Raw genomic sequence first — 57,671 nt, 5'->3', positions numbered from 1 at the left:
AAACGACGTTTGAAGTGCACCTCCAAGTGTTAGACAATAATTCTAGCATTTGGAGGTGCACTTTTTCTTTATTTCCTTATTATTTAATTTTTCATTAAATTCTTGACAATATGGAATAAATTTGCTACACTTCAGGTGTAGTAAGTATATACAAACAGTGATAGTATATACGAACAAAAATTTAAAAGAAGGAGGACTTGATCAAATGAATGCCATTCACGTAAGCGAACTTGATAATGTTGCAACCGCTTTAGAACTTCTTAAAAAAGGCGATATTGCGCTTGGCGTAGCCGTTCTTCAGGACATACGCCAAGGCCATAAATTTGCAACTGCGGACATTAAAAAAGGCGAGCCTGTTATTAAATATGCTTCGCACATCGGTCTTGCAAGCTGTGATATAAAAGCCGGGGAATGGGTGCATGTACATAATATGGAAGGCGAACGCGGCAGAGGTGATACGGACAGTGGTGTAAGAGACATTAGACAGGATGTTTATTGTAAAACCACTGTTGCTCAAAGTGACAAAACATACAAGCTTATGGGGTACAGACGAAGTGACGGCGGCTTTGGCTTTAGAAATCACATTCTGGTGATTCCTAGCGTGCATTGTGCCAATAAAGTAGCGGAAAGTATTGCCAATGCCGTAACGTACAGTGACGAAGCAAAAAATGATGAAACGAATGTCGTTTACGTTATCCATCAGCACGGCTGCAGCGAGCTAAGCTACGATGTAAGACAAACGCAGGATGTCATCGTTGGAACCGGCGCCAACCCGAATGTATACGGTGTTTTGGTGGTAGGTCTTGGCTGTGAAGGTGTACAGGCAAGGGCTGTTGCGGAAGAAATCAGGGAAAGAGCGCCGTATAAGGCTGTGGAGTACTTTACTATTCAGGAAGCCGGCGGAACCGTGCGGAGTATTGAAAAAGGAGTACAAATAGTTAAAAAAATGCTCGCGGCGGCGCTGAAAGTGCAGAAAAGCGAAGGATCCTTGGCCGATATAGTGCTTGGCACCGAGTGCGGCGGGAGCGATAGTTTTTCAGGCCTTAGCGCAAACCCAAGCCTTGGCGCAGCTGCCGATATGATTATCCAGCATGGTGGCAGCGTAATACTGGCTGAAACAACAGAACTTATCGGTGCTGAACATATTCTGGCCAGCAGAGCGATAAATGCCAGCGTGAAAGATGCAATTCTCAGCACGATTAAGGGCTATGAAGATACCGTAATAAAATCGCATGCCGATATACGCGGTGCCAATCCCAGCCCGGGAAATATTGAAGGTGGCTTGAGTAGTATTGAGGAAAAATCGTTGGGTTGTATTTACAAAGCAGGCAACCAGCCTGTTGTGGCAGTGAAAGAGTACGCTAAAAGGATAACCGGTAAGGGGCTGACTTTTATGAACACACCGGGCAATGACATCGAACAGCTAAGCGGCATGGTTGCCGGCGGATGTAATATTTGCGTGTTTACCACCGGTCGTGGAACCCCGACCGGAAGCGCTGTTACGCCGACGATAAAGCTGGCGTCAAACTCGGCGGTATTTCAGAGTATGAATGATTCCATAGATTTAAATGCTGGCACCGTGATAGAAGGTACCAAGCACATTCAAGAAGTGGGAGAGGAGATCTTGGACTTTATTGTGGCGGTAAGCAATGGGAAACTTACTAAGGCTGAGATGAACAGACAAAATGATTTTTCCATTTGGCGGCTGGCAACAACTGTTTAAGATTTTAGAAGGAGGTCGAACGACATGGATTTGCAATTAAAAGAAAAGGTTGTTTTTGTAACAGGTGGCGGAAAAGGTATAGGAAGCGGTATTACACTTGCTCTGGCCAGAGAAGGGGCGATTCCGATTGTGCTTTCCCGTTCGGCAATTTTGCCTGAGTTCAAAGAAAAGCTGGAAGCGCTCACTAAGGATTATGAATTTATTCAGATTGATCTTAACGAAACGGATAAAATTCAACCAATTGTTGACGACATGGCAAAACGGAGGGGATCTATTTACGGTATCGTAAATAACGCTGGTGCCAATGACAATAAGGATCTAGAAACAACTTCCTGGCGGGATTTTGAGAAGAGCCTTCATGAAAATCTGACACATTACTATGCACTTGTTCATGCTGCCGTTCCGTATCTTAAAGACAGCAGAGGGTCCATTTTAAATATTTCTTCCAAAACAGCTCTTACCGGACAGGGCAAGACCAGCGCCTATGCGGCTGCCAAGGGGGCAATTTTGGCTCTGACCCGCGAGTGGGCAGCTGCTTTAGCCAAGGATCATGTAAGAAGCAATGCGATTGTCGTCAGCGAATGCTGGACGCCGCTATACGCAAACTGGATTAAAACCTTTGACGATCCGGAAGCAAGAAAAAAAGTTATTGCAGATAAAATTCCGTTTGAACATCGTTTTACATCGATTGAAGAGATTGCAGATATGGCAGTCTTCCTGCTTTCCCCGCTTTCATCGCATACCACGGCTCAGTGGGTATTTGTGGATGGCGGTTATGTTCATCTTGATAGAGCGTTAAGCTAAGTAAGGGAGGGAAAAAAATGGGTGACAATGTTAGTAGTAAAAATGTTAAGATAGCTGCTTGTTTGGTTACAGTACTGTTCTTTCTTTGGGGCTTAAGCTATGGTTTGATTGACGTTATGAACAAAAACTTTCAAAACCAGTTAGGCATTACCAAAGCGACATCCGGTCTGTTGCAGGCAGCTTATTTTGGTGGATATTTTGTCATTGCTACGCCCGCTGCACTGGTAGCGAAACGGTTTGGTTTTAAAGGCGGAATTATCATGGGACTTTTCCTGTATGCCGTGGGGGCCCTGCTTATCGTTCCGGCAAGCAATGCTCACAGTTTTACTATGTTTTTAGGGGCATTTTTTGTGATTGCCTGCGGCCTTGGCAGTTTGGAAACAAATGCCAATCCGTACATTACAAAGCTTGGTCATGATGAAGACGCAGCATTTCGCATCAATGTGGCCCAAAGTTTTAACGGTGTTGGCCAGTTTTTGGGGCCAATCATCGGCGGCAGCTTGTTTCTTTCTATCGCCAAGAGTGATGATATCGCCCGGAACATGCATAATGTTCAACTGGTTTATGTTGGCATTGCGGCCATTGTTGTATGTATGCTCTTTTTATTCCTTATTACTAAAATGCCGGAGGGAGCGGAAGTTTCAGACGGCGAAAATTCGGCGGAAGGCAATGGGTCATATAGTCAGCTTTTTAGCTATAAGCATTTTAAACTTGGCGCATTGGCACAGTTTTTATATATCGCTGCCCAGGTTGGTGCCGGCGCATTTTTCATTAATTACAGTGTTGAGCACTGGCAGGGACTTGCCGATAGCAAAGCTGCTTATTTCTTCGGTATTGCATTAATCGCATTCATGGTTGGTAGAATTGTAACGACTCCTTTAATGAAGAAATTCAGTGCCGGTAAAATTCTCGGCGTATATTCCGCAATCAATGTGATACTCATGCTTTGCTTGAACGTTGCAACCGGCAGCCTAAGTATATTCTTGCTGATCGCCTCCTTCTTCTTTATGTCGATTAGCTTCCCGACAATCTTTGCTTTAAGTGTTGTAAAAATTCCTGAGAATCTTGTAAAAACAGCTTCCAGTATCATTATTATGAGCATCGTTGGCGGGGCGATCATGCCCTTTTTCATGGGCCATGTTGCCGACAACTTTGGTACAGCGGCTGGTTATCTGCTGCTTTTACCTTGCTTTTTATATGTTGCGTGGTATGGATTTAAAGGCTGTAATGCGGAATGTGGTATGGATGTAAAGACCGAAAAGCCGAATGAGGAGATAATAAATGCTTGAAGTAGTTGATAGTCACTTTCACATTTGGGATTTGGACATATTGCATCTTCCCTGGCTGGATTCATGCGCCGGCATTAAAAAAAGCTTTAGCATGGATGATTTATGCAAAGCTTACGGTAAGCATGATCTCGATTTTAAGGGTGGCGTTTACGTAGAAGTTGACTGTGATAACGCTAGTAAAGAGGACGAGTATATTTATAATCTGCCTAGTTCTAAGATTTTGGCCAGAATTATGCGCGCGCCGCATTTATGCGCTCACATGCGGCTTCCCCTGGGAATTACCGGTGTGAGAGAGCCGCTTCATATTGACTCGTCGCCGCGCGGTAGATGCTTAGAACGAAGCTTTATAGAAGGGCTTGAAGTTTTGGCGGATCAGGATATGATTTTTGAGAGCTGCAATCGGGTAGCAGAACTGGAAGATATGTATCATGCAGTTTCCCAGGTGCCGCAGGCCAAGGTGATCATCAATCACTGCGGCAATGTGACAGAACTGACTGCAGCTTACAAACAGGCGATGAGAAAACTGGCAAAGTTACCTAATGTGTACTGCAAGGTTTCCGGGTTTGCTACCAAAGACAAGCTTTTTGTAAAAAATCTGCTTGACTTTTTGACTGGCGAATTTGATCATTCCAAACTTATTTATGCTTCAAACTTCCCGGTTGTGGAGTTGTACGCGTCATTTGATGAACATTTGCAGGCAGTAAGGGAATACTTTGGTGATGATGCAGACTTTTTCAGTAAAAATGCCAAGAAGCTTTATAAAATCAATAAGCCTCAGGTTTTTGCCAGTGTGATCCGACTTCGCCCGGAAAAGGCAGAGTACTATAAAAAACTGCATGCTAATCCGTTCGCCGGCGTAAATAAGATGATCAGAGAATGCGGGATCACCAAATATCAGATTTTTAACCGTGATGATTTGCTCTTTTCGATTATGGAGTACGGTGGCGACGATTTCGCATACGATATGGCCAAGATGGCACAGGACCCTGAAACGCAGAGATGGTGGCAGGAAACCGATCCCTGCCAGACGCGCATAGAAGGCGCTTTTAAGTCTGAGTGGTGGGCTGATATGAAACTCGTATATGATCTAGATTAAGAAGGTTGGATTTATGTCATTATATGTGGGAAAAGGAGAAGCACAATGGATTGTAAATATATTTGTCCAATTTTAACATCGGTAAAGGAAGACGGAACGGTAAATTATGAAGAAATGCACGCGTTATACGATCAGATTCTCGGTGCTGGTATCGATGGGGTGTTGGTCGGCGGTAGCGCCGGTGAATTTTATGCTTTTACCTATCAGGAAATGCAGGCTATGATTATCGATGCGGTGAAGCATATCAATCATAAAGGCTTCGTGTTAGCCGGTACGGGGCGGATGGCTAAAGCCGAAACCATTAGCCTTTCTAATGCGGCTATTGATGCCGGGGCAGATGCGGTTATTATTGTCGGTCCTTATTACAGTGCCTGTAATCAGGGAGACGTATTTACTTATTATGATGATGTTATGAGTCAGATTCACGGTAATATTTTCATATACAATTACGCGGATCGTACCGGCTATGATATATCGTCCGATACCATTTTGCGGCTGCTGGCTAAACATAAAAATTTGGTCGGTGTGAAAGATACCCACCCCGTACTAAGGCATACGCAGAAATACATTCAGGAAATTAAGAGTAAATACCCTGACTTCCAGGTGTTTACCGGCTATGACAACAATTGCATCCCAGCGGTTATTTCCGGCGGCGACGGTTGCATCGGCGCGCTATCGAACGTATATCCGGAACTTTGCCATAATGTCGCCGCAGCATTGCGGCAGGAAGATTTGCAGCAGATTAAAGCCGTGCAGCGGGAAATTGACAAGCGCATGCAGTTTTATGAAGTCTACACGCCCTTCAATCCGGTTATGAAATGGGCGATGAAGGAATTACATAAACCTATGCAGGAAAACTGCAAAGAACCGTTAACACCGCTAACTAATGAAGTAAAACAGTCATTACATGAATTTGCCGATGATTTATGGCGTAAAGATGAAAAATAAAAAGTAAGTGAAAAGTATCTTAGTTATGGGGGGAGTAAAGTGGCGAATCGTATTATCTTAAATGAAACATCTTATTTCGGTAAAGGCGCTATTCGTGAAATTGTCAATGAAGTTAAGAAGCGGGGCTTGAAAAAGGTCATGGTCGCTACCGACCCGGATTTAATCAAATTCAAGGTAGCCGCTAAGGTGACGGAGCTGTTCGATGCTGCCGGTATCGAGTATGCCGTTTACGATCACATCAAAGCCAACCCGACGATTGAAAATGTCCAGGAAGGCGTGGCCTTCTGTAAGGGACAGGGCGCCGACGTCATCGTCGCCATCGGCGGCGGTTCGGCTATCGACACAGCCAAGGCTATTGCCATCATTATGACGAATCCGGAATTCGCCGATGTTCGCAGCTTGGAAGGCGCTTCGCCGACGACGCACAAAGCCATGCCGGTTATCGCTGTATCCACGACGAGCGGCACGGCGGCGGAAGTCACCATCAATTATGTCATTACCGATCGAGAAAAGAACCGCAAATTCGTTTGTGCCGATCCTCACGATATCCCTGTCGTCGCCATTGTCGATCCGGATATGTGCGCCTCCATGCCGAAAGGCCTGTGCGCTGCCACCGGTATGGATGCTTTGGTACATGCCATTGAAGGCTATATCACCAAGGGCGCTTGGGAATTGACCGATATGATGCATTTGAAAGCCATTGAAATCATCAGCAAATGGCTGCGCAAATCCGTGGAAGGCGAATTGAAGGCTCGCGAAGAGATGGCTATCGGCCAGTACATCGCCGGTATGGGCTTCTCCAACGTCGGTCTTGGCATCGACCATTCCATGGCTCATCCTCTAAGCGCGCTTTATGACATCCCCCACGGCGTGGCCTGCGCAATCCTCCTGGCCCCGGTATTAAAATTCAATGCACCGGCAACGGACGAACGGTATCGCGAGGTAGCACGTGCTATGGGCGTAGCAGGCGTAGACGGTATGAGTCAAGACGAATACCGTCAGGCCTCTATCGACGCCGTGCAGAAATTGGCCGACGACATCAAGATTCCACGCCGCCTAAGCGAATTAGGCGTGAAAGAAAAAGATTTAGAATTTTTGGCTAGGTCTGCTTTAGCTGATGCCTGCACTCCGGGTAATCCGCGTGACGTAACGGTAGATGATATATTGGCTATTTATAAGTCCATCTATTGAAATACTTAATAATATTGAACGTGAACATTTCTTTTACAAGAAGCAGTAGAAATTAAAAATAGGGTGATGAGCAGCCTTGACAATTTGTAATCATTGTCAAGGCTGCTTTTGTTGCACCAAAGTACAGAAGGCAAAGGGTATATGGCCATCTTACCTGCAATAAATTTAGAATTCATGGTCACAATGGAAAATATCTGGCTGAGAGCATTCCATACCCTCACTCTGGATTGAGTTCAGTATTTCAAGGAAATGCTCGGCTTCTCTTCGAACATGATCGGCGAGCAGCGGTGGTATTAGAGATAATGCCGCACATTCTTTAATTAATTCTTCAGCGGTTGCTTTAAAATCTCGAAGTTGCATAGTTGATGTAGTAACGTCTTTTTCAAAACGCCAAAAATCATTAGTAATTCTGAAATGCCAAAGCATGCTGTCAAAGTCCCTTGCGTGTAATTGGAGTTGGTCAAACTTGTCACTTAACGCATTTGAAGTATCCACTAAATCACGTTCTGACGGATCAAGCAAACCACGAATGAATTTTAGGTGATCTCCCATAATCCTCAACCAAAATACATTTTCACTTACGATGGAATCTACAGGATACTTCATTTCACCATCTTTAACTTTTTGTAAAATTTTATGAAAGTACATAGCTTCGCGTGATATGTGATCAATTAATAATGGATAGTTGGCACCACCACGAATTTTGCATTCAATTAGTAGATGTAATAGATGTCTTTTAAAACAGAATATATTTTTTACGGCTGTCATGACCCTATCTATAAAACATAGAAAATCGTTTTCACTTCCGATCTGGCAAGCTCTTTTTTCCAGATCGGCAAACACCGCATAGAATTGATCTGCCTCTTGAATTAATTCTGTTTGATCACAAGGTAATCCCAATTTTATGAACAGAGAGTGCTCCTTCATAATACGCAACCAGAAACGAACTTGGTGAATATTTAAGGGAACAAAAGGTTTTACTTCTCTACAAAAAATATCCAAGTCGTACCCCTCCAAAAATATTTATATTACATATTATGTAACTACACTCTGTCTAGTGCTTAGGACTTAAAATAAAAAGGGACGGTTCGTTCTGTTTCCTTCTATTGAGGGTGACCGTAGCAGTTTGCACTCACTAAAATATTTGCGTTTTTAATTTATACGTTGTAGTATGGAAAAGTGATTATTTTCTTAGGGGGCTAATATGGGATTTCTTCTAACCTTCTTAGTAGTCTACGGACTGGCAAACTTATATATTGGTAATCGTTTTTTTTATTGGTTAAGAACGTTAGTATCTGTTCCACCAATATTTTATTGGGTTATATTTATTTTGGTAGTCACCGCTCCCATCCTCTCACGTATCTTGGCAAGATCGGGTATAGCTAAGACAGAAAGCTTATTTATCATTGGTGATTGGTGGTTAGCTATAACCTACTGGTCAGTGCTGTTGTGGTTTATTGTAGATATTACAAAAGTCGCTGATAAACGATTAAATTTCTTACCGGCTATAGCTAAAGATATGACCAACCAGGGGTATATAGTTTTTTTTATCCTTCTGGGAATGCTAGCTTACGGTGCTTGGAATGCGCTAAACCCAGTTATAACCCGCTATGATCTATCGATCAATAAAAAGGCCGAAGGAATCGATCATTTAAAGATTGTTTTGGTGTCAGACATTCATATGGGGCGAGTCGTTGGAATTGATCGCGTGGAACGATTAGCAAAATCCCTACATGAACTGAATCCGGATATAATTTTATATGCCGGCGATCAAATTGATGATGACGCTACCTATGTAGCAAACAACAAGATCGCAGAACCACTTCGGAATGTAAAAACGCGGTTCGGGTCATATGCAGTTCTTGGCAATCACGAATATATTAGTGGACAACCAGCCTTAGCAGTTTCACTATTAAAAAATAACGGTATTACTGTCCTTCAAGATCAAAGGACCACGATCAGTGATGCAATTTATATTGTGGGTCGTGATGATCTTTCTGCTGTCCGATATGCTGACAGAGGAACAGGGACACTTGCAGACATAATGAAAGATATTGATAAAAAGAAACCAATTATTTTAATAGATCATCAACCGTCACGCATTAATGAAGCCGCTCAACAAGGTGTGGATCTTCAAGTATCCGGCCATACACACAAGGGGCAGTTCTTCCCCAATAATCTGATCACGCAAGCAATATATGAACAAGACTGGGGCTATCTGAAAAAAGCTGGGTATCAACTTATTGTATCGTGCGGCTATGGTACGTGGGGCCCACCAATAAGACTTGGTAATCAACCGGAGATTGTCGAAATTAATATCAAATTTGAATAACACTTTTCAATTTAAAGTGGCCGCGGTAAAGATTCAAGTGACTCACAGGGATGGTTATTTTGATTCATTGGTTATCGCATCGCTGGAACCGTCCCCGCGAGTCTACAAAAATAGGACCCAGAGAACAGGCCAATGATAATGACAGAACAGGTTAATGCGTGAAAAATGAAAATTGGGTGGATTATCCTTATAAATGGACTCTCCACCATGAAAAACGCCTAAAGCAGCCGGAACTTTGTCGGTTAAGATGCTTTAGGCGTTTTTATTATCCATTGTCCCTGACAAAATATTGACGCCTTTGAAGACTTCCCAGACGGCATTCTGACAGGGTTTTGCTGTACAATAAGCGTGTTACCAGGTTAGACAATAACAAGGAGGCGCTAGCATGACCGACCTGTGGGTGGCAGGGGGAATAACCTCTCTATTGTTGATTTATCTTGTTTATGCTTTGATGAAACCGGAGGAATTTTAAAATGGCAAGCGATCTGACATTATTTGGCCTGTTTTTTGCAGTTCTTTTTGGCCTGGCTTGGCCACTCGGCCGGTATATGGCCAAAGTATTTAATCTTGAAAAAACTGTTTTTGATCCAGTTTTGCGACCAATAGAAAAAATACTGTATCGGATAACGGGGGTTGACGATTCGACAGAAATGAACTGGCAGCGCTATGCGGGCGCGGTTATCTGGTTCAATCTTCTGGGGATGGCACTGGTATTTATCATTCAGATGCTGCAAGATAAACTACCGTTGAATCCTGAAAATTTGGCGGCGGTGGCGCCGTGGCACGTCGCTTTCAATACAGCGGTCAGTTTTATGACCAATACCAACTGGCAGGCTTACGGCGGCGAGACGACGATGAGCTATTTTACGCAGATGGCCGCGCTGACTGTGCAGAATTTCCTGTCGGCAGCTACAGGCCTTGCGGTGGCAATAGCCTTTATCAGAGGTCTTACCCGCAAAACAACCCAGCTTATCGGTAACTTCTGGGTCGACCTTACCCGCAGTGTTATCTATATCCTGCTTCCCATATCGATTCTGTTTTCCGTGGTGCTTGTCCAGCAAGGTGTGCCGCAGACGTTGTCGCCCTATGTAAGTGCGCAGACCCTTGAAGGAGCGGAGCAAAAAATCGCGGTAGGGCCGGTTGCTTCCCAAGAGGCAATTAAATTGTTGGGAACGAATGGCGGCGGCTTTTTTAACGCCAACTCGGCCCATCCTTTCGAGAACCCTACCCCGTTTACGAACTTTCTTGAGACTCTTAGCATCTTTTTAATTCCTGCCGGTTTGGCATTTGCCTTCGGGTATATGGTAAGAGACCGGCGTCAAGGTTATGCGGTACTGGCGGCGATGACACTCTTGTTCCTTATGATGCTGACTCTTAACTATACCAGTGAGTTGGCCGGCAATCCTTTGGTAGCGGTGAGCGACGTCAGCGGATCTTCGGCAATGGAGGGTAAGGAAGTCCGCTTTGGGATCGGCGGGACTTCGCTGTTTGCAACCGTAACCACGGCCGCGTCCTGCGGGGCGGTAAATGCGATGCACGACAGCTTTACGCCGCTGGGCGGCCTGGTGCCGCTGCTGCAAATGATGCTTGGTGAAGTTGTCTTCGGCGGGGTTGGCGCCGGTTTCTACGGCATACTTGTTTTTGTCGTGCTTACTGTGTTTATTGTTGGCTTAATGGTGGGACGGACACCCGAATATCTCGGGAAAAAGATCGATTCCTGGGAAATGAAAATGGCGACTGTCGCCATTCTGATTCCGGCTGTTACCATCCTTATCGGCAGTGCCGTCGCGTCCGTAACAGAAGACGGGTTGGCCGGCATCGCCAACCCGGGTCCTCATGGCCTGAGTGAAATGCTGTATGCCTTCGCTTCCGCCGCCGGCAATAACGGCAGTGCTTTTGCCGGACTTACGGTCAATACTTTGTTTTACGATCTTGCACTTGCCCTGGCGATGCTACTCGGCCGGTTTGGCGTTATCATCCCCGTGCTGGCGATTGCCGGCAGTATGGCGGAAAAAAAAATAACACCGCCTGGTCCCGGTACTTTCCCGACCACGGGCTGGCTGTTCGTCGTGCTGTTAGCGGCCGTAGTATTGGTGGTCAGCGCACTGACCTTTTTACCGGCGTTGGCACTGGGACCCATTGTCGAACACGTATTAATGCTACAAGGCACTACCTTTTAAGGAGTGAAGGAAATGAATGAACGCAGTAGTTTCAATAAAGATATGTTAGTACAGGCAATTCAGGACGCTTTTAATAAGCTCAATCCTAAGACGCAGCTTCGTAACCCGGTCATGTTCATTGTCTATATCGGCGCGCTGGTAACCACCTGGCTGACAGTTCGTGACTTTTTTACCGGAGAGCCAATCGCCTTTTCTTTGCAGATAACCCTTTGGTTATGGTTTACCGTATTATTCGCCAATTTTGCCGAGGCGGTGGCTGAAGGCCGGGGGAAAGCCCAGGCCCAATCGCTGAAGACGGCCCGTTCCCAGACGAAAGCGCACAAAGTGAACGGCAACAGTACGATCCAGGTTGATGCTGCCAAACTTCGTAAAGACGACGTGGTTTTAATCAACGCGGGCGAATTTATTCCCGGTGACGGCGAAGTCGTTGAGGGAATGGCATCGGTGGATGAGAGTGCCGTAACCGGTGAATCCGCGCCTGTTATCCGCGAATCCGGCGGCGACCGGTCAGCGGTAACCGGTGGCACCAGGGTGCTGTCTGACTGGATTAAGGTAAGGATTACCGCGAATCCCGGCGAAACGTTCCTTGACCGGATGATTTCGCTGGTGGAAGGTGCGAAACGGCAGAAGACGCCTAATGAAATTGCGCTAACCATATTGCTCGTTGGTTTGACTATTATTTTTCTAGTAGCCGTGGCAACCATTGAACCCTTTGCCGTTTACTCAGGGACCTTAATCTCCGTGATCACTTTGATCTCCTTGCTGGTTTGCCTTATCCCGACAACAATCGGCGGGTTATTGAGCTCTATCGGGATTGCGGGTATGGACCGCCTCCTGAAGCGTAACGTACTGGCAATGTCCGGCCGGGCGGTAGAGGCTGCCGGGGACGTAAATGCCCTGCTACTGGATAAGACCGGCACGATTACTCTCGGCAACAGAATGGCAACCGAGTTTATCCCGGCGCCCGGTGTAAGCGAAAGCGAGTTGGCGGATGCGGCGCAACTGTCATCCTTGGCGGATGAAACTCCCGAGGGACGCAGTGTGGTTGTGCTGGCCAAAGAAAAATACAACATCCGTGAGCGGGATCTTACCACACTGGAAGCCGAGTTTGTGCCGTTTACCGCCCAAACCAGGATGAGCGGCGTCAATAGTAAAGGAAATCCGATTCGTAAGGGTGCTATCGATGCGATCCAAAAATATATAGGTGAACAGGGCGGCCAGTTTCCTGAAGAAGTGAAAGCGGCTGCCGAGAATATTGCCAAAGCGGGCGGGACACCGCTGATAGTTGCGCAAGGGACCAAAGCGCTGGGCACTATCTATCTAAAGGATATCGTTAAAGGCGGTATTAAGGAACGGTTCCAGGCGCTTAGGCAGATGGGCATCAAGACCGTTATGATAACAGGCGATAATCCGCTGACTGCCGCCGCAATAGCCGCTGAGGCAGGGGTGGACGACTTTTTGGCAGAGGCGACTCCCGAGGCTAAACTGCGGTTAATCCGCGAATATCAGGAAAAAGGCATGCTGGTGGCTATGACCGGTGACGGCACCAACGATGCGCCTGCCCTTGCTCAAGCCGATGTAGGTGTAGCGATGAACAGCGGTACTCAGGCGGCGAAAGAAGCCGGCAATATGGTGGATCTTGACAGTAACCCGACGAAACTTATTGAAATTGTTGAGATCGGCAAGCAGTTACTCATGACGCGTGGCTCGCTGACAACTTTCAGCATCGCCAATGATGTCGCTAAATATTTCGCGATTATACCGGCCATGTTTGCAGGCACCTATCCGGAGATGAATGTTTTTAACATTATGCGTTTGGCGACTCCGGAAAGCGCGATACTCAGTGCGGTTATCTTTAATGCACTGATCATCGTTGCGCTTATTCCGCTGGCCCTGCGTGGGGTAACCTACCGGCCGCTGGGAGCGGAAGTCATTCTTCGTAGAAATATTCTAATCTACGGTGTAGGCGGATTACTCGTGCCATTCCTCGGCATTAAAATAATTGATGTCATAATCGTCGCCTTGGGACTTGTTTAAGATAAAGAAGGGAGCTGGACGTCAATGTGGCGCCAAATAGTAAATTCTTTCAGAATGCTGCTTGTTTTAACCGTTATTACCGGTTTTGTGTATCCGCTAACGATGGTTGGGGTAGCTAACACGATTTTTCCGTCTCAAGCAAAAGGCTCGTTGGTTGAGCGTCAAGGGCAGGTTGTTGGCTCGAAACTGATTGGACAGAATTTTACGCAACCGGGTTATTTTCATGGAAGACCGTCGGCGGCCGGCAAAGATAGTTATGACGCCGCCGGCTCGGCTGGCTCCAATCTTGGTCCTACCAATAAGAAACTAATTGATACGGTTGCTGACAATGTGAACAAAGCACGTCAGGAAAATGGTCTTAGTGAGAGTGCCGCTATACCTGCCGATCTGGTAACTGCGTCGGCAAGCGGACTGGATCCCGATATTTCCCCGGAGGCGGCCTATCTCCAGGTTGAGCGCGTGGCTGAAGCGCGCGGGTTAGCGGCCAAGGAAGTAGCCAATTTAGTGGATAAACGTATTTTAAACCGGCAGCTAGCGCTGTTTGGCGAGCCAAGGGTTAATGTCCTGGAACTCAACATGGCGCTGGATAGATTAAAATAAGTATAAATAATTCCTAGTAATATGAAACTTAAAAACAAGGTTTATTTTTATGCTTTCTTTACGCCTTATCAAGATTAATTGACAGCATCTTAATGGTTATTATGGGTAAAATAAAGATGGGCCTAAGCAATTGCTTGCTAATTATAATTGGCACAAGGCAGGCTGCAGACTTAGTAAATACTGGCGGACAAAACGCAGAAGTGATAATTTGGGCGTTTTGTAGGTCAGTATGAAAAGACAGTGTATGGAGACGTCCAATGCACTGCCTTTTCGTTTTTTAACCCAATTCAAGCAAAATGATTTGTAACATAAACAAATTAGAGAAAATAAGATTCTTTGATCAGGCTAATCATTTTGACGGAATTCTGACACAATGCCTACGTAATTTGACCCATTTTTTACGGGATTATATGGTATTATTAACCTAAGTAAATACAATGATCTGGGGCTGTATGACAGTTTTTATAACAGGGATTTTATAAGTGCGGCCTTGCAATCGTGTCATTTATTACTGGCGAGATATTCGATAGTTAATATGCCTTATGAAAAATGTTCGACTCATTTTGGTAAAGGAAGGTAAATATATGGGCGCTTTTGAGTTGGCGGGTGTGATATTATTCGTTTTTGGTTTGGGTGTTTGTCTGGGATTACTGTTGTGGCCCAAATTAATAGGATTCAAATAACATCATGGGTTGATCTGTATAGTTGTTTATTACCAGATATATCATATTAATTCATGCAGGAAATAGGTTGTATGACAAAAAAGCGCGTTGATTTCATTTCAATGCGCTTTTTGTACAGGTTTTTTGCTCGTTTTGATAATATTTTTACAGGTAGTTTAGAATCTCAGACACGTTTCTGACGGGGTAAGAGCTATACTAACTGTAAGTTACAACTACTGGAGGAAAACTAGATGCCTATGAAGCAGGAGAATCGTACGGATCCTGATACGATTCTGCAAAAAATAGCAAGAAGTGAAATGGGAAAACTTACTGTTTTTTTAGGCGCTTCAGCCGGGGTGGGAAAAACCTACACCATGCTGGAGACTGCCCACGAACGTTTGCAGGCGGGGATCGATGTAGTCATCGGCTGGGTGGAGACCCATGGCAGGAAAGAGACGGAGGGCTTGGTTTCCGGGCTGCCTGTCATATTGCCTAAGTGTATTACCTATCGGGGCAAGGTAATACAGGAAATGGACATTGATGCGATTCTCGCCCGCAGGCCTGAACTTGTCCTGGTTGATGAACTGGCGCATACCAATATTCAGGGATCGCGCCATGTGCGCAGATTTCAGGATGTTGAGGAACTTTTGAAGGCCGGTATCAATGTATATACTACCCTTAACATTCAGCATATTGAGAGTCTGAACGATGTCGTTGCCCAGATTACCGGTGTTATCGTCAGGGAAACGGTTCCTGATTATGTGGTGGAACAGGCAGATAATGTTCAATTAATCGATATATCGCCGCAAGACCTGATTAAGCGTTTACAGGAAGGTAAGGTGTATGTTGCCGGCCAGGCAGAACAAGCGCTGCGGAATTTTTTCCGGCAAGGCAATATCAATGCATTGCGTGAAATGGCCTTGCGGTTTATGGCGAAGAGAGTAGACAGTGATTTGAGTGAATATATGCGCGAACACAAGATTGATGGTCCCTGGCCGGCTTCCGGCAAGGTCATGGTATGTGTCAGCGCCAGTCCTTTTTCCGCTCAGCTTATTCGTGCGGCTTGCAGGCTGGCCGCCGGTCTGCAGGCCGAATGGCTGGCAGTTCACATTGAAACCAATACTAAATTTTCGCTCAGGGAGAAAGAACGTCTGCGTGACCGTGTGGCGCGCAACATGCGCTTAGCGGAAGAACTTGGCGCTAAAACGATCAGCATAGCTGGCCGCGATTTACTGCATGAATTGCTGGCTGTTGCCCGCAACAATAATGTTACAGCCATTGTGGTCGGCAAACCGCAACAGAGCCGCTTAAGGGATATGGTACATGAATCGATTGTCAATAAGCTGATCCGGCATAGCGGCGGTATTAATGTTTATGTTATTCAGGCCCAAAAGGAGCAGCCAAGCCACAGTACATACATCAATACCGAAGCGGCACCTGTTCAGGGAAACTGGCAATATTATCTGCTGAGTTTTTGCATGATAATTGGTATTAGTGGCTTTGGCTGGTTTTTTAAGGATTTAATAGAAATTATCAATATTGCCTTACTTTATCAGTTGCCCGTAACCTTAAGCGCATTTTGGTGGGGGCGCTGGCCGTCTTATTTTACGGCGGTAAGCAGCATGGTTTTATTTGACTTTTTGTTTGTGCCGCCGGTTTTTGCCTTTACGGTCTATGATTTGCGTTATATTTGGAGTTTTATCACGTTTTTAATTGTTGCCTTTATTATTGGCGGACGTACTGAATTCTTAAGAGAAGAGGCTGATTTGGCACGTCAGCGGGAACGTAGTATTCGCTCGTTATATAGTTTCAGTAAAGAAATTGCTGCGGTGGTCGATTTGGCGACGATTACGCGCAGTCTGGCGATTCAGGCGGCAGACACCTTGGGACGTCGGGTCATGGTGTTATTGCCTGATGAGCATAATCAGCTTATGGTATGCGCGGAACACGAGCCAGGGGCGGCAATGAAACAATACACAATTCATCCGGTCGCTGATAGCACAGAAGCGGCTGTGGCAGCCTGGGTTTATGCGCACTGCGAAGCCGCCGGACGCTCGGCCGCAACCCTGCCGAGTGCCGACTATCTTTATTTACCGCTGGTTACACGGGAACACATTGTGGGTGTGTTAGGAATTAAAATCATCGAAAAACTTATTACTCCCGAACAACGCCGGCTCATGGAGGCTTGGGCCGGTCTGGCAGCGATTGCCATTGAAAGGGTACAATTGACGGAAAAGGCCCGCGAAGCGGAATTATTGCTTGAATCAGACAAACTGAAAAGTACTTTGTTTAATTCGGTTTCTCACGAATTGCGCACGCCGCTGGCATCAATTATTGGTTCGGCTTTAACGCTCAGAGATGCGGCCCAGCATTGTTCGCCTGAAGAGAAAAATGAGTTATGGGATAATATTATTGACGGGGCAAAGCGGATGACACGAATCGTGGCGAACTTATTAGACACGGCAAGGTTAGAAGGCGGAACATTACGACTGAAAAATGATTGGTGTGATTTACAGGATATCATTGGTGTAGCTTTGCGTCAGGTTGAGGATCAGATAAAAGAGCGGGCAATCCAATTCAATATTTCAGCGGAAGTTCCCATTGTACGTGGGGACGGTAAATTACTGGAACAGGTTATGGTAAATTTGCTGGATAATGCGTTTAAATACTCACCGGCCAATAGTCCTGTGGAAATAACTGTTGTAACCGGTAAAAATCAAGTTCAGGTTTCCGTTGCCGACAGAGGAATTGGCATACCGGCTGCTGACTTAACGCAGATCTTTGATAAGTTTTACCGGGCAAAGCAAATTGAGGGTAATAGTAACGGCATTGGTTTAGGATTATCGATCTGCCGAACTATTATAGAAGCCCATAACGGAAAAATTTGGGCAGAAAACCGCCCGGACGGCGGTACGATGATTCATTTTTTTATTCCCGTTCCCGAACAAGATAAAAGACTGATGGATCAGGAAGGAAGTATTTTCAATGGGAATTAAAATTTTAGTTGTTGATGATGAACCACAAATTAGAAAATTTTTAAAGGTTTCACTCAGAGTTGGTGGGTATGATACGGATGAAGTCACAAATGGGCAGGAAGCCATTCAACGTGCTGTAATATGTAAGCCCGATATTATTTTACTGGATTTGGGGTTGCCTGATATGGATGGCAAAAAGGTAATCAACCAAATCCGTGAATGGTCGCAAGTACCAATTATTGTCCTTACGGCGCGTGATCAGGAAAAAGAAAAAGTAGAGGCACTTGATGCGGGTGCTGACGACTATGTTACGAAACCTTTTGGTGTTGAAGAGCTTATGGCTAGAATACGAGTATTTATCAGAAGGACGACACGGGTTGATGATAAACCGGTTGTAGTATGTGGTGAGTTAACGGTAGATCTTGCGCAGAGACACATTTTTGTAAGCGGTAAGGAAGTAAAGCTGACACCGACTGAGTATGAAATCATAAAAGTTTTAGCCCAAAATGTGGGAAAAGTGATAACCCACCGGCAGTTATTTACAGCCGTATGGGGAAACAATTATTACGATGATAACCATTATATTAGGGTATATATTAATCAATTGCGGCGCAAAATTGAGGATAATCCTATCAGACCCAAGTATATTGTTACAGAATCGGGTGTTGGCTATCGGTTAATGGATCATTAAAGCTAGTTTCCCGACTACCCATACCCAGCACTTCCATATATTCTAGCTGATGCAGGCCGAGACGGGATTCAACGCGTTCGACGATATCATAGCGCTCATTATCAGGCATTTGATAAATCAAATCTATACAAGCCTGGTCGGCTGCCAGAATATCTGTCGAGCCAATAATACCAATGTCATGCCCATTTTCCCGCGCATGCGCAATTAGCCGGCCAAACGACGGAATTGCTGCCAATGCTGCCATCGTACCGCCGGCAAACTTTAAAAAGTTACGCCTAGATAATTCTTTGCGTTCTTTCTCTTGATGACCCGATGTTTCCATTTTTCTCACGACTCCTTTTTGTATATTATTACTTGGAACTTAAGTTGCAAGATCTGAATGGGAACTATTGGTAATAATACAGCTCTTCTAAAAGCAAAGCCCCTATACAGCAGGGAACAAAACTCTTGCTGCATAGAGTCTTTGCTTTTTTATGAAATTTTCATTTGCGGACAGATTCGCGAATCAAACCATTCCGAGCTTGGACAGCTCCGGCTCCCATAGCTTTGATAAAATCACGACGTTTCATGATAATGCCTCCATTTTTTCTCTAATAAATTGAGCATAGCACTTGAAGTCAACTCGAGGTCAAGCGTTTTTTCAAAAAAGTTCAGAAAAACAGGAAAAAGCATGAAAAGAACTCTTGACTTCGAGTTAGCTCAAAGTGATACCCTATGACCGTAGAATAAATCCAAAGCTTGTGAGGTGATAGAAGTAAAGAGATTTTTAATGGTTTTCTTTGTTCTAACGATAGGATTTTTCATTGTTCTGGCGGGCTGCGGCACGGAGGCAGGGAAAAGCAGTGGCGGGGCGGAAAGCTCCGGCAGCGTACAACCTTTTTTAGATGAGCAAAAATAGTTTGATTGTGTATTATTCCCATTCTGGAAACACACGTAAGCTGGCGAAGCTGATCGAGCAGGAGACCGGCGGAACGCTCTGCGAACTGCTGCCGGAAAAAGCCTATCCTGGCGACTACAACACAGTCGTGGAACAGTGTTGATGACAATATGAGGGTGCTGTGCCGGCGAATTCTTGTTGGTATAGCACCTTGTATTTTTTTAAAAAATTTTTAAAACTGATAAAAAAGCTATTGACTTTGAGCCGACTCAAGGTGATAAGCTCTATGAATAGAAACAACTGTAATTTTGCAGGGATGAAGGTGATTACCTTGAAAAAGCTGTTCGGTGTTGTTGCTGTGATGATGGTAGTTGGCGTATTCAGCTCGATTTTATGGCTGAAATGTTTTGTCTGCAGTAATTATGTGTCAGAGGAGGACTATGCCCGGATGGCACAGGAACTTGTAGATCAGTGTATAGAAAAATAATTTTTTGAGATAAAGCTGGAGGAATGCAGAAATGAAAATGAGATATATAGTACTGATGTTTGCCGTGGTTGCAGTACTTGCTTTTGCAGCGGTGGAAGCCTTGCAGAAGCCGGCTGCAGTGCCGGCGGTTTCGAAGGCGCCGCCGCCGACGGCAGCCGTATCTTCCAAGGGAGGTGACAAGGAACCGGGTATTCCGAAGACTAAAAAGGCATTGGTAGTATGATACTGTGGTAAAGCAGGGAAAACAGGAAGTCGAGTCAGGCTACAAGCCGCCGCTTAAGGCGAAGGTGGAAAATCTCGCAGCTTATGACGTTATTTTTGTTGGTACGCCGATTTGGTGGTATACGATCGCTTCCCCGGTTGCCACGTTTCTGGCTGAATCTGATCTGGCAGGCAAGACGATCATTCCATTCTGTACGCACGGCGGCTATGGGGCGGGTCATAGCCTGGAGGATATCAAAAAGCTTGCGCCCAAGTCCCGGGTATTAGATGAGCTTGTACTTGATGGAAGCAAAACGTACGCTCAAAAGGAGATTTATGCATGGCTGAGCAAGGTGGGCTTTGGCGAATAAATATTTTGGAATGAGACAGAATGGGGGATCTTAGGAAAGAAGGTGCAATATTGACAATTTCGGAAGTAAGCGAAAAATACGGCATATCTCAGGATACCCTGCGTTATTACGAACGCGTAGGGCTAATACCGCGTGTGCCGCGCAAGGCGAACGGCATTCGTGTTTACGATGAGCATAGCTGTGGCTGGGTAGAATTCATCCGCTGCATGCGCAGCGCCGGACTACCGATTGAGGTGCTCATTGAATATGTGGGGCTCTATCAACAGGGAGATGGGACCAAGGAAGTCAGAAAGCAACTTTTGCTTAATCAGCGTGACCAACTGATAGCGCGTATCAATGAAATGCAAGTAACGTTGGAGCGTTTGAACGGCAAGATTGCTCATTACGGAAGGGTAAATGAAGCAACGGAGTCTTTGAAAAAGGAAAAGTAAAATAGTTAACGCTTTTTTTTAACATAGCTCTTTATTGCAGACATGGTCAATGATTTCCTGGCTTATATTATTTCATACAAGTTATACAGTCTTAAAATAAATTTACAGTAGATGCCACCAGATTTTATGCAATCTGATGGCATTTCTTTTTATTTAAATTCTCTTAAGTTTTTTCTCAAACGGCAGATTCTTTGTACCATTATATCTATTCAGGTATTATTTCATTTAAACATCTTATGGCATTTAATGTTCTTGGATATCCTACATAGGGTAATAACTGGTTATTTTGACGGTAAGCCCGACCATTATCAAATAGTTCTGAAACGTCTTTTAAGTGCTCTACGATCTTCAGATGCTGGGGGCATGCTTTTTCACACTGTCTACATTCGATACAATCACCAGCCTTGCCATGATTTGAGGTAAGGTTTAAATAATAAACAAACTGGCTTGAAATATTATCGGTGATAGCGCGTTTTGAACTGTTATATAAGGAAAAATAATCAGGGATAGCAATCTTCTTAGGACAGCCTGCTTCAGTGCTCTCTGTTCGAAAAGGATAGATATTACATCAGTAAACAAATATCTAGACTGCGTTAATTCAAGAAGATGTTCCTGAAACAATAAAGAACATTATAATTTATTAGACCATCACGCCAATGAATGCATAGAATGCGGGTTGTGTATGAAGAACTGCCCATTCGGTGTGGATGTTATCAATAAAATGGAACAGGCTGTTAAGCTTTTTGGCAATTAAGCAATTATGCAGGTTATAGAATAAAAATGACGTAATAAATAATTGACATGAAGTTAACTCCGAATATTATAATATTGGATATCAGGAGGTGAAGCCGTTACGATTTCAGAAGTAAGTAAAAAATTTGATATTCCACAGGATACACTTCGCTATTACGATAAGGTGAGGCTGGTGTTTGGTTAGGACCAAAACGTTTGAATTGTCATTGAATGATAACGTTGATATTATCCAAGGCAGAGTAGTTTCCTTATCTGCGCTTAGTGTTTGATGTTGTGTAAGCGTTGAAAATTTATATTAGGCGAGTTAAGAAATAAAATATATCCTCTCTTTTCCGCAAGTAAAATCAAGCAATGCAATTTCCATTACTCTATAATGACTATAGAGTGGTTGAAACGAGGTGAACAGACGAATGTACGAGTGGCACAAGCAAATCCAAATAATCGTTGATGAAATTGACGAGTGTATTAAAAATCGTAACGGTGAAGCAGTAACGCTACGATTAAGGGAACATATGGTGTAACTCCAAGTGAATACCGAAAAAAGCCTATGCCTGTCGCCCTTCGTACAAAAATAAACCCTTTCGACCGCTACTTTTTCGGATTTGGAGAGATTGGTATGATGAAATCTACAGATGATGTTAAAATTTATTTTGTAACCATTCCCGCACACAAATTTTTGCACATTAAAAACTATGAGAGTAATGGGTATTGGGATTTTTGGCAAAAGCAAAGCCTTATTCCGGGACAGGACTGCGAAACAATTTGCGGCTTACTCGATAGTATCAAGGGCAAATTGGATGACGATGGTGGGAGCGAATCTAACAGTGGCAGCGGTCAGATTATGGCGTACATTAATGACCCGGACGGCAGACTCTGCGATTGGGGTATTCCACGTACAGAGTGTTATGGTGTACGTCTTCCTTTTGATTATAAAGGCGAAGTACCACCACAAATGCTTATGATTGATGTTCCCGAAGCCGAGTATATTGTTTTTGAACATGGGCCATTCGATTATGAGCAGGAAAATCGTAGTGTGGAGGAAAAGATGGAAAAGGCAATGGCAACTTTTGATTTTGCAGGCACCGGTTACTGCTTTGATACTTCCCCCGGTAGAATAATTTACTTTTCATTTAATCCGGAGCGGTTTTGGAAGTATATCAGGCCAGTACGGAAGTCATAATCAATAAAAAGCACCTGCCCAATTTGGCAGGTGCTTTACTACATATGATAACGTCCTGACACCGTTCCTTCACAGATAATGACTTCCAAGCCAGTTCTTAGTCCCTACTTGACAGCATCTTACGAACGCATCGGACTGATTCCCCATGTGAACCGCAATAAAAGCGGAATCAGGGATTATACGGAAGAAGACTGTAAGTGGGTCGAATTTATCAAATGTATGCGGGGAGCAGGCCTTCCAATTGAAGTATTGATTGAGTATGTTACGCTGTTTCAACAGGGTGATGCGACCATAAAGGTTAGAAAAGAGCTCTTGACTGAGCAACGGAAGCTTTTTATAGAAAAAATGAAAGATATGGAGAAAACACTGAAACGTCTAGATTATAAAATCGCAAATTATGAACAGGCAGTGGTTCAAACGGAAAAAGGACTAAGATCACCGACGGATTAGTATGGTTATGTCTTAGATATCTTGAGTTTTGAAAATGTTTCTTTGGGCGGGAGATTCTAGTTCTGAATCTATGAGTACCGTGCGGTTTGCCAAAGAATATTTCGGGGTAACGATGGAGTTGCCTGTAGAAATCAAATGTACTCATTTTTTAAGAAATAAAGAATGTCTTGGTGAAAAATGCCCGTTTTATGCGAAAGTTCATCGTGATCTGCTGACGGGATTTTGATGTAAGAGTAAAAAAGTTTAATTGCAAACTTATTTTAACTTGCAATTAAATAATTGCTGCTATATAATGGAATCAGGTTTAAAATACATTCGCAAAACTGGAATAGCAGTTTTGCCCTTTTTTTAGTCATATTAATTGCAAATTTATTTAAAGATGCAATTAATATATTCCGAATTTATAAAACATCATTTGCACAAAAGGAGCGTAGAAAATGAGTTATTTAGAAACGGCCCATGAACTGTATAAGGAAGCATCGCAGGCGGTACCAGAAAATCTTTGCTGTGTAGAAAGGCCTGCCCAACTTTTACCGGGACTGACAATTCCCCAAGAAATGTCGTGTATGGATTATGGCTGTGGAACGACAGTGCATTTAGGCGAGTTGTCGAGTAATGAAACCATTCTTTATGTGGGAATCGGCGGCGGTATGGAAGCGTTACAGTTTGCTTATTTTTCGCGCCGCCCTGAGGCAGTGATTGCCGTAGACCGCGTACCGGAGATGATAGAAAGGGCAAAGGCGAATTTTAAAATAGCGGAACAAGTGAATCCCTGGTTTAAATCTGAGTTTATAAAAATTGTCAGTGGTGATGCACTTAACCTGCCTTTGCCGTCAGAGTGCGTAGATGTTGCAGCGCAGAATTGTTTGTTTAATATTTTTAAGGAAAAAGATCTGCTGACTGCACTAAAAGAAATGTATCGTGTATTGAAGCCGGGGGGCAGATTATATATCTCCGATCCGATTACGACCCAGCCGATACCGGATAGCTTGCGCAATGACGAGCGACTGAGAGCGATGTGTTTATCCGGTGCGCTGTCTTTCGAAGCCTATGTGCAAAAGGTTATCGAGGCTGGCTTTGGTGAAATGCAAATACGCGCACGCCGCCCCTATCGCCTGCTTGATAAGGCAACGTACGGGGTTGATGATATTTTATTGGAAACTATAGAATTAGTCGCAGTTAAAGTGCCGGACAAAGAAATGGCGGCGGATGTTTTTATTGGGGAAACCGCTATTTACAACGGCAAGGAAGTAGCGTGCATCGATAATGTCGGACAAGTTTATAAGCGGGGAGTTCCCGTATCTGTTTCGCAAAGAATAGCAAAGCGGCTGCGCCAGCGCGAGGATTTCGTGGTTACGCCCCCGACCTATCATTATATCGGGCACAAGTCGTCCCCGGGCAGTTGTTGCTGTTGCGGATAATATTACCAAAATTGAAGGGAAGGAACAACAATGCGTGAATTTCTGGGAGAATTTTTTGGAACTTTTCTAATGGTTCTGTTCGGCTGCGGTTCAGTGGCCGTATCGGTACTGTTTAATTCCCACGCGGGACTTTTTCAGATTGCCGTGTGATTTGGGGCTTGAGTATCGGACTGGCCATCTATGCGACGCGATCACTGTCGTGTGCTCATTTTAATCCGGCAGTAACCTTGGCGATGGTGGCGAGTAAAAGAATGAAGGCAGCTAAAATTCCGGTATATATTAGCGGTCAATTTTTAGGAGCGTTGCTTGCGGGTTTTTTGCTGTATTTATTTTTTGAACCCTCCATTGCCGCCTATGAGGCAGCACATCATATTGTAAGGGGAACTGCGGAATCTATGAGCACCGGCAAAATGTTTGGAGAGTACTATCAGTTGCCAGGCGATGCGGCAATTGTTTCCATGCCGCTTGCCATGCTGGCTGAAGGATTTGGCACATTCTTATTGGTCTTAATGATTTTCTTTTTGACAGAGGGCTGTAATGTCGGGCGTCCCGATAATAATTTAGCTCCTATCTTTATTGGTTTAACGGTATCTTCCTTGATTTGTCTGATTGCGCCGTTAACACAAGCCGGTTTTAACCCCGCACGGGATCTTGCGCCACGGTTAGTTGCCTGGCTGACTGGCTGGGGGAGTTATGCCTTCCCTGATCAGAGTGGTGGATTTTTCTATGTATATGTACTTGCGCCGATAATAGGCGGTTTGGTGGCTGCAGCACTATTTAGCTATATATTGGAACCATTACTGAAAAAGGAACATAAATCCTGTGAGAGCTGTTAAAAGTACATAAACAAAAATGAAAAAGAAGATGGGGGAAATAAAATGACAACAAAATTAATTTTAGTTGGCGGCTTTCTGGGAGCCGGTAAAACAACACTGCTGGCAAAAATGGCAAGTATGGTGACAGACCAGGGGAAAAAGGTAGGCCTAATTACCAATGATCAGGCCTCTGCGTTAGTGGATACGGTACTATTAGCGCAATTAGGCGATAATAAAGACCGGGTAACGGAAGTAAGCGGCAGCTGCTTTTGTTGCAATTTCCCAGGATTTAAAAAAGCGGTGTCCCATTTAAGGGAGGAGCTTGCTGCCGACATAATTATTGCGGAACCGGTCGGCAGTTGTACCGACTTATCGGCAACAATTTTGCAGCCACTTAAGAAATATGCGGCAGACACTTTATCTATTGCACCGCTTTCGGTCCTGGTAGATCCTAAGCGCCTTAGCAATATTCTCGATAAAAAAACAGGTGATTTGCATCCGAGTGCAGCTTATATTTTGGAAAAACAGCTTGATGAAGCAGATATAATTGTCATCAATAAGATCGATTTGTTAACAGCGGAAGCGTTAGAAACCTTAAAAAATAGAACCGCTGCCCGCTGGACCAATACTTCTGTTTTTGCTATCAGTGCCCAAACAGGGATAGGCGTAAACGAATGGCTGACTGAAGTATCAACGCAGCAAAAGGCAGGAACCCGTTTGGCTGAAGTAGACTATGATGTTTATGCGGAAGGGGAAGCGGTGCTTGGTTGGCTCAATACAAGTCTGGAATTAAAAGGAAACCAAATGGATGGTGATGCATTGCTTCAGTCACTATTAAGCAATTTAGGAAACCGCTTTGATGCCGTACAGGCTTCGGTTGGACATGTAAAAGCACTTATGACAGCAAAAAATAAAATGCTTGTCGGCAATATCACCGGCAAAAAAGAGACTCTGCAACTTCGCGGGTCCGTTGGCAAAGTGGACGAAGCCAGCCTAACTGTTAATGCACGAGTGGAAATGTCGCCGGAGAAGCTAAGAACCATTGTTTTGGAGGCGATTTCTACAGTATGTAAGGATAAAATCGCCATAAAGGAAACGGCATTAAACTGCTTACAACCTGGCCGTCCGAACCCAACGTACCGTTTTGACGCTGTCGTGTAGCGTTAATGAAAAATGTCCATTTTACAGAATGTTTATCGTGATTTGTTGATGGACCTTTCAATGTGAAATAAAGGATAAACAAGATTGCAATTTAAGTTATGCTTGCAATCGATAAGACGTTGCTATATAATGGAATTGGATTTAAAGCACATCGCAAAACTGGAATCGCAGTTTTGCCATTTTTTTGATTTCGATAATTGCAAATAAAATTTATTTTGCAATTATTAAATTGTTATATGGGGAGGCCTAAAATTGCAATCTAAAAAACTAATACCGGGGATATGTCTGTTACTGTCCTTATGGCTTTTGGCAGTACCGTACTTTTTTCCACCCTGTGTTTCGCAAGTTCACGGGATGGGGCATATGGCTTGCTGGTATACATGGCGTGCGGAACCATTCAATGCAATTATGGCTGTCATTGTTAGCAGCTACCTCCTGTTAACAGCGAATTCTCAGGTAAAAAAAGCATTGGGGCTGATTCTTTGCCTCTGTGGGTTGATTGCCGCAGCACTTCCTCAGTCGTGGGCACTTGGTATGTGCGTCAAAGAAACGATGGCCTGTCATAAAACTTATCTGTATACAATGGTGGGGGCTATTCCCTTGTTTGTATTAGGCATAAGTATTTTTTATACCAATTTTCGCATTCATAAAGTGACTGATGAGGATGGAGTGGAATGACTGTATTTCAGATGATTGGCAGCAACCTTCTGCATAGAAAATTGCAAAACAGTATTCTTATTCTTATGATTGTTCTGGGTGTTGCTATTGCCTTTGCGGCATCTGCGCTTTATAAAAGTGCGGATACCGGTATGAATGAGGCGATTAAACGTATGGGTGCTGATATTGTCATTGTTCCCAATACGGCTGAAGTCGAAGGCGGCACTCTTCTTTACGGCGGTGCCCCTGTAAATGTTTATATGAATCAATCAAAATTAGATGAAATCAAAACCATTCCCGGTTTTATTTCCGTATCACCGCAGTTTTTTGTGCATACACTTTCCGGTGCTGACTGCTGCAGTATCGATATTCCGACACGTGTTATCGGGATTGATCCGGCAACAGATACTTATATTAAACCGTGGCTGCCTGAAGCCTATAACGGTAGATTACCCGAAAATAGCGTTATCCTTGGGGCCAAAAATGATTACGCAGGAGAACCGCAGATCAAGATTCTTGGGAAAATATTTGACATAGCAGCCGTTGCCGGAGAGACCGGCACATCAATAGACTATTCCATTTATATGAATATCAATACGGCTCGCCAACTGGTAAAAGATAATGATGAGTTTCGTTCTATGTGGGCTAAGTACGGACAACCTGAAAATCTTATTTCGGTTATTCTCGTCAGAGTAGAAGAAAGCGCGGATATAAATTTCATCAATGAATATCTTGCCAAAACAGGGAGCATAAAACCAATTATCGCTGTTGATGTGAAAAAAAGCATTCAGAGTCAAATGCAGCTTCTGATGCAAATCATTGGTACGTTTTGTTTTGCGATTATCGGTACGATTATCTTGCAAATATTTTCTAATTTCTATCTTTCCATGCGGCATCGCCGCAGTGAATATGGCACTTATCTTGCTCTTGGCGCATCACGCTGTAAGATTTATACGCTGGTTGTCGGAGAAGCTATATCTATTTCCGTAGTCGGCGGGTTTAGCGGCTTATTGGCCGGCATGCTCCTGTACCGTGGCTCCTGCAGCTTTCTTTCCGCTCTGCGTTCTTACCCGTTGGTTTCCCTTTCAGGCCGTGAGCTTTTCATAAGTGCGGCCATCGTCTTTATTGTTGGCGTGTTGGTTACAACCGCCGCCTCTATTTTGCCGGCATGGCAGGCGGCAAGGTTAGATCCAAGCAGTGTAATGACAAAGGGAGAATATGCTTGATGAACAAAATACGGATTGAACTCAATGCTATCCATAAATCATTTGGGAAAGCTGACATTCTCAAAGGCATTGATTTTATTGCTGCGGCAGGGACAACCACGTCTATCACCGGCAATTCCGGCGAGGGGAAAACTACCCTGCTCTCCATTATGGGGTTGCTGCAAAAGCAAACTTCCGGGAGTATCTTAATTAACGGCAAGGAGATTGCCGATACCGGCATTGCTGAGCTTTCCAGAATTCGTGCCGCGCGCTTTGGCTATCTTTTTCAAACACCGCGCCTGGTTGGTTCTTTGACTGCTCTTGAAAATATCCTTGTCTGTCCTGCCTTTGCCGGCAAAAACGATATGCGAAAAAGAGCTATTGCCCTTCTGGACACTTTTGATATGGGCAAGCGCCTGGACTATAAACCGGAACAGCTCAGTATTGGACAAATGCGTCGTGTTGCCCTTGCCAGGGCGCTTGTTATGGAACCGGATATCCTGCTGGCCGATGAGCCGACAAATGATCTTGATCCTACAGTATCGCAAATCGTCACATCTTCCCTCTTTAAAGCAGGAGAAAACGGAACTGCTGTTGTGATTGTCACGCATGACCGCTCTCTTGCTGCCAAGACGGATTGTGAATATCATTTGGCGGACGGTATTTTACATCATGTCCGCTAAAAAAGGAGGAGGTCCACATGAATAAAAAATTGATTGCTTTTTTGCTCGCATTCATAGTAACGACAGTTTTCGTCATGACTGGCTGTGGCAGCAGCCAGAAAACCGCCGCAGACCAAGACAAAAACAAGAAAACGGAACGGGTTTATAAAATTGGGTACTGGGGCGGTACCTGTGAAGCGCCCATCTTTGCCGCTTACGAAAACAAGGTTGCAGAGAAACTTGGTATCAAAGTTGAACTCGTACTTATGGGATCAAAAAATACTGCTGAAATGCTTTCTACCGGTAAAGTAGATGCTGTTCTTTCGTCCCCTGGTAGCTTCAAAGGAATTGAGCAGGGAATGGATCTTGTATTAATCGATTCCGCTCACACTGGTTGTATTCAAGCGTGTGCTCCGCTTAATTCTCCCATTAATAGTGCCGCTGATCTCAAAGGGAAAAGAGTTGGAGTAGACGCCATGGGAGGGCCATTTATGGCTTATATCAGCAATGAACTTAAACAGCATGGTATTGATCCGAAAAACGACGTTGAATGGAAGGTTTATCCGCCGCCCCAACTACAGACCGCAATGGATAAAGGAGAAATCGATTGCTTTGGCACATGGGATCCGTTTCCGCAGATTCCTGTAAATGAAGGTAAAGCAAAAATTATATGGAGCAATACAACCATGTCTCCCTACAAAAATTATACTTGCTGCTTTGTAGGTGTTAACGGCAAAGTCGTTAGAGAAGAACCGGAAGTGGCGAAAAACATTCAGGCATTTTTCAAAACCGGCGGCGAATTATGCAAAACACAACCGGATGAAGTTGCCAAGATGATGGTTGAAAAAAAATACACCGGCGGTTCGCCTGAACTGAATGCACAGCTTATCAAAGCATATCAATGGTTTTCCGATCCGGCGCGCGGGTTAAAGGACTGGAAATGGCATGTCAAAATCTTTAAAGAAGCCGGCATATTTGACGCAGCAACAAATCCGGAAGAACTGATTCAAAAATCTTATAAAATTCTGGAATAAAGTTTATATTTGGAGTAAGTGCTATGGAAACTCTAAAAAAACAATTTACAGCAAGGCCCATATTCGCAGAGCAGCTTTTAGCTTCAGGGACTAGGCAAACTTTAAAAAAACAATGCGCCTTGTGGGCGCCGGTTTTGGCACTAGTTATCACACTGGGCGTCCATATGGAAATGCCTAACCAACAACCGGTTCATGCCGACTACTATACGATGCTCATTTCTTGCCTCACGCTCGTATTCGCAGTTTGCGCTATTAGCGCAAATGTTAAGCCGAAATGGTGTGAAAAACTTTCCTATTACTCGTTGTTTATTACTGTCGTCATTCTGTTAACGCTTATCTATGAAATCATTACGTTAAAAGAAGCTTGGCTGCCATTACCGTTTTTTCCGTCGCTGGCAAAGATCTTGGAAGCGTATGTCACTGACTGGAAGGTTCTTCTAAAAAGCGTTGCCTATTCCCTGCGGCTGCTCGTTCTCGGTTACTTCATCGGTATGGCGCTGGGCATTCCCAGTGGCTTAATGATGGGATGGTACCGGAAATTCGGCTATTGGCTGAATCCTGTCGTTCGCATTATCGGACCGATCCCGGCTACCGCTTGGATTCCTGTCATACTGGTGGCTTTTCCGACCAGCTTTTCCGGCAGCGTGTTCCTTATTGCCTTATCGGTCTGGTTCCCGGTTACAGTTATGACCTGCTCGGGTGTCTGCAACATCAATAAATCCTATTTTGAAATTGCCCGTACATTGGGGGCGGATGAGCGCTATCAACTTTTAAAAATTGCCCTTCCCGGTGCGGCTCCCACCATATTTGTGGGGATGTTTATGGGCCTCGGCGGCGCTTTTGCCACCCTCATTGCCGCCGAAATGCTTGGCGTAAAAGCCGGCCTCGGCTGGTATATTAACTGGGCGCAAGGCTGGGCTGAATACTACAAACTCTATGCAGCCCTTGGCATCAGCGCGTTCATGTGTTCCGGCTGCACATCACTCCTGTTCAAAGTGCGTGACCGGGTTTTGATCTGGCAGAAAGGAACGGTAAAGTGGTAGAAGCAAAACAAGCATCCGGCGTACATGGGGAAATTTCCATCCGCAATGTTTCCAAAACATTTATTGACGCAAAAAACACCGAAGTAAAGGCTCTCCAGAATATCAATCTTGAAATCAAAGCCGGTGAATTGATTACGATCATCGGCCCCAGCGGCTGTGGCAAATCCACACTCTTGCGGCTGGTTTCGGGACTCGAAAACCCAAACGGCGGCGAACTGTACATCGACGGCGAACGTATCACCGGGCCCCATTTTACACGCGGTTTTGCCTTTCAAAATCCAACGCTGTTTCCGTGGAAGGATGTATGGCACAATGTCGCTACCGGTCTTGAAGCACGCGGTATTCTTAAAGAACATGCCGCCGATGTTGACGAATATATCGAGCTTGTGGGCTTGACTCCGTTCAAAAATGCTTTTCCCCATCAACTTTCCGGCGGGATGGCGCAACGTGTAGCACTTGCGCGTGCCCTTGTAAATCATCCGAAAGCTTTGCTTTTGGATGAACCGCTGGGCGCGCTTGATGCCTTGACCCGCATGAGCATGCAGGATGAGATTTTACGCATTTGGAACGAACGGAAAATGACGCTGCTTTTTGTTACCCATGACATTGATGAAGCCATTTATCTTGGAGACCGTGTGGTTATTATGTCGGCAAATCCCGGACAATTTCAAAGGATCATTGCTATTGATATCCCCAAGCCGCGCCGCAGAAATGACGATATCTTTTTTCGCTACAAAAAAATCATGCTGGATGCGCTGGGCGTAAGCATAGATTAAATGCTTTTGCTTTTGAAAAACAGGCCTATTTTTATAAAATTTGATGGGGTGGGTTCTATATGAATCAAGAGGTTGAACAAATTCTCAATCAAGCGATTGACGGTACAAAAATCACCAGTGACGAACTGCTGCTTTTGTTGCAGCAAGACCCGGAATCCCGTGAGGCATTTGCTATTTGGCAGGCAGCCCGGAAGATCGCTATGGAATCTTCCGGCGGGATGGCGGAAGTCCATGCCCAAGTCGGTGTAAATGCGGGGCCTTGCTCAAAAAATTGCCAGTTTTGTTCATTTGCTCCGGTCAACAATGTATTTCCTGAAGAAAAGCGTTATTCTACCGCAGAAATTGTTGAACGCGCTTTGCGTTTTGAAACAGATGGCGCCAATGCGATCTATCTCATGATTACAGCGGACTATCCGTTTGAGCTCTTTCTCGAAGTTTCCCGGGCAGTTCGCAAGAGACTTAAACCAGAATCAATCCTGGTTGCTAATGTAGGTGATTTTGGCGATGCGGAAGCAAAACAATTAAAAGAAGCCGGGTATGCCGGTATTTATCATGTATGGCGCATGGGAGAAGGGGAAACAACCGGAATCGATCCGGCGATTCGCCAAGAAACCATGCTAGCAGCTAAACGCAATGGTCTCAAAGTCGGAACTTGCATTGAACCTTGCGGTCCGGAACATCCTCTGACCGAAATTGTAAACCGAGCCGTATTTCTCCGTGATGAAATTAAACCAGTTCATACCGGCTGCGGCCGCCGACTTCCCATTCCGACATCACCGCTTAATAGTTTGGGCATTCTGGATAAGCTGGCACAGGCCCTTCGCATGGCGGCAACCCGCGTATTTTTCGGCTATGAAATTCCCTGGCATGCCGGTGATCATTCTATTCTTGGCGGTGTAACCGGCTGCAACCTTTCCTGGGCCGAATCCGGTTCTAATCCGCGTGACACCAAAGCCGATACCATCATCGGTGCGACTGTGGCAGAACGCAGGGATGCCTTTGAAGAAACCGGGTGGAAAGTGGTTAAGGGTCCGTCTGTCATGTTTGCCGGTAAATAAATTTATTGCTCGGTGTTAGTTAAGACTAGTGGAGGAGCACATATTAATCAAAATTAAACACTTATAATTGCAAACTGTTTTATACTTGCAGCTATAAGCGCGCTGCTATATACTGAAATAGTAGTGTGAAATATATGGCAGAACTGTAACATCGGCAGTTTTGCCATATATTTTAGATTTAAGAATTGCAATTTTTAAAAATTTAGCAATTGATATTTTAGTAAATTGGATAAAGTTTTGTCTAAAACTAAATGAAAGGAAGTTCTTTATGGAAGAACAGTCAAAAAAATTTGATCTATATGGCTATATTACAGCGCAATGCCTGCAGTATTTCCGGGAATCTTTGGTTAAGACTCCGTTGGCGATGGCCGAAAGTCTGATGAAACATTCGGAATTCAACATGCATTGTCAGGAGCACCATTATCTGGTGCCGGCAGTACTGCTCACGGCAGCCTGCCGGATACAGGGGCGGCCAGCCGATGATCTGGCGAAACTCCTGGAAAAAGCCCAAAGCCGTTCCCAAAATGTGCTGGGAAAATTTTGTGGTTTGTATGGCGCCTGCGGTGCGGCAATCGGCATTGGTATCTATGCCAGTGTACTGACCGATACCACGCCTTATTCGGTGGAGACCTGGTCCCTAGTTAACCTCGGTACGGCTGAAAGTCTGCTGGAAATGGCTAAAATAAACGGGCCGCGCTGCTGCAAACGCAATACATATTTAGCGCTGCAATATGCCTCAGCTTTCAGCCGGGAACACCTGGGAGTTAATTTGGCGGATTGTGATACGATTCAGTGTCGGCACAGTTCGCGCAATAAAGAATGCAAGCGCAGACAATGTCCGTTTTATTGCGAAAGCGAGTAAAGGAGGACTATGAATGTCAAGAGTGGCGATAAAAGTTCCGGAACTGGCTAGCAAAGTCACCGGAAAATATGCTTGTGAGTGTGAAAAAATACCGCTGGATATGCAGGAGAAGGAAGGCCTGATCTTTTGGCTGGCGGAGCTTGATGATTGGGTGGAAGAGGGGGAACCCATCTGTGAGGGGGAAGTCCAAAAAACCACGATTCAAATATCCGCCCCCTGTTCCGGAATGATCGAGAAAATTTGCTTGGAAGACGGTGATACCTTTAAATTTGGGGATATTTTAGGTTATATCGAAACAGAATGTTAGAGCATTTTCAGGAGGATAAATGAATTCAAATCTAATTAAGAAAACCGAGGCTCAATGTATGGCCGAGCATGCACCGTCTTGCCAGGCGGCTTGTCCGTTGCACTTGCCGGTGCGTATGCTGATAAACCTTATCAAAAAAGATGATTTTGACGGGGCGGCCGAGTTATTTCAAAAGTATAGCTATTTTCCCCGGCTTGTGGCCAAAGCTTGTTCGGCCCCCTGCGAGAATGCCTGTCAAAGAAAAGAACTTGACGAGGGCGTTGCGATTAACTTGTTGGAAAAGGCTGTTGCGGCTAACGCGACATTCTCTGTGCCACGGATTGTTCCTGAAATGCAAATCAGAAAGAAAATTGCGCTTATCGGCGGAGGAATGGGCGCGTTGGCTGCTGCCTGGGCTTTATACGAAAAAGGTTTTGCCCTTACTATTTTTGAAAAGACCGGGAATTTAGGTGGCAGGGCTTGTACGGCAGCGAATGTCAGTGCTGAAGATATAGCCGTGGATTTAGCCCCGCTTACGGCGCTGCCTATTGAATTCCGGTTTCATACCGAAATAGGCGGGGATATTTCTATGGCACAGATCCTGGAGGAGTATGACGGTGTCTATCTGAGCGGGGACAAAACTTTAAGCGACACTCGTATTGACCGAAAAACATTGCAGACCGCTAATCCCAAGGTTTTTGCGGGTGGCAGCATGTTAAGGGAAGACGGGCCTTACTCGATCGTCCAGTCTATTGCCGACGGTCGCAGGGCAGCTGTTTCCCTGGACAGATATTTGAAAAATAAATCGTTTACGGCGGCCCGCTATGGAGAAGGATATTATCAAAGTCAACTGAAAGTCTCACTGCAGGGTATGGGGAAAAAAGCTCGCGCAGTGAAAAGTACATATACCAGAGACGAGTGTTTAACAGAAGCTGAGCGCTGTCTGGACTGCCATTGTACGAGCTGTATCCGAGAGTGCAAGCTGGCGGAACGTTTTGGTAAATTTACAAAATCCTATATCAAAGAGATTGCCGATACCGCGCCTGTTATGGGAGGCGGTACAGATAAAAAGGAAGAAACAGACTGTACGTTGTGCGGCTTGTGCAAGGATATTTGCCCGAATGCCCTGCCGCTGTCCGGCGGGGAGAAGGCAGTGGGAAAGGTTGAAACATCGAATATTGATCTTCCGGTTCGGGATATGCTTTTTTCCAATAGCGATGAATTCAGCTTGTGCCGCCACCGGTCAGGCCTGGAAGAAAGCAGGTATCTGTTTTTTCCGGGTTGCCAAATGGCTGCCACCATGCCGGAATATATCGGGCCGGCTTATCGGTATTTGCAGGACAAGCTGGATAGTGTCGGGATATTTTTGGGCTGCTGCGGCGCTCCGGCTGAGTGGGCAGGTCAGTCAAAGCTTTTTGAGAAAACCATGTCCGAACTTTTGACGAAATGGTCACGGATGGGCAAACCGATCATGATCGTAGGCTGTACAACCTGCTATCAACAGTTTAAAGCGGCTGAGCCGTTAATGCGGGTGAAACTTCTTTGGGAGGTTTTTGCCGAATACGGTTTGCCTCAGGCCGAAAGAGAACCACATACGGTAGCTGTACACGACAGCTGTACGGTCCGCTATGAAAAAGAAATTCAAGATGCTGTACGCCGGATTTTGCAGGAAGCCGGCTATCAAGTCGAGGAACTGGCATATAGCCGGGAAAAGACCAAATGCTGTGGTTACAGCGGGTTAGTTTTCTGTGAGAATAAGGAGGCCGCCTTGAAGGCAGTTGCGGAAAGAATCAGTGAAAGTCCCTTGGATTATGTGGCTTACTGTACCGTTTGCCGCAATTATTTTGTTAGCGCCGGCAAACCGACTTACCATATTTTTGATGTAATTTTCGGCCAAGATACGCCGGAAACAGCCTGCCGGCCCGCGCCAGGCTTAAGACAGCAGGAGGAGAATCGCCGGATTTTGAAAAGGGATTTACTCCAAGAATTTTATCAGGATGGCCGGGAGCAAGGGGATGGGCCTCGGCTTTTCATCAGTCCGCAGGTACGCCGCCTGCTGGAAGAACGGCTGATTGACGAGGGCAATATCGAAAAGGTTATTCGCTATGCCGAAGAGCATAATCGGAAGCTGCTCCGTCCGGCGGACAACCATTTTGTTGCCGGTTTTAAGCCGGGTATTATTACCTATTGGGTGGAATACGCACCCAAAGACGAGGGTTACGAAATCTATAACGCTTATAGCCACCGCATCAGCATGGAGGAAGATTAAATGGCAAATTTTCAATTGGAGATTAAAAACAGTGAACGGATCCGGTGTGTGTCCTGCGATGTTGAATTGGAGCCTTTACCGATAACGCTGAGCTACCTGAAGAGTGCGTTTCCGGTGAAAATCCTGAGCTGTCCGCTGTGCGGTCAAAGCTATATTTCTGAGAGCCTGGCTTTAGGCAAGATGCTGGAAGCGGAAACGGCTTTGGAGGAGAAATAGAGATGAAAGACAGCGGGACACAAGAACATAACATAGAGGAAAACACCAGTATCTTATATGAAAATGAAGAATTTCAGCAATACACGGAGGAAGCCTTACGCCCCGGCGGACTGGAACTGACCAGAAAGGCAGTGGAAATTGCTGGCTTCCCGGTTGGCAGCCGTCTGCTGGATATCGGCTGCGGCTGCGGCAAAACAGCAGAGTTTTTGGCTGTGGAGTGTGGAATGGAGGCTTTGGGCATCGATATATCCGAAGAACTAATTGCTAAGGCCAAAGCCCGTAACAGTGCTCTGAATGTCCAAGTGGGAAGTGTTTACGATCTGCCCTACGGGAATGATTCCATTGATGGCGTGTTGACGGAATGCGTTTTTACCTTGTTTGAGGATAAACCGCTGGCTCTTAATCAAATTAGGCGTGTCCTGGTTCCTGAGGGCAAACTGATTATTAGCGATCTGTATATCCGGGAAAACGCCCAGGCCTTTGCCCGTTTGCCTATGGTTACCTGCATCAACGGCATTACCAGTCAGGATGTGGTCTGCCAGGAAGTGGCGGGTGCTGGTTTCAAGTTGAAGGAATGGCACGACGAGACCCCTGTCTATAAGGGATTTCTGGCTGGCCTGATTATGAATTACGGTTCGATGTCCGCTTTTTGGGAAAGTCTCGTAGGCTCTTGCGACAAAGCGTGTACGATACAAAATAATATTAAGAAGGTCAAGATCGGCTATTATTTATCTGTATGGGAAAAAGAGTAGGTGGTGAGAATGATGCATGAAGACAATGAAGTAAGGGAGCGAAAACCCAAAAGGAAAGTCATTCGGGAAACAGCCAGTGTATGTCCGGTTTGTCTGGAACGTATTCCGGCCCAAAAGACCGCTTATGGCGATACTATTTACCTGGAAAAAACCTGCCCGGAGCACGGCGATTTCAAAAGCCTGGTATGGGAGGGCAAACCTCGCTATCAAGCCTGGCTGCGGCAGGCGGACAACACCAAACCGGTGATTTGTGATACCGAGGTGGAAAGGGGTTGTCCTTATGACTGCGGTATGTGTCCACAGCATGAGCAGCAGGCCTGCTGTGTCCTGATCGAGCTTACCCAGCGCTGCAACCAAAACTGCAAATTTTGCTTCGCGGATGCCGGGCACAAGCTGGCGGAAATGAATCTGGAGGAAATAAGCGCGCTATACGACTTTTTGCTGGAACGCAGTCCCGGGCGGCCGTTCAATATCCAGCTTTCGGGCGGAGAACCGACCTTAAGGGAAGATTTGGCGGAGATTATCCGGCTGGGCAAAGCAAAAGGCTTTCCTTATATTCAGGTCAACAGCAACGGCAAGCTGTTGGCAGCGGATCCGGCTTATGCCCAAAAGCTGGCAGCGGCCGGACTTGACTGTGTTTTTTTACAGTTTGACGGGACTAACGATGAAATTTACCGGGAGATCCGCTCCGAGGCACTTATAGACATAAAAAAACAAGCGATCAGGAATTGCGGGCAAGCCGGTATCGGGGTCGTTTTGGTCGTTACGGTCGTTCCAGGCATCAATGACGGGGAGATTGGCTCTATCGTCGATTTTCTGCTGGACAACCAGCCGGCAGTGCGTGGCATCCATTTCCAGCCAGTCAGCTATTTCGGACGTTTTCCGGCGGAACCTACCGATGCGATGCGTTATACTATCCCCAGGCTTTTGCGGGATCTGGAAGATCAAACCCAAGGCCGGCTTCGGACCGGTAATTTTATTCCGCTGTTGACGGGGCATTCCCTTTGCTCTTTTCATGGTAATTTTCTGGTTATGTCTGACGGACAGATTTCTGCCATTTCCACTCCACCGGAAAAAAAATGCTGTTCCTGTCAGCAGGATGCTATTATCGGCGCTCGCAAATATTTAGGAAGCAAATGGGGCAAAAGGGCGGAAAGCACCGCATGCGACAGCGGCAACGACAGCAGTGACGGTGACGCTGTCGACGAGTGGGATCTGTTTATCAAGCAGGTCCATGAAAAGGGCTTCAGCATTACGGCTATGGCGTTCCAGGATGTCTGGAATATCGATTTGGAGCGGCTGCAAAAATGCCGGGTTCATGTGGCCACCCCCACCCACAAATTAATTCCTTTCTGTGCTTACAATCTGACGGATAAAGAAGGAAGAAATTTGTATGGACGGTATTGCTAAAGAACTTACCCCACTGGAGGGTTGGATAGCGCAAAAAATTGACGTGGACAAACTTAGTCTTCCTGCCCTCAGGGACTATCAAAACCGGGTTTTGCTGACGAGGCTCAATTACGTAAAGGAACGTTCCGCTTTTTATCGTGAATTGTATAAGGATGTTTGCGTAAGTGAAATTCGATGCTTGGCAGATTGGGAAAAGCTGCCGCTGATCAGGGACAGGGATTTACGGGAGCATGGCTCTCGTATGCTGTGTGTTGGGCAGGAGGATATCCACCGGATTGTTACCTTGGATAGCAGCGGAACGACTGGCGCCCCGAAACGGATCTTTTTTTCCCGGTCCGACCAGGAGTTGACCGTGGATTTTTTTGCTAACGGTATGACGACCATGACCAAGAGCGGTGACAAAGTGTTGATCCTGCTCCCCTGTGTACGTCCGGGCGGGGTAGGGGATTTACTGGCCCGAAGTCTGGGACGTTTTGGCGCGTTGGCTCTGAAATACGGACCGGTTGATGACTGTCAAAAGGTTATTGGGCTGATGTTAAAAGAAAAGCCCCAAGTTGTCGTAGCCAATCCGGTGCAGATGCTGCTTGTAGCTTACTGGTACCGAAACAGCATTAAGCAGGGGACTACGCCTATTGAACTGCAGGCCATTCTGTTAAGTACGGACTATATCGCCGACAGTATAAAAGAACGCTTGACGGAGATATTCCAATGCCGGGTTCACGAGCATTACGGAATGACGGAAATGGGGCTGGGCGGCGGTGTGTCCTGCAGTGCGCTAAGGGGTTACCACCTGCGGGAAGCGGACATATATTGGGAAGTGGTGGATCAAAGCGGTAAATCCCTGCCGGTTGGGGAGTACGGGGAAATTGTCTTTACAACGCTGACCCGGGATGCGATGCCGCTGATCCGCTATGCTACCGGCGATAAAGGCAGGTTTCTTAAGGAACCCTGCTCTTGCGGCAGTGTTCTGCCATGCCTGGACAAGGTCAAAGGGCGCTTGGACAGTCCGCTTGATCTTCCGGCTCTGGATGAGATAGTTTTTGCTTTTGACGGGGTTTTGGATTATCAAGGCACATTAAAGGATAATATTTTGCTGCTGACTGTCTACTGTTTGGAACCCGGGCATAAGTGGCAGGCAGCGGACATCGAAAAGGTCTTGCCTTACAGGGCGAAGCTGGAGGTTCAATACGGCATTAGGCCCTATATGTATCAATTGAAGAAGCGGCAAATCAGTTTGATTTGAAGAGAGTTAATGAGATTGGGTGACATTATCAACTTCCTTTATGATTCTAATTTTTGCGGAGATGATGGGAGCTTCGGCAGGTCTTGGTTATTTTATTAAGTTATACGCAGAATATGCCAACTATACCAATGTTGTGGCAGGTATTATTATGGTTGGGCTTGTTATTACAATTTTGAATAAAGGTGTAAATATCTTGGAAAAAATGTTGTCAAATGGAGATGAAACATGATGAAAGATGTGCTGCATGGTAATTTTTGCAGCCTGTTTGAAAAGTGGTAAATGTTATGATAGAAGAAATTATTTATATCGAAAGCGATCAAACAAACCCCTATTATAATTTAGCACTGGAAGAATATTTGCTTTTCAATGTGAAGAAAAAGCAGTGTATATTGTATCTCTGGCAAAATTCAAATACGGTTGTAATTGGAAGAAACCAAAATTGCTGGAAGGAATGCAGCATAGACCAACTGCAAGCGAATGGAGGACATTTGGCAAGAAGGGTATCAGGAGGTGGTGCGGTTTTCCATGATGAGGGAAATTTAAATTTTTCATTTTTAGTGAAACAAAATGACTATTCTCTTGATAAGCAAATAAATGTTATTTTGCTGGCATTGCAAAAACTTGGACTTAACGCAGCGAAATCCGGGCGTAATGATCTTACTATTGGGGGAAAAAAAATCTCAGGAAATGCATTTTACGAAAAGAATGAACGCTGTTTGCACCATGGGACTTTGATGGTAAATGTAGATATCCGGAAGGTGTCCCAATATTTGCATGTATCGAATGAAAAGTTACAATCCAATGGCGTTAATTCGATAAGATCAAGGGTTGCTAATTTGGTAAATTTTTGTGAAGAGACTCTATCTGTTACCAGCTTAAAAGAAAAACTGGTAGAGGCTTTTGGTGAAACATACAGATTGACACCATTGAAACTGGGCATGGAACAGATTGATCACATTGATTTACAAAAATCGATTGATAAATTTTCCTCCTGGGAATGGATATTTGGAAGAAAAATCAATTTCAAGTATGAAATTTCCAAAAGGTTTGCCTGGGGTGAAGTTGTTTTTCAGTTTAATGTGAGCAGTGGAAAAATCGTAACAGTAGGAGTCTATTCTGACGCTATGAATTCGGATTTGATCGCAGCGATACCTGCGGTTTTGAAAGGGTGCATTTTTGAAAAAAACAATATTTGCGCTGCACTTTCTCAAGTACCTGCCCAGAATAGGGACGAGAAAAAAATAATGCGAGATATAGGTCAGATGATAGGAGCGCAAGAGTTTTAATTTAATCGCAATTAAATAATACTATAATAAAAACCACACGTCAGCACGCTGGACATGTGGTTTTTAAACTTATATTAATCCAGACTGCCTTGGCAACTGCTGCCTGCCCCGGCAGTACAACAATAGCAATGATCGTCTGCCAATACTTCACACAGTAACTCATCAGGCGTGAAATCGGCAATTGTTTTCGGTGAGCCAATGCGCATGCCAAGCGCCTGGTTGAAATCACAGTCATAAACGGCACCATTCCAGCCGATGTTGACTTGTGATACGCACATAACTTTCTTAAGGTTGTCCCTGTTAAAATTATCAACGAGGACATTCATATAGGCATCAAATTCGCCGCTTTTTTTCAGATCTTCCTTAAAACGGCCGCATGGTGCATTGGTGATAGTGAAAAGATGATTAAATTCAATCCCATAATTGTTTTTTAGCTGCTCCTTATAGGCGGCTTGCAATACCGCTTGCGGCCCCGGTAAGAAGGCGCCGCCCGGATTATACACAAGATCAAGGATGAGTCCGGTTTTTTCTTTTCCATAGCCAATACTGTTCAATAATTTCAATACACTGATATTGCTGTTAAATACGCCATCGCCTCTTTGGGCATTGACATTTTCTTCGCCATAGCAAGGTAATGAGCCGACAAGTTCAATTTTATTCGCTTTAAACAAATCAAGCAAATGCTTATACTTATCTGTGGTTAAAAGGGTCATATTAGTTCTGACCAAAATGCGTTTTACCGTACTGATTTTACGTAGTTCTTCGATCAGCAGCGGCAGATGAGGATTCATCTCTGGCGAACCCCCGGTAATATCGATAGTAGCTGCTTTTGCCTCGCCGATAAACTTAAGACACGCTTGCATGGTTTCGGCACTCATTTGTTCTGTGCGGTTAGGACCTGCCTGCACGTGGCAATGCTTGCATGTCAAATTGCAAACATAGCCGATATTCACTTGCACAATATCAATTTTGTTTCTGACTAATTTTTCTCCCGTTTCCTTGATGCTTTCACAAAATGTTTTCATGTATATCCCCCGTTCCCTATTAAGTAATTGCTATTTCCAATGATATAATATTTTTTTATTAATTGCAAGATATTTTTGATTTGCAATAATAAAGATAAAAACATTCAATTGCAAGTTGCTTTATACTTGCAATTGAATGCGCGCTGTTATATAATAGCAATGTGGTCTAAAACACTTGGCAGGACTGCAGTATTGCAGTTTTGCCCTATATTTTTGGCTTATCGATTGCAAACAAATTTATATCTGCAATTGATATTGCTATATATTGCGTTTGGGGTGAGGAAAGTGGCAATTTTTTTGAGGCGGGTTAAAGCGGACATCGATGTTGAAAACTTGGCATCTGCTGTTGTTCATCCCGAGGGACGCGCCGCCAGGTTCAGGCGTTTGATAAGAATTGGCGATGCAATCGGGTACAGTGATTCCCTTACACAACTTCAGCAGAAAATATTGAGTACAGCCATTTCCGTTATTTATTCTTCCGGCGATTTTGGCGCTGCGCGGACGGTATGCAAAATCCATATCAATCAATTTTTGGAACTCTGTAATATAAAACAAGATAACATGCATCATAAGCTGCTAGGTGAAATTGAAAAGGTAGCTTCCAAAGGGATATGGCTATATGAAAAAAGACATAAAAGGTTAATTCGGACACAATGGTTTCAAACGATCGGGTACGCAGACGGAGAAATTACATTTCAATTTACTAGTAAAATTCTGGAGCTGGTCGCCGCTATAGAACCTAACGATGTCGATAGGCTGTTAATCAAAGGAATTCAATATAGAGGGAAATATACGCGAGCCATTTTTGAAATCATTAGCTCTTCGAATGCGAAAGGAGTGACTGAGTACAGCATTTCTGAATTAATGAGACTTTTATCTTTGGAGCATACGCGCTATTCCTATGGACAGCTTAAGCTTCGGGTTCTGGAACCTTCACTGCAAGAAATTTATGATATCGATGATTCCATATTCGTTCAGTTTGGGCCAACCTTCTCAGGGCGAAGAGTGGAAGAAGTATGGTTTAAAGTAACGACCGGGGAAGAAGCCCGGAAATTGCGAGAAAAAGAGCCAAAATTTAAGTTTGCCTCTCCAAAGGAAAAACCGATCGAACAGCCTATGGCTTGATTCCTAGGATCTTGTGCTGATAGCCGAACCGAAAAACATATGAGAGGAGGTACAACGACTTTTAAGAAAGGTTTTGCTACCGGCATTTAGATAAGGCTTATATACTATATATTCCGCCTTAAAGAATACTGCAGGCGCAGGTGGGCGGTGCATTGACAACGCTCCACCACTGGCGTTTGACTTCCGCTTTTGCCAACACACCACCCGCCTGCACAAATCTTTAACACGTTGTATATAGCTCTTATAATTTATCTTATGATAAAAGAAACCAGCTAGAATGCAACAAAATAGGAGGCAGACTATGAATAAAAAAATAGCAATGGCACTGACCCTGAGCATTGCGCTGGGAATTGCGGGAACCACTTTTGCCGCTAGACCGTTTGCCGATGTGCCGGCGAACCACTGGGCCTACGATGCTGTGGCCAGTCTGGCGAAAGCTGGCATCGTTGATGGTTATGGCGATGGAACCTTCCGGGGCGACCACATTATGACCCGTTATGAAATGGCGATGATTGTGGGTAAAGCAATGGAAAAGGCCGAAAAGGCTGATGGGCAGCAAAAAGAACTTATTAAAAAATTATCGACAGAGTTTTCCGGTGAACTGCAAAATCTCGGGGTTAAAGTTGATAGCGTAAAAACGAAAGTTGACAAACTGCCGCAGTTTTCCGGTGAAATAAAAGACCGCTACCGCAACGGGGATATAACCAATCCGGCAGGCGTTAAACAAGGCACCTGGATTCAGCACAAACAGATTTTGGCCTTTGATGTGAACGGCAAAATCAATGACGACTGGAAGTATGTGTTTGAACTGCGCAACGACAACAAAACCAACCAAGGCGCCTATGCCGGTTACCTTGGCAACGATGAAAGCACTTCAAACTATGGCAGCTATATTCGGGTTGCCAATGTTCAAGGTCCAATCGGTTGTTTCAACGTCACTTTGGGCCGGCAAGACTATACACTGGCCACTGGATTTATTAATGGCGCTTCCACCTTGCAAGGGGCAAAAATAAGCTATGGCAACACCGTTAAGGTAAACCTGGTTTATGGCCGCGATTTCCGCAGCGGCAAGATTTTTTCATCAGATAAAAAGCAGTCTTTCCTGGCTACTAGCGACGAATTTTGGGACAGTACATCCGAAGGCAGCACAATTGTCACCGGCGGCGACGTCAGCATTCCGGTAGGCCCCGGCACATTGAAGGCTACATATTTTCAAACAAAGAACAACGACATTCATGTATCTACCAAGCGTTGGGAAGCCGGGTATGTAGTTCCCTTTGCGCATGACTATATTTTCACTGGCGCTTATGCCAAATCGGATGCCAGTGACTACAATAAAGGCTATATGCTACAAGTCAGCTATAAGGGCGCCGATCTGAATAAACCCGGCAGCTATGGTGCCTGGGCCCACTATCTCAAAGCCGATCCCTCGGTAATTTGGGATAGTTTTAGCGGTGTCGCTGACTGGACCTATGCCGCCTCAGGGTCGAAAGGTTATGAAATAGGGTTTGCGTATGTCCCGGCTAAAAACATTAAATGGGATTTTTATTATGATGATATTAAAGCCACCGTTCCCGGCGACAAATCAAAGACTAAGTTTTATCAGACCCAGCTGCATTTCTTTTTTTAATTGACTTGAACCGGTATGTGCTCATCCTTTAAGAGGATAGGCGGCGTACTTATGCCTGGCCTTGGTCACCCACGCCACAATTACTTGTCGAATTGACGAGATTGATGAAATTGTTGAAAAGTCCTAGGTAGGAATACTTAGTTTTTAAGGAAGTGACGGAAGTGCAGAACAGATTTCGGCAGTATGTTGACAAGACTGGGAAAGCACTGATACGGGATGCAATTCGGTGTCTGCAGGTAAACATGGGGTATTTGGACAATCTGCATTTTCGTCGCTGTCATGGTGGTGTGCCAATGAAGATGATGGGACTCGCGGTTATGCAAGACTGTTTAAAATTTGTTGATAATGCCGGAAAAATAGCCGTGGATATTTTCGGTGAGTCGTCAACATTAAATCCCAATCTGCCAATTCTTATCAAAATCCTTCGGCAAATAAAATCCGTAAAACAGATTATGCTGCGTGTCAATCTAGACATTATTGAGAATTCGGAATATCGGCATTTACCGGAATTTCTTGCTAAGAATAACGTCGAAATTATTGCATCCATGCCGTTTTATAAGGAAACTAACTTAACCGACCGACAAAGGTTTTTCCGAAAAATTGAAGTCCTGAAACAACTGAACAGTATCGGTTATGGTACAAAAAAATCGAATTTGAAACTTAATTTGGTGTATAGACCTCTAGGTGCGTTTCTGCCTGTTCAGGGTAATTTGGAAGCTGTATATCGCGAAAACCTGGGCAACGATTACGGAATTATTTTTGATGATTTTTTTGCCATACCTAATATGCCTATCGACCGATTTCGGGCATTTTTAACTCAAAAAGGTTTGCTTAATAGCTATATGAATTTGCTTATCCGCAATTTTGACGTTGCTAAATTGGATAAAGTAATGTGCCGGGAACAAATCAATGTTGATTGGCGAGGCAGATTGTTTGCTTGTTGTTTTAATCAGATGGTAAGATTGCCAGCCGTTACCTTTAAACCCATTGGAAAAATAAGACCTGAAGATTTGTTGGGGTTGTCTATTGAGACCGACGATCATTGCTTCGGCTGCACTGCAGGTGCAGTTTGTAGGGGGAGTTCTTCTTACTCCTGGATGAACCCGGAAAATAAGAAAGTTGCTCCTGTAAACTGCAGGCAGTTTGATGAATATAACGTACTACAATCAACTGTTAATCTGAGGAAATATAAAAGCTACTGCGAACGCCTATGCGGAAGCTGCCGGCAATCAAGGGGTTGTTAATAAAGCTTCCTTGATAACCCCGGGAAATTTGCAGGACTTAATCAAGAACGAAACTGTCAAAATAATTGACGTAAGACCACCGGAACGCTATCAGAAAGAGCACCTTCCCGGGGCCGTAAATGCCTGGTGGCAAGACTATATGGATCAAAAGGGTCCGGTCCCAACGCCGGAGCATTTTGCTGCCTTGCTGAGCAAACTGGGGATTAGTGATCAGGATACTATTGTGCTTTATGCTGATTCTGATAAGCATGGCCCTGCTTATGTGGCTCACTTTTGGTGGCTGCTCGATATTTTCGGTTATCATAACGCGAAGATGTTGGACGGCGGTTTGGAAGCTTGGCAGGCTTTAGGGTATAAATTGACTAACGCGGTTTTGAAAGTTGCCCCCGGCAATTTTAAGTTAACAAGGATAGATACCGGTAAATTGGCGACAACGGAAGAAGTTTGGAATGCCGTAAAAGAGCCTGATCCTAAGGTAATTATTTTGGATGTCAGGGAATGGGACGAATTCTCGGGCAGCATACAGGCCCCGGGCGCAGTGCGGAAGGGACGAATTCCCGGAGCCGTTTGGCTATACTGGGGGGATGTGCTGAATCCGGATAAAACGCTCAAAAATGTCGACGAGTTGCGAAAAATATTCAAAACCAAGGGAATTACTCCGGATAAGACGGTCATTACCTATTGCCAGGCAGGAGTCCGTGCTACGCATACTGCTTATGTGCTGAGTGAGGTTCTCGGCTACAAAAACGTGAAAAACTATGCCGGGTCGTGGATCGAATGGAGTCAACGAGGGGAACTGCCGGCTGAGATTGATGGGCAATAGGCTGCCTGAAGTGGAGGAGATGAGTGTTTTGAATAGATGTCTGGCATTTACAAAAAAGCAGAGACAAATCAAGACAGAAGCCACGCAGAAATTTGCAAAGGTAATAGAAGCAAATAAGCGTACTGCTGTAAGAGCAGTCGCTGAAAATAGTGGCTTGCCACACTGGAAGGAATTTTTATGGCCCTACTAGAAGTATTTCAATGTCGTATTTATCCGAAATGGGTTGCATGGCGCAGGTGCCGGTGAAAGGAACAATACGCGCTCTAAACCTCATAGTGTGTAATTTCTGTAATTTCCTTTGCAACTGGAAATAGTCGATTGCGAGCATGAATGTGACTTGCAATCGATATATCGCCACTATATAATAGTGCTATGAGGTGGAAAAATTGGATATTGTTTTAAGAAAAGTTCCAGATGATTTTGATAGTGAACAATTTGTATCTGCGGCGCTTCAGCCTGAGGGGCTTACAACAAATCCTAATAGATCGATCAGCGTGGAAAATGTAATCGGACGCCGTGACCCTCTTACCGAGCTACAGCAAAAAATGTTAACTGCGGCTATCTCTCAACTGCAGGTGTCCCCAACAAGTGACGCCATCCAATCAGCATGCGGGATGTCAATTCGTGATTTTTTAGAAGTGTGCGATCTCGACGCCAATCGACTGTATGCTTCATTAGTTAATGAACTGGAAAAGGTATCCACAAAAGGGGTTTGGCTGTACGAAAAAAACAGTCGCAGATTAATCAGGACGCAGTGGTTTCAAAGTATCGAATATACGGAAAACAGAATAACTTTTCAATTCACGGATAAAATTTTGCATTTGTTTGCAGCCATGGATCCCGATGATTTTGAGTGTCAGTTAATCAAAGGAATTCAATACAGAGGCAAACATACATTAGCTGTTTTTGATATTATTTGGTCTTCGAAGGATAGTGGGATTACGGAATATTCGATTCCCGAACTTATGAAGCTATTGTCTCTGGAGCACACCAGATATTCTTATGGGCAGTTAAAACTCCGGGTTTTAGAGCCTTCGCTTCAGGAAATTTATGATTGGGACAAGGCGATATTTGTCCGGTTTGGACCGACATTTTCCGGACGCAGGGTAGAAGGTATTTGGTTTCAAGTGATGACAGGGGAAGAAGCCAAAAAAATGCGAGAAAAGGAGCCGGAATTTAAATTCGCGCTTCCTGAGCAGAAACCTACAGTTGATTAGGCGAGAAGAGCGGACGATTGCATGATTATTTTAACTTGCAATCGTTGGCTTTTTTATTATATAATGGATATAGGAGAAATACCGGAATTTAAATGAACGATCAAGAGGTGTATGTATAATGCGTAAGTGGAAATTATTGGCGGTGCTGTTTATTTTGTTGTCGGCTGTTTTAGCAGCCAGTGGCTGTACAAGCACTCCGGCAGCCCAACCCAAGAATGATGCGTCCGCCTTAAAAGAGATTCGCGTCGGTGTTGTGCCATTGCCTCATTATGCTCATATGTGGGTGGCAAAAAAGAAAGGGTTTATTGATGAAGAATTGCAAAAGGTCGGGTTTAAGCTGAAGTGGCAGCCTTTTAGCCTGGGACCCATGGTGAGCGAAGCTTTTGCCGCCGGACATTTGGACATGGGCGTAATGGGCGATTTCCCTGCTTTTGTGGGCCGCGCTGCCGGCACGAACTACCGTATTGTTTCCGTTGCTTCCGCAGCACCGAAGGCGTTGGCGATGGTTGCGAAAAAAGATTCAGATATTGTTAAAGTGACTGATTTAAAAGGGAAGAAAGTAGCTACGACAAAAGGCGCGTATGGACAGAAACTATTGTCGCTGCTGTTGGAGCAAAATGGTATGACCATGAATGATATCCAATTTGTTCATATGTCTATGGATGATCTCTCTACAGCGCTGCTGCGCGGTGATGTCGCCGCCGGCGTTATGTGGGATCCTTTGATCACCCGCATGGAAGAAGCCGGCGAAATCAAGATTATCGCTGACGGGACCGGCATCTATGAAGGTTACGCCGTATTGATGGCGAACGGGGAGTTGCTTGATAAGAATCCGGAGGCGGTAGATGCCGTATTGCGGGCATTCCAGCGAGGAAATGAGTATTTGCAACAAAACCCGGATGAATGTATCAAATTGTTGATGGAAGATATAAAAATGCCTCAAGCGCAGTTAACAAAAATTATTGGCAAATTCAATTATGAGGGAAAAGTTACGGATAAATTTGTAGCTGATATGAAAGATACAGAAGAGTTTATGCGGAAAAACGGTTTGATTAAAAATCCGGTAGATGTTCAGTCCTTTATTCTTAGAAAATAAGATGATACTGATGCGAGTATAAAATATGTTGGGACTCGGCAAGGAGATGTAAAGGATGGAACTGGTATTAAAGATAGCGAAAGTGTACAAGCTCGGCATAACTACCGGCTTTCAGCAGTGGAAACGGATTTTATTACCCTGTATTTTGCTCGCCATATGGCACGGCATTACTGTCAGCGGCATGGTAAAACCGATCTTACTGCCATCTCCGGCCCAGGTATTTGACGCTTTTGTTGCTATGCTTTCTACCGGAGAATTGGTCACTCATCTGGGAACAAGTATGATTCGGGTAGTGGAAGGATTTTTCTTAGCTGCGCTGTTAGGAGTAGGGTTAGGCTTGGGGCTGGGTATTTTTCCCCTTATGTTTGAATTGATGGACGGCTTGATTCAACTGTTGCGGCCTATTCCCCCCATAGCCTGGCTGCCTTTAGCCATCCTCTGGTTTGGGATTGAGGAAGGATCAAAAATCTTTATCATTGTCATCGGCGCATTTTTCCCGATTTTTATCAATGTCTTAGATGGCATTCGGCAGACAGATCATAAATTTGTGGAATTGTCCCAGGTGCTGGAAGTACCCAGACGTAAGTTTATTACGAAAGTGGTTATCCCCGGTGCTCTTCCTTTTATTATTTCCGGACTTCGCGTCGGCCTTGGCTATGCCTGGATGTGTGTGGTAGCGGCGGAATTGTCTGCCGGGATGAAAGGCATCGGCTATATGTTAACAGATGCCCGGGCATTAGCCCAAACCGACAGGGTTTTGGTAGGCATGCTGGCCATTGGTGTAGTCGGCAAAATTATGGATAGTCTATTGCGTGTCATAGAAAAGAAAATTATCCGCTGGAAGGAGTCATTTACCGGGGTATGAGAGATAGCAATCATGTAACCATACATAATTTGACTAAGATATATAAAAAACAAAATAGCGAAGTGCTGGCGCTAAATGGAATATCTCTCAATGTATCCCGGAATGAATTTCTCTGTATTGTTGGCGCCAGCGGCTGCGGTAAGAGTACCTTGCTGCGTATTATCGGCGGGCTTGACAGGGAATACAGTGGCACAGTCAGCATTGGAAAAACCAAAATTACCGGTCCGGGTCTCGACCGGGGGATTGTCTTTCAGGAACACCGCTTATTGCCCTGGCTAACGGTATGGGAAAATATGGAGTTTGCACTGCAAAAGGGATCGAAAGAAGAAAAGAACAAACTTATTATTGATCACCTTAAGCTTGTGGGGCTTGAGCGTTTTAAAAACGCATATCCCGGGCAGCTATCCGGAGGTATGTCGCAAAGAGTCGCGATTGCCCGTGCTTTGGTTAACCGGCCGGAAATTTTACTATTAGACGAACCTTTTGGCGCTTTAGATGCGCTAACTCGCTTAAAGCTGCAGCAAGAGGTTCTGGATATTTGGGAGCAAGAGAAAACCACAATGATTATGGTCACTCACGACATTGAGGAAGCTGTATATATGGGAGACCGGGTTATTGTAATGTCAGAACGTCCCGGAACGATAAAAAAAGAATTTACGATAGATCTTCCACGGCCAAGAAATCGTTCTGATACGGTTTTTCAGCAGATAAGGAAAGAGATTTATCAGGAATTTCGCCAAGTTGAGGTTTAAGGAACTTTCATGTAAGATATGGAATATGGGATTAAATTAAATAGAGATAGAAAAAAGCCGGTTAGGGCAGAAAACTTGACCGGCCTCTTTTATTTTTCAGAAGTGATCCATAATCAAAGCTTTGCGAAATACTTAGTTGTTTTAACCATTTGGCTTACATATGAGTTCTCATTGTCAAACCACGATGTGACCTGAACTTGGTATGTATTCTCATTAATTTGACTAACTATGGTTTGCGTAGCGTCAAACAGTGCGCCATAGGTGATGCCAACTATATCAGACGAGACGAGTTCTTCTTCCGTATAACCAAATGAATCTGATGAGCATGCCTTCATGGCCGCATTGATGCTTTCAACCGTTATATTCTTTCCGTTAACAACTGCGATAAAAATAATTAAGCATCCTGCTGCAACTGGAACTCGTTGTGCTGAGCCGCTGAGTTTTCCAGCCAATTCCGGAATTACAAGTCCAATCGCTTTGGCAGCTTCTGCTGTGGTAGGAACAATGTTAGCCGGGGCTGAACGTGATCTGCGCAAGTTACCTTTTCTTTGTGGTCCATCCAGTATCATTTGGGTGGCCGTAAAAGCATGAATTGTAGTTGAAATACCGCTCTGAATGGGTACATAGTCATTGAGCGCCTTGGCCATTAATGCTAAGCAATTCGTTGAACACGAAGCAGCAGAAATGATTTTATCATCGGGTGTCAACAGTTTCTCATTTATACCGTAAACAATGGTTGACATATCTTTGCCAGCCGGAGCGGAAATAACGACCTTACCTGCGCCTGCAGCAAGATGAGCCTGTGATTTGGCTTTAGACAAATAAGCACCAGAACACTCTAGCACAACGTCTACACCAAGTTGCCGCCAGGGAAGTCTTGAGGCATCTGCTTCTTTATAGACTTTAATTTTCCTTTGGCGAACACTGATGTAGTCTTCGGCAAATTTTACCTCAGCGGCAAGCCGGTATTTACCTTGCGTTGAATCGTGCTTTAGAAGGTAGGCTAACATGGCAGCATCAGCTAAATCGTTGATTGCGGTCACCTCATATTCATCCGAATCAAAAAATTGCCTAAATGCAAGACGGCCTACACGGCCAAACCCATTGATTGCAATTCGTATACTCAATCAAAACTCCTCCTTCTGTTTTGTTGTATGTAAAGTAAATTTGTTGCCGAGTTATTTGCTCCTACATGAAAGTACAAATCAAACTAATGAGTTGAGGAAAAAATGTCATTACTACAACTGCACGGATAATCTGCATAATAATGATGTCTGTGTTTTGTACCCCTATATCTGACGAAATTAATGCCATGTCAGAAGCACCTGCGGGAGTTGTAATCAACATTGCTTCTTTTCTGGTGAATCCATACATTTTGCTTATGATTTTACCTGTAATGAAGCAGTTGGCAATATAGCCAAGAATAATTACCAAAAGTGGCAGCAATAGATGCCGCATATCAGAAATGTCCGACATCGTAATGCTGCTGCCGATATACGCGCCGCTTAAAATTTGTGCTCCTTGCTTTGCCCAGCGCGGCAGATAAGCGAAGTTAAATACGAGCTTTAAAATCAAAACAGATATAATGGAAAAAACAAATGCGCCTGCAGGTATACCTGAGTATTTTCCTAAAACTCCCATAATTACGGCCACTGCCATAGTTACTGAAAATGCTGCCCAAGATTTTGTGCTTGATTTTGCTCGTTTGGCAGTAAAGATTTCCCTGTCTGCATTTTCGGTAAAATTTTTTCGGTTATGATAAGCTAAAATCATTGATGGAAATATGCCAATACCCAATACTTGACGCGCCATTTGCATTACCGCAACTTTTGGTGCATCGGCTCCCATGTCTGCTGCGATAATCGGTGTATCGCTAATTCCTCCAGGAACAGCCGACATCAGCGATGTTACTAAATCTAAAGGACTCATTAAATAAATAATTGCACCTATAAATAGGTTCAGTACCAAAAAGGCAAATAACATGAGCATAGTCGGTTTCGCAATGTAAGGAAGACGTTTTAAATCACTTTTCTCTACAGTACATCCAATGAACGCTCCGGCTATAAGCATGGCTAAAGTTTTTGCTTCGTTTGGCATAGGATCAACTCCCCAGAAAACATTGATCAAAGCCACGCCAAGAACGGCACCAATCATAAGTCCTCCAGGGACTTCTATTTTAAAAAGTGCAAAGCCTAAGCTTCCGCCGGCCAAAAGAATAATTATTAAGTTAACCATACCTGTCCTTTCTTATTTCAAAATGTGCGAACTGATATGTAATAATACTAAAACAAGATAAATCAGTGCTTTATATTTGATTTCAAATAAATTATAGCACTGAAAAATAGTAAATCTAGTTGTTTATGGTAGAAATGTACGAAATAATATATAATTATATAAAACGATATATAAATATAGGATGGATAAGAATGGATAATAATAAAGCGCTGTCTACAGAGCAAGTTGCCGATATTTTACATGTTAGTAAAAGTACGATATATGATTTGATAAAAAAAGGTGAAATCACATCCTATAAAGTTGGCCGTAAAGTTCGGTTTACGCAGGAAGATGTAGATAACTATATTGCAAAATCAAGAAGTTTACAGATTGCATTAAGTAACAAGGCTTTTCTGCAAAATGATTTAGTGTTTGAATTAAATCAATGCTGCAAGAACTTTATCATTTGCGGACAAGATGTTATCCTGGATGTTCTGTCTAATTATTTAAGATTAAACGGAGTATCTGCACTGCGTGCCTATATTGGCAGCTATGACAGCCTGATTTCCTTATATCAAGGGAAAGTTCAGGTAACTGCAGCTCATTTGTGGGATGGAGATACAGATCAGTACAATATTCCGTATGTTCGCAGACTGCTTCCCGGAATTCCGGCAGTCATCATTCATTTGACAGGTAGAATGCAAGGCTTCTATGTTGCAAAAGGTAATCCTAAAAATATTAAAACCTGGAATGATTTTGCACGAGAAGACATTACGATGATTAATCGGGAAAAAGGCGCGGGTTCTAGGGTGTTACTTGATGAGAATCTGAGGCTTCTTGGAATTAGCGGCAGGCAAATTAATGGCTATGCCAATGAAACATCCTCCCACTTGACAGTAGCTAGCGCAGTCAGCAGCGGCGAGGTAGATGTTGCAATTGGAAGTGAAAAAATCGCAAAACAAGTAGATAATATTGATTTTATCCCTATAAAAAAAGAACGTTATCAGCTTATTGTAAAAAAAGATGACCTCAATACGCATGAGGTCATGACCATGCTAAAGATTGTCCGCTCCGCAACATTCAAAAAAGAATTTGGTAATATTGGCGGATATGATACAACGGACATTGGGAAAATCGTAGCCGAGACATAATCCGAAGAATAAACAATAGCAGCTGTAGGTTCGCCGAAAAATAGTGAATGGAGGAAGGGCTGTGTCAGAGATATTCATACCCGAGGACCTTCAGTGCTGGAATCGCTCGGACTAAGTCGGGCCATGGCGGATAGTGCGCTGCGGATCAGTTTTTCGCCTATGAATACTAAAAGTGATATTGATGCACTCATTGAAGCCCTTATTGAATTCATAAAATCATATCATTAAATAACAAAATAACCGCTATTAATCTTACGAATGTGCACTGTGGATAGGGGGCCCAATCAGGAGCTCAAAGGGGCAAATAAAACAATACAGGGCAGACAAAATTGAGAGGAGTATTTCTCGATTTTGTCTGCCCTTTTTGATGCAGCGCGTCCAGCGAAGCTGGACTGTGCTTGTGACCATAGCGAGGGAAGGAAGCCTGCTTCGATGTATCATCAGTGTCACATAAATGTACCACAAAAATGACATTGACATGACACTGATGATACACTGAGAGTTGAGTAAAAGGTAGCCTATTATTTTTTTGCGCAATAAGAGTTAGGCGTTAATGGCCTTCCTTTAACAGGAATCAAAAGCTTATGTTTTTTCAAATACTTGGCATTAAATTTGCAAGAAATACAATAAGGCAGCTTGTAAGCAAGCATATCCTGGCATACAAGCCGGACTTAAGCTTGAACGGCTCTTCAGTTACGCTGTTTATTTATTATAGTAAATATAGGATTATTGTGCAAGTCACAACATAATTGCATTTCAAGGGGCCATAACAGCAAAGAATTAGTAATTTCTTAAGTATGCTTTGGAAAGTACAGACAGCGAAAAATAGGGGGTGGGATTATGAATCAATTTATTCGTGTAAATATGACAACTAAGGAAGTTATAATCAGCGAATTGCCGGAAAAGTACGCTGGTTTTGCAGGAAGAGCACTGACTTCTCATTTCGTCAACGATGAGGTTAAGCCAACATGCCATCCGTTGGGAAAAAATAATAAACTAATTTTTGCACCTGGGTTTCTTACAGGCACCAATGCTGCCAATTCCGGCCGGCTTTCCTGTGGTGCCAAGAGCCCGCTGACAGGGGGGATTAAGGAAAGCAATACGGGTGGTACCTTTGGGCAAAAGATGGCCAAGATGGGCATCAAAGCGATTGCGTTTGAGGGAATTCCGGCAGAAGACAAATTTTTTGTTGTCAAAGTAACTATGGATGGTGTAACCATCGACAGTGCTCCGGATGAAATCATGGGCATGGGAAATTACGAAGCTATTAAAGTTCTACAGGCGAAATATGGTGCTAAAGCCGGTGTGGCTATTATTGGCCCGGCCGGAGAAATGAAATTGATGGCAGCCAATATTTCTTTTGCCGACCCCGAAAGCAATATTCGCAGTGCCGGCCGTGGGGGCCTGGGTGCTGTTATGGGTTCCAAAAAGATTAAAGCCGTTGTGATTGATGATAGTGGCGCTCCCGGTGTATCCATTGTTGACCCGGATGCTTTTAGAAGTGCTGCCCGGAGATTTGCCAAGGCTCTTACAACGCATCCGGTAACCAGCCAGGGCCTAACCAGGTATGGAACTAATATTTTGGTTAATATATTGAATGAGGCCGGTGGGCTTCCCACGAAAAATTTTCGTCGTGGCCGGAACGACTGGGCCAACGATATTGGTGGTGAAACTATGACCGCGATCATGGAAGAACGTGGCGGCAAGCCTTCGCACGGTTGCCATGCCGGCTGCGTCATTCGTTGTTCTCAGCATTATGTTGATAAGGAACGCAAATATGTTACCAGTGGTTTTGAGTATGAAACTATTTGGGCTCTGGGAGCCAACGCCAAGATTAACGATCTTGACCTCATTGCCGAGGCCGACCGTGAGTGCGATGACGTTGGGGTCGATTCAATTGATATTACTGTGGCCATAGGGGTTTTGATGGAAGCTGGCGTCATTTCCTGGGGAGACGGCAAGGCTGCCCTGGAATTGATTAAAGAAATTCGCAAGGGCACTCCCCAGGGGCGGATTCTGGGTTGTGGCGCTGCTACTGTAGGTCGTGTTTACGGGGTGGCGAGGGTTCCTGTTGTAAAGGGCCAGGCTATTCCGGCTTATGACCCGCGGGCGGTTAAAGGAGTGGGCCTGACCTACGCCACCACGCCGATGGGAGCCGATCACACTTCCGGTTATGCGGTTGCTACCAACATCCTTAAGGTTGGAGGCAACGTCGACCCACTGAAAAAAGAGGGGAATATAGAGCTGTCCCGTAACTTGCAAATTGCCACTGCGGCGGTTGACAGCACGGGTATGTGCCTGTTTGTCGCTTTTGCGATCTTAGATATTGCTGATGGTTTTAGTGCATTGATCGATATGATCAATGCTCAGTACGGGTTATCCCTTACCGCCGACGATGTGACTGATCTCGGCAAGTCCGTACTCAAGGTAGAGCGGGGCTTCAATCAAAGAGCGGGCTTTACCAACGCTGACGACCGTTTACCGGAGTTTTTCGAGGAAGAATGCGCACCGCATAACACTACCTGGGATTTCACCGACGAAGAAATTGATCAGGTATTCAATTTCTAGTCGCGAAAAGCCGGGTTAAGCCCGGCTTTTTGTTACTTGTGGCTGTATTCTTTTTTTCTTTTGATACCGTCCGGATAAAGGGGGATTTGTATGGTAGTGGAAGTACGTTTATATGCTACATTGCGGCGTTATACGCCGGCAAGTCCTAATGGTGTAATAACAGTAGATGTTCCTGATGGAAGCACTGTGCTTGATTTAGTGCGAAAGGTCAATCTGTATCCAACGGAGATTCATTTGATTATAGTAAACGGTATTGGGTGTGACTTTGAAAAAAGACTAAATAATGGTGACCGAGTTGGGTTGTTCCCACCCGTAGGTGGGGGGTAAAGTTGATACAAACTTATCCAGTTGTTGTGTACAGAAAAGAATATAGACACTGTTCCTGTTTACGTTTATAATAGTACTAGATTTAGCAGAATATTAAAAATTAAGTGAGGAATTATGCATGATACCAGTAATTTCGCTTGTGGGTAAGTCGGGCTGCGGTAAAACTACTTATCTGGAAAAATTAATTAGTGAAATGAAGC

General features: G+C 44.5%; 60 protein-coding genes and 2 pseudogenes (1 of these 62 only partly in view). 56 read left to right on the top strand and 6 right to left on the bottom strand.

All coding sequences use genetic code 11. From position 1 onward, the window contains the following. Nucleotides 1-205: 205 nt before the first annotated feature. Genes BLR65_RS11250 through fucO form a run of 6 tightly spaced genes read left to right on the top strand, consistent with a single transcriptional unit; the run spans nucleotide 206 to nucleotide 7,051 of the window. On the top strand, nucleotides 206-1,723 hold the full coding sequence (locus BLR65_RS11250; protein ID WP_093794281.1) for a UxaA family hydrolase: 1,518 nt from the start codon (nucleotides 206-208) through the stop codon (nucleotides 1,721-1,723). 24 nt (nucleotides 1,724-1,747) lie between these two features. After that, nucleotides 1,748-2,527, top strand: a complete 780-nt coding sequence (locus BLR65_RS11245; RefSeq protein ID WP_093794280.1) for an SDR family oxidoreductase — start codon at nucleotides 1,748-1,750, stop codon at nucleotides 2,525-2,527. Between the two features lie 17 nt (nucleotides 2,528-2,544). After that, entirely contained in the window at nucleotides 2,545-3,816 is a 1,272-nt protein-coding gene (locus BLR65_RS11240; protein WP_093794279.1) for a sugar MFS transporter, read from the top strand. Next, entirely contained in the window at nucleotides 3,809-4,912 is a 1,104-nt protein-coding gene (locus BLR65_RS11235; RefSeq protein WP_093794278.1) for an L-rhamnose mutarotase, read from the top strand. The genes BLR65_RS11240 and BLR65_RS11235 overlap by 8 nt, the downstream gene beginning before the upstream one ends. 45 nt (nucleotides 4,913-4,957) lie before the next feature. Next, complete coding sequence (locus BLR65_RS11230; protein ID WP_093794277.1) at nucleotides 4,958-5,860, top strand: dihydrodipicolinate synthase family protein; 903 nt, start codon at nucleotides 4,958-4,960, stop codon at nucleotides 5,858-5,860. Between the two features lie 39 nt (nucleotides 5,861-5,899). Then, the gene (gene fucO, locus BLR65_RS11225; RefSeq protein WP_093794276.1) at nucleotides 5,900-7,051 is read left to right on the top strand and encodes a lactaldehyde reductase; all 1,152 of its coding nucleotides are present in this window, start codon (nucleotides 5,900-5,902) and stop codon (nucleotides 7,049-7,051) included. Between the two features lie 165 nt (nucleotides 7,052-7,216). Here fucO and BLR65_RS11220 read toward each other — a convergent pair whose 3' ends face one another. Next, complete coding sequence (locus BLR65_RS11220) at nucleotides 7,217-8,053, bottom strand: DUF2935 domain-containing protein (RefSeq protein WP_093794275.1); 837 nt, start codon at nucleotides 8,051-8,053, stop codon at nucleotides 7,217-7,219. Between the two features lie 202 nt (nucleotides 8,054-8,255). Between BLR65_RS11220 and BLR65_RS11215 the strand changes: the two genes are divergently transcribed. From BLR65_RS11215 to BLR65_RS11185, 7 genes are all read left to right on the top strand, one after another. Further along, a complete protein-coding gene (locus tag BLR65_RS11215; protein WP_093794274.1) occupies nucleotides 8,256-9,383 on the top strand; it encodes a metallophosphoesterase in 1,128 nt (375 codons plus the stop codon). Nucleotides 9,384-9,768: 385 nt separating this feature from the next. Continuing rightward, the gene (gene kdpF / locus BLR65_RS31805) at nucleotides 9,769-9,855 is read left to right on the top strand and encodes a K(+)-transporting ATPase subunit F (protein ID WP_093794273.1); all 87 of its coding nucleotides are present in this window, start codon (nucleotides 9,769-9,771) and stop codon (nucleotides 9,853-9,855) included. 1 nt (nucleotide 9,856) lies between these two features. Next, nucleotides 9,857-11,563 (top strand): potassium-transporting ATPase subunit KdpA, encoded by a 1,707-nt coding sequence (gene kdpA, locus BLR65_RS11205; RefSeq protein ID WP_093794272.1) that lies wholly within the window; start codon nucleotides 9,857-9,859, stop codon nucleotides 11,561-11,563. A gap of 12 nt (nucleotides 11,564-11,575) precedes the next feature. Beyond that, nucleotides 11,576-13,600, top strand: a complete 2,025-nt coding sequence (gene kdpB, locus BLR65_RS11200; protein WP_093794271.1) for a potassium-transporting ATPase subunit KdpB — start codon at nucleotides 11,576-11,578, stop codon at nucleotides 13,598-13,600. A gap of 24 nt (nucleotides 13,601-13,624) precedes the next feature. Further along, nucleotides 13,625-14,200, top strand: a complete 576-nt coding sequence (kdpC, locus tag BLR65_RS11195; RefSeq protein WP_093794270.1) for a potassium-transporting ATPase subunit KdpC — start codon at nucleotides 13,625-13,627, stop codon at nucleotides 14,198-14,200. 913 nt (nucleotides 14,201-15,113) lie between these two features. After that, nucleotides 15,114-17,858, top strand: coding sequence for a sensor histidine kinase (locus tag BLR65_RS11190; protein WP_093794269.1), 2,745 nt, complete (start codon nucleotides 15,114-15,116; stop codon nucleotides 17,856-17,858). Then, nucleotides 17,848-18,528: a response regulator gene (locus BLR65_RS11185; protein WP_093794268.1), complete on the top strand. Its 681-nt coding sequence runs from the start codon at nucleotides 17,848-17,850 to the stop codon at nucleotides 18,526-18,528. Before BLR65_RS11190 ends, BLR65_RS11185 begins: the two co-directional genes overlap by 11 nt. On the opposite strand, the gene BLR65_RS11180 is transcribed toward BLR65_RS11185, so the two are convergent. Further along, a complete protein-coding gene (locus tag BLR65_RS11180) occupies nucleotides 18,488-18,850 on the bottom strand; it encodes a twin-arginine translocation signal domain-containing protein (RefSeq protein WP_093794267.1) in 363 nt (120 codons plus the stop codon). The genes BLR65_RS11185 and BLR65_RS11180 overlap by 41 nt on opposite strands. A gap of 562 nt (nucleotides 18,851-19,412) precedes the next feature. Between BLR65_RS11180 and BLR65_RS29750 the strand changes: the two genes are divergently transcribed. From BLR65_RS29750 to BLR65_RS11160, 5 genes are all read left to right on the top strand, one after another. Further along, nucleotides 19,413-19,568, top strand: a complete 156-nt coding sequence (locus BLR65_RS29750; RefSeq protein WP_176772732.1) for a flavodoxin family protein — start codon at nucleotides 19,413-19,415, stop codon at nucleotides 19,566-19,568. Between the two features lie 123 nt (nucleotides 19,569-19,691). Then, entirely contained in the window at nucleotides 19,692-19,892 is a 201-nt protein-coding gene (locus BLR65_RS11175; RefSeq protein ID WP_093794266.1) for a hypothetical protein, read from the top strand. Nucleotides 19,893-19,923: 31 nt separating this feature from the next. Further along, on the top strand, nucleotides 19,924-20,115 hold the full coding sequence (locus BLR65_RS11170) for a hypothetical protein (protein WP_093794265.1): 192 nt from the start codon (nucleotides 19,924-19,926) through the stop codon (nucleotides 20,113-20,115). A gap of 4 nt (nucleotides 20,116-20,119) precedes the next feature. Then, nucleotides 20,120-20,464: a flavodoxin gene (locus tag BLR65_RS11165; RefSeq protein ID WP_093794264.1), complete on the top strand. Its 345-nt coding sequence runs from the start codon at nucleotides 20,120-20,122 to the stop codon at nucleotides 20,462-20,464. A gap of 50 nt (nucleotides 20,465-20,514) precedes the next feature. Continuing rightward, nucleotides 20,515-20,895, top strand: a complete 381-nt coding sequence (locus BLR65_RS11160) for a MerR family transcriptional regulator (protein WP_093794296.1) — start codon at nucleotides 20,515-20,517, stop codon at nucleotides 20,893-20,895. A gap of 205 nt (nucleotides 20,896-21,100) precedes the next feature. Here the strand turns inward: BLR65_RS11160 and BLR65_RS31800 are convergent, their stop codons facing one another. Beyond that, on the bottom strand, nucleotides 21,101-21,349 hold the full coding sequence (locus BLR65_RS31800; protein ID WP_425441016.1) for a 4Fe-4S dicluster domain-containing protein: 249 nt from the start codon (nucleotides 21,347-21,349) through the stop codon (nucleotides 21,101-21,103). A gap of 195 nt (nucleotides 21,350-21,544) precedes the next feature. On the opposite strand from BLR65_RS31800, the pseudogene BLR65_RS31795 reads away from it, so the two are divergent. The 25 genes and pseudogenes from BLR65_RS31795 to lplA form a co-directional block, all read left to right on the top strand. Next, a pseudogene (locus tag BLR65_RS31795) lies at nucleotides 21,545-21,649 on the top strand (4Fe-4S binding protein); the annotation flags it as partial. Between the two features lie 78 nt (nucleotides 21,650-21,727). Beyond that, nucleotides 21,728-21,832, top strand: a complete 105-nt coding sequence (locus BLR65_RS31790) for a MerR family DNA-binding transcriptional regulator (protein WP_143122558.1) — start codon at nucleotides 21,728-21,730, stop codon at nucleotides 21,830-21,832. 226 nt (nucleotides 21,833-22,058) lie between these two features. Continuing rightward, nucleotides 22,059-22,828: pseudogene (locus tag BLR65_RS11145) on the top strand (AraC family transcriptional regulator). Nucleotides 22,829-22,936: 108 nt separating this feature from the next. Further along, nucleotides 22,937-23,278, top strand: coding sequence for a MerR family transcriptional regulator (locus BLR65_RS11140; RefSeq protein WP_281241524.1), 342 nt, complete (start codon nucleotides 22,937-22,939; stop codon nucleotides 23,276-23,278). A gap of 70 nt (nucleotides 23,279-23,348) precedes the next feature. Further along, complete coding sequence (locus BLR65_RS29745; RefSeq protein WP_176772731.1) at nucleotides 23,349-23,504, top strand: DUF5714 domain-containing protein; 156 nt, start codon at nucleotides 23,349-23,351, stop codon at nucleotides 23,502-23,504. 211 nt (nucleotides 23,505-23,715) lie between these two features. Then, the gene (arsM, locus tag BLR65_RS11135; RefSeq protein ID WP_093794262.1) at nucleotides 23,716-24,699 is read left to right on the top strand and encodes an arsenosugar biosynthesis arsenite methyltransferase ArsM; all 984 of its coding nucleotides are present in this window, start codon (nucleotides 23,716-23,718) and stop codon (nucleotides 24,697-24,699) included. 30 nt (nucleotides 24,700-24,729) lie between these two features. Continuing rightward, complete coding sequence (locus BLR65_RS31390) at nucleotides 24,730-24,849, top strand: aquaporin (protein WP_211285066.1); 120 nt, start codon at nucleotides 24,730-24,732, stop codon at nucleotides 24,847-24,849. Continuing rightward, nucleotides 24,846-25,535 (top strand): MIP/aquaporin family protein, encoded by a 690-nt coding sequence (locus tag BLR65_RS11130; RefSeq protein ID WP_218130632.1) that lies wholly within the window; start codon nucleotides 24,846-24,848, stop codon nucleotides 25,533-25,535. The genes BLR65_RS31390 and BLR65_RS11130 overlap by 4 nt, the downstream gene beginning before the upstream one ends. A 42-nt stretch (nucleotides 25,536-25,577) precedes the next feature. Further along, entirely contained in the window at nucleotides 25,578-26,675 is a 1,098-nt protein-coding gene (locus BLR65_RS11125) for a GTP-binding protein (RefSeq protein WP_093794261.1), read from the top strand. A 252-nt stretch (nucleotides 26,676-26,927) separates the two neighbouring features. After that, the gene (locus tag BLR65_RS11120; protein ID WP_169716734.1) at nucleotides 26,928-27,353 is read left to right on the top strand and encodes a DUF4418 family protein; all 426 of its coding nucleotides are present in this window, start codon (nucleotides 26,928-26,930) and stop codon (nucleotides 27,351-27,353) included. Further along, on the top strand, nucleotides 27,350-28,558 hold the full coding sequence (locus BLR65_RS11115) for an ABC transporter permease (RefSeq protein WP_093794259.1): 1,209 nt from the start codon (nucleotides 27,350-27,352) through the stop codon (nucleotides 28,556-28,558). Before BLR65_RS11120 ends, BLR65_RS11115 begins: the two co-directional genes overlap by 4 nt. Further along, nucleotides 28,558-29,220 (top strand): ABC transporter ATP-binding protein, encoded by a 663-nt coding sequence (locus BLR65_RS11110; RefSeq protein WP_169716733.1) that lies wholly within the window; start codon nucleotides 28,558-28,560, stop codon nucleotides 29,218-29,220. The genes BLR65_RS11115 and BLR65_RS11110 overlap by 1 nt, the downstream gene beginning before the upstream one ends. Before the next feature lie 17 nt (nucleotides 29,221-29,237). After that, nucleotides 29,238-30,233, top strand: a complete 996-nt coding sequence (locus BLR65_RS11105; protein ID WP_093794257.1) for an ABC transporter substrate-binding protein — start codon at nucleotides 29,238-29,240, stop codon at nucleotides 30,231-30,233. A 23-nt stretch (nucleotides 30,234-30,256) separates the two neighbouring features. Next, entirely contained in the window at nucleotides 30,257-31,276 is a 1,020-nt protein-coding gene (locus BLR65_RS11100) for an ABC transporter permease (RefSeq protein WP_093794256.1), read from the top strand. Next, nucleotides 31,270-32,052: an ABC transporter ATP-binding protein gene (locus tag BLR65_RS11095; RefSeq protein ID WP_093794255.1), complete on the top strand. Its 783-nt coding sequence runs from the start codon at nucleotides 31,270-31,272 to the stop codon at nucleotides 32,050-32,052. Before BLR65_RS11100 ends, BLR65_RS11095 begins: the two co-directional genes overlap by 7 nt. 59 nt (nucleotides 32,053-32,111) lie before the next feature. Next, nucleotides 32,112-33,110, top strand: a complete 999-nt coding sequence (locus tag BLR65_RS11090; RefSeq protein WP_093794254.1) for a radical SAM family protein — start codon at nucleotides 32,112-32,114, stop codon at nucleotides 33,108-33,110. A gap of 268 nt (nucleotides 33,111-33,378) precedes the next feature. Beyond that, complete coding sequence (locus tag BLR65_RS11085) at nucleotides 33,379-33,972, top strand: DUF5714 domain-containing protein (RefSeq protein ID WP_093794253.1); 594 nt, start codon at nucleotides 33,379-33,381, stop codon at nucleotides 33,970-33,972. A gap of 13 nt (nucleotides 33,973-33,985) precedes the next feature. Further along, nucleotides 33,986-34,279 (top strand): biotin/lipoyl-containing protein, encoded by a 294-nt coding sequence (locus BLR65_RS11080; RefSeq protein WP_093794252.1) that lies wholly within the window; start codon nucleotides 33,986-33,988, stop codon nucleotides 34,277-34,279. A 19-nt stretch (nucleotides 34,280-34,298) separates the two neighbouring features. Further along, nucleotides 34,299-36,527 carry a pyridine nucleotide-disulfide oxidoreductase/dicluster-binding protein gene (locus BLR65_RS11075; protein ID WP_093794251.1) on the top strand — a complete coding sequence of 743 codons (2,229 nt, stop codon included), beginning with the start codon at nucleotides 34,299-34,301 and terminating at the stop codon, nucleotides 36,525-36,527. Beyond that, nucleotides 36,528-36,743 carry a DVU_1557 family redox protein gene (locus BLR65_RS11070; protein WP_093794250.1) on the top strand — a complete coding sequence of 72 codons (216 nt, stop codon included), beginning with the start codon at nucleotides 36,528-36,530 and terminating at the stop codon, nucleotides 36,741-36,743. Nucleotides 36,744-36,745: 2 nt separating this feature from the next. Continuing rightward, nucleotides 36,746-37,495, top strand: a complete 750-nt coding sequence (gene trsM / locus BLR65_RS11065; protein ID WP_093794249.1) for a DVU_1556 family methyltransferase — start codon at nucleotides 36,746-36,748, stop codon at nucleotides 37,493-37,495. A gap of 9 nt (nucleotides 37,496-37,504) precedes the next feature. Beyond that, a complete protein-coding gene (gene trsS, locus BLR65_RS11060; RefSeq protein ID WP_245692700.1) occupies nucleotides 37,505-38,905 on the top strand; it encodes a radical SAM (seleno)protein TrsS in 1,401 nt (466 codons plus the stop codon). Continuing rightward, complete coding sequence (locus BLR65_RS11055) at nucleotides 38,889-40,148, top strand: DVU_1553 family AMP-dependent CoA ligase (RefSeq protein WP_093794247.1); 1,260 nt, start codon at nucleotides 38,889-38,891, stop codon at nucleotides 40,146-40,148. Before trsS ends, BLR65_RS11055 begins: the two co-directional genes overlap by 17 nt. Before the next feature lie 40 nt (nucleotides 40,149-40,188). Then, entirely contained in the window at nucleotides 40,189-40,377 is a 189-nt protein-coding gene (locus BLR65_RS11050; RefSeq protein ID WP_093794246.1) for a hypothetical protein, read from the top strand. A gap of 55 nt (nucleotides 40,378-40,432) precedes the next feature. Further along, nucleotides 40,433-41,434, top strand: a complete 1,002-nt coding sequence (gene lplA / locus BLR65_RS11045; RefSeq protein ID WP_093794245.1) for a lipoate--protein ligase — start codon at nucleotides 40,433-40,435, stop codon at nucleotides 41,432-41,434. Nucleotides 41,435-41,508: 74 nt separating this feature from the next. On the opposite strand, the gene arsS is transcribed toward lplA, so the two are convergent. Beyond that, the gene (gene arsS / locus BLR65_RS11040; protein ID WP_093794244.1) at nucleotides 41,509-42,459 is read right to left on the bottom strand and encodes an arsenosugar biosynthesis radical SAM (seleno)protein ArsS; all 951 of its coding nucleotides are present in this window, start codon (nucleotides 42,457-42,459) and stop codon (nucleotides 41,509-41,511) included. Nucleotides 42,460-42,744: 285 nt separating this feature from the next. Between arsS and BLR65_RS11035 the strand changes: the two genes are divergently transcribed. The 9 genes from BLR65_RS11035 (at nucleotide 42,745) to BLR65_RS10995 (ending at nucleotide 51,211) form a co-directional block, all read left to right on the top strand. Then, on the top strand, nucleotides 42,745-43,584 hold the full coding sequence (locus BLR65_RS11035; protein WP_169716732.1) for a replication initiation protein: 840 nt from the start codon (nucleotides 42,745-42,747) through the stop codon (nucleotides 43,582-43,584). 301 nt (nucleotides 43,585-43,885) lie between these two features. Next, nucleotides 43,886-45,214 carry an S-layer homology domain-containing protein gene (locus BLR65_RS11030; RefSeq protein ID WP_169716731.1) on the top strand — a complete coding sequence of 443 codons (1,329 nt, stop codon included), beginning with the start codon at nucleotides 43,886-43,888 and terminating at the stop codon, nucleotides 45,212-45,214. 161 nt (nucleotides 45,215-45,375) lie between these two features. Next, complete coding sequence (locus BLR65_RS11025) at nucleotides 45,376-46,458, top strand: DUF3641 domain-containing protein (RefSeq protein ID WP_093794241.1); 1,083 nt, start codon at nucleotides 45,376-45,378, stop codon at nucleotides 46,456-46,458. 10 nt (nucleotides 46,459-46,468) lie between these two features. Further along, nucleotides 46,469-47,281, top strand: coding sequence for a sulfurtransferase (locus BLR65_RS11020; RefSeq protein WP_093794240.1), 813 nt, complete (start codon nucleotides 46,469-46,471; stop codon nucleotides 47,279-47,281). Continuing rightward, on the top strand, nucleotides 47,271-47,471 hold the full coding sequence (locus tag BLR65_RS29740) for a hypothetical protein (RefSeq protein ID WP_093794239.1): 201 nt from the start codon (nucleotides 47,271-47,273) through the stop codon (nucleotides 47,469-47,471). Before BLR65_RS11020 ends, BLR65_RS29740 begins: the two co-directional genes overlap by 11 nt. Before the next feature lie 196 nt (nucleotides 47,472-47,667). Continuing rightward, a complete protein-coding gene (locus BLR65_RS11010) occupies nucleotides 47,668-48,498 on the top strand; it encodes a replication initiation protein (RefSeq protein ID WP_093794238.1) in 831 nt (276 codons plus the stop codon). A 118-nt stretch (nucleotides 48,499-48,616) separates the two neighbouring features. Beyond that, nucleotides 48,617-49,594, top strand: coding sequence for an aliphatic sulfonate ABC transporter substrate-binding protein (locus BLR65_RS11005; protein WP_093794237.1), 978 nt, complete (start codon nucleotides 48,617-48,619; stop codon nucleotides 49,592-49,594). Nucleotides 49,595-49,649: 55 nt separating this feature from the next. Next, the gene (locus tag BLR65_RS11000) at nucleotides 49,650-50,459 is read left to right on the top strand and encodes an ABC transporter permease (protein WP_093794236.1); all 810 of its coding nucleotides are present in this window, start codon (nucleotides 49,650-49,652) and stop codon (nucleotides 50,457-50,459) included. Beyond that, on the top strand, nucleotides 50,456-51,211 hold the full coding sequence (locus tag BLR65_RS10995) for an ABC transporter ATP-binding protein (RefSeq protein WP_093794235.1): 756 nt from the start codon (nucleotides 50,456-50,458) through the stop codon (nucleotides 51,209-51,211). Before BLR65_RS11000 ends, BLR65_RS10995 begins: the two co-directional genes overlap by 4 nt. Nucleotides 51,212-51,324: 113 nt before the next feature. Here the strand turns inward: BLR65_RS10995 and BLR65_RS10990 are convergent, their stop codons facing one another. Both BLR65_RS10990 and BLR65_RS10985 read right to left on the bottom strand, forming a co-directional pair. Then, nucleotides 51,325-52,338, bottom strand: a complete 1,014-nt coding sequence (locus tag BLR65_RS10990; RefSeq protein ID WP_093794234.1) for a type I glyceraldehyde-3-phosphate dehydrogenase — start codon at nucleotides 52,336-52,338, stop codon at nucleotides 51,325-51,327. A 61-nt stretch (nucleotides 52,339-52,399) separates the two neighbouring features. Continuing rightward, on the bottom strand, nucleotides 52,400-53,446 hold the full coding sequence (locus BLR65_RS10985; RefSeq protein WP_211285064.1) for an AbrB family transcriptional regulator: 1,047 nt from the start codon (nucleotides 53,444-53,446) through the stop codon (nucleotides 52,400-52,402). 191 nt (nucleotides 53,447-53,637) lie between these two features. Here BLR65_RS10985 and BLR65_RS10980 point away from each other — a divergent pair, with 191 nt between their 5' ends. The 4 genes from BLR65_RS10980 to mobB form a co-directional block, all read left to right on the top strand. Beyond that, nucleotides 53,638-54,576, top strand: a complete 939-nt coding sequence (locus tag BLR65_RS10980) for a helix-turn-helix transcriptional regulator (protein WP_093794233.1) — start codon at nucleotides 53,638-53,640, stop codon at nucleotides 54,574-54,576. A gap of 840 nt (nucleotides 54,577-55,416) precedes the next feature. Continuing rightward, nucleotides 55,417-57,144, top strand: coding sequence for an aldehyde ferredoxin oxidoreductase family protein (locus BLR65_RS10975; protein ID WP_093794232.1), 1,728 nt, complete (start codon nucleotides 55,417-55,419; stop codon nucleotides 57,142-57,144). A 90-nt stretch (nucleotides 57,145-57,234) separates the two neighbouring features. After that, a complete protein-coding gene (locus tag BLR65_RS10970; RefSeq protein WP_093794231.1) occupies nucleotides 57,235-57,471 on the top strand; it encodes a MoaD/ThiS family protein in 237 nt (78 codons plus the stop codon). Between the two features lie 118 nt (nucleotides 57,472-57,589). Further along, a protein-coding gene (mobB, locus tag BLR65_RS10965) for a molybdopterin-guanine dinucleotide biosynthesis protein B (protein ID WP_093794230.1) crosses the window boundary here: on the top strand, nucleotides 57,590-57,671 show its 5' portion. 410 nt of this gene lie beyond the right edge of the window; only the first 82 of its 492 coding nucleotides appear in the window; the start codon lies at nucleotides 57,590-57,592; the stop codon falls past the right edge of the window.

The sequence above is a fragment of the Sporomusa acidovorans genome, from assembly GCF_900101845.1.
In the GTDB taxonomy this organism is placed as follows: Bacteria; Bacillota; Negativicutes; order Sporomusales; family Sporomusaceae; genus Sporomusa; species Sporomusa acidovorans.
This window is presented reverse-complemented; position numbering and strand designations above follow the sequence as displayed.

Bases quoted from the DNA above. Each gene is read 5' to 3' on its own strand.
- BLR65_RS11250 (WP_093794281.1), top strand. From the start codon at position 206: ATGAATGCCATTCACGTAAGCGAACTTGATAATGTTGCAACCGCTTTA.
- BLR65_RS11245 (WP_093794280.1), top strand. From the start codon at position 1,748: ATGGATTTGCAATTAAAAGAAAAGGTTGTTTTTGTAACAGGTGGCGGA.
- BLR65_RS11240 (WP_093794279.1), top strand. From the start codon at position 2,545: ATGGGTGACAATGTTAGTAGTAAAAATGTTAAGATAGCTGCTTGTTTG.
- BLR65_RS11235 (WP_093794278.1), top strand. From the start codon at position 3,809: ATGCTTGAAGTAGTTGATAGTCACTTTCACATTTGGGATTTGGACATA.
- BLR65_RS11230 (WP_093794277.1), top strand. From the start codon at position 4,958: ATGGATTGTAAATATATTTGTCCAATTTTAACATCGGTAAAGGAAGAC.
- BLR65_RS11215 (WP_093794274.1), top strand. From the start codon at position 8,256: ATGGGATTTCTTCTAACCTTCTTAGTAGTCTACGGACTGGCAAACTTA.
- kdpF (WP_093794273.1), top strand. From the start codon at position 9,769: ATGACCGACCTGTGGGTGGCAGGGGGAATAACCTCTCTATTGTTGATT.
- kdpA (WP_093794272.1), top strand. From the start codon at position 9,857: ATGGCAAGCGATCTGACATTATTTGGCCTGTTTTTTGCAGTTCTTTTT.
- kdpB (WP_093794271.1), top strand. From the start codon at position 11,576: ATGAATGAACGCAGTAGTTTCAATAAAGATATGTTAGTACAGGCAATT.
- kdpC (WP_093794270.1), top strand. From the start codon at position 13,625: ATGTGGCGCCAAATAGTAAATTCTTTCAGAATGCTGCTTGTTTTAACC.
- BLR65_RS11190 (WP_093794269.1), top strand. From the start codon at position 15,114: ATGCCTATGAAGCAGGAGAATCGTACGGATCCTGATACGATTCTGCAA.
- BLR65_RS11185 (WP_093794268.1), top strand. From the start codon at position 17,848: ATGGGAATTAAAATTTTAGTTGTTGATGATGAACCACAAATTAGAAAA.
- BLR65_RS11180 (WP_093794267.1), bottom strand. From the start codon at position 18,850: ATGGAAACATCGGGTCATCAAGAGAAAGAACGCAAAGAATTATCTAGG.
- BLR65_RS29750 (WP_176772732.1), top strand. From the start codon at position 19,413: ATGAGCAAAAATAGTTTGATTGTGTATTATTCCCATTCTGGAAACACA.
- BLR65_RS11175 (WP_093794266.1), top strand. From the start codon at position 19,692: ATGAATAGAAACAACTGTAATTTTGCAGGGATGAAGGTGATTACCTTG.
- BLR65_RS11170 (WP_093794265.1), top strand. From the start codon at position 19,924: ATGAAAATGAGATATATAGTACTGATGTTTGCCGTGGTTGCAGTACTT.
- BLR65_RS29745 (WP_176772731.1), top strand. From the start codon at position 23,349: ATGAGTACCGTGCGGTTTGCCAAAGAATATTTCGGGGTAACGATGGAG.
- arsM (WP_093794262.1), top strand. From the start codon at position 23,716: ATGAGTTATTTAGAAACGGCCCATGAACTGTATAAGGAAGCATCGCAG.
- BLR65_RS31390 (WP_211285066.1), top strand. From the start codon at position 24,730: ATGCGTGAATTTCTGGGAGAATTTTTTGGAACTTTTCTAATGGTTCTG.
- BLR65_RS11125 (WP_093794261.1), top strand. From the start codon at position 25,578: ATGACAACAAAATTAATTTTAGTTGGCGGCTTTCTGGGAGCCGGTAAA.
- BLR65_RS11115 (WP_093794259.1), top strand. From the start codon at position 27,350: ATGACTGTATTTCAGATGATTGGCAGCAACCTTCTGCATAGAAAATTG.
- BLR65_RS11110 (WP_169716733.1), top strand. From the start codon at position 28,558: ATGAACAAAATACGGATTGAACTCAATGCTATCCATAAATCATTTGGG.
- BLR65_RS11105 (WP_093794257.1), top strand. From the start codon at position 29,238: ATGAATAAAAAATTGATTGCTTTTTTGCTCGCATTCATAGTAACGACA.
- BLR65_RS11100 (WP_093794256.1), top strand. From the start codon at position 30,257: ATGGAAACTCTAAAAAAACAATTTACAGCAAGGCCCATATTCGCAGAG.
- BLR65_RS11090 (WP_093794254.1), top strand. From the start codon at position 32,112: ATGAATCAAGAGGTTGAACAAATTCTCAATCAAGCGATTGACGGTACA.
- BLR65_RS11085 (WP_093794253.1), top strand. From the start codon at position 33,379: ATGGAAGAACAGTCAAAAAAATTTGATCTATATGGCTATATTACAGCG.
- BLR65_RS11080 (WP_093794252.1), top strand. From the start codon at position 33,986: ATGTCAAGAGTGGCGATAAAAGTTCCGGAACTGGCTAGCAAAGTCACC.
- BLR65_RS11075 (WP_093794251.1), top strand. From the start codon at position 34,299: ATGAATTCAAATCTAATTAAGAAAACCGAGGCTCAATGTATGGCCGAG.
- BLR65_RS11070 (WP_093794250.1), top strand. From the start codon at position 36,528: ATGGCAAATTTTCAATTGGAGATTAAAAACAGTGAACGGATCCGGTGT.
- trsM (WP_093794249.1), top strand. From the start codon at position 36,746: ATGAAAGACAGCGGGACACAAGAACATAACATAGAGGAAAACACCAGT.
- trsS (WP_245692700.1), top strand. From the start codon at position 37,505: ATGATGCATGAAGACAATGAAGTAAGGGAGCGAAAACCCAAAAGGAAA.
- BLR65_RS11055 (WP_093794247.1), top strand. From the start codon at position 38,889: ATGGACGGTATTGCTAAAGAACTTACCCCACTGGAGGGTTGGATAGCG.
- BLR65_RS11050 (WP_093794246.1), top strand. From the start codon at position 40,189: ATGATTCTAATTTTTGCGGAGATGATGGGAGCTTCGGCAGGTCTTGGT.
- lplA (WP_093794245.1), top strand. From the start codon at position 40,433: ATGATAGAAGAAATTATTTATATCGAAAGCGATCAAACAAACCCCTAT.
- arsS (WP_093794244.1), bottom strand. From the start codon at position 42,459: ATGAAAACATTTTGTGAAAGCATCAAGGAAACGGGAGAAAAATTAGTC.
- BLR65_RS11030 (WP_169716731.1), top strand. From the start codon at position 43,886: ATGAATAAAAAAATAGCAATGGCACTGACCCTGAGCATTGCGCTGGGA.
- BLR65_RS29740 (WP_093794239.1), top strand. From the start codon at position 47,271: ATGGGCAATAGGCTGCCTGAAGTGGAGGAGATGAGTGTTTTGAATAGA.
- BLR65_RS11005 (WP_093794237.1), top strand. From the start codon at position 48,617: ATGCGTAAGTGGAAATTATTGGCGGTGCTGTTTATTTTGTTGTCGGCT.
- BLR65_RS11000 (WP_093794236.1), top strand. From the start codon at position 49,650: ATGGAACTGGTATTAAAGATAGCGAAAGTGTACAAGCTCGGCATAACT.
- BLR65_RS10995 (WP_093794235.1), top strand. From the start codon at position 50,456: ATGAGAGATAGCAATCATGTAACCATACATAATTTGACTAAGATATAT.
- BLR65_RS10985 (WP_211285064.1), bottom strand. From the start codon at position 53,446: ATGGTTAACTTAATAATTATTCTTTTGGCCGGCGGAAGCTTAGGCTTT.
- BLR65_RS10980 (WP_093794233.1), top strand. From the start codon at position 53,638: ATGGATAATAATAAAGCGCTGTCTACAGAGCAAGTTGCCGATATTTTA.
- BLR65_RS10975 (WP_093794232.1), top strand. From the start codon at position 55,417: ATGAATCAATTTATTCGTGTAAATATGACAACTAAGGAAGTTATAATC.
- BLR65_RS10970 (WP_093794231.1), top strand. From the start codon at position 57,235: ATGGTAGTGGAAGTACGTTTATATGCTACATTGCGGCGTTATACGCCG.